43 protein-coding genes and 1 pseudogene (1 of these 44 running past the window's edge) are annotated in these 57,671 nt (G+C 59.0%); 32 read left to right on the top strand and 12 right to left on the bottom strand.

Annotation, left to right across the window (positions count from 1 at the left end):
• Positions 1 to 355: the 5' portion of a DUF1643 domain-containing protein gene (locus tag EKM85_RS06740; RefSeq protein WP_125585507.1), read on the bottom strand. The gene continues 773 nt to the left of window position 1, outside the view; 355 of the gene's 1,128 nt are visible here — the first part of the coding sequence; its start codon is at positions 353 to 355; its stop codon lies beyond the left edge, outside the window.
• A 274-nt stretch (positions 356 to 629) separates the two neighbouring features.
• Between EKM85_RS06740 and EKM85_RS06735 the strand changes: the two genes are divergently transcribed.
• The 9 genes from EKM85_RS06735 to EKM85_RS06695 all read left to right on the top strand — a co-directional run bounded on the left by EKM85_RS06735 (position 630) and on the right by EKM85_RS06695 (position 10,447).
• Positions 630 to 1,382, top strand: coding sequence for a hypothetical protein (locus EKM85_RS06735; RefSeq protein WP_125585506.1), 753 nt, complete (start codon positions 630 to 632; stop codon positions 1,380 to 1,382).
• Positions 1,383 to 1,746: 364 nt separating this feature from the next.
• Positions 1,747 to 2,439, top strand: coding sequence for a response regulator transcription factor (locus EKM85_RS06730; protein WP_125585505.1), 693 nt, complete (start codon positions 1,747 to 1,749; stop codon positions 2,437 to 2,439).
• Positions 2,432 to 3,817, top strand: a complete 1,386-nt coding sequence (locus EKM85_RS06725; protein WP_125585504.1) for a sensor histidine kinase — start codon at positions 2,432 to 2,434, stop codon at positions 3,815 to 3,817. The genes EKM85_RS06730 and EKM85_RS06725 overlap by 8 nt, the downstream gene beginning before the upstream one ends.
• A gap of 525 nt (positions 3,818 to 4,342) precedes the next feature.
• A complete protein-coding gene (locus tag EKM85_RS06720; protein WP_125585503.1) occupies positions 4,343 to 4,480 on the top strand; it encodes a teichoic acid D-Ala incorporation-associated protein DltX in 138 nt (45 codons plus the stop codon).
• A 6-nt stretch (positions 4,481 to 4,486) separates the two neighbouring features.
• On the top strand, positions 4,487 to 5,995 hold the full coding sequence (dltA, locus tag EKM85_RS06715; RefSeq protein WP_125585502.1) for a D-alanine--poly(phosphoribitol) ligase subunit DltA: 1,509 nt from the start codon (positions 4,487 to 4,489) through the stop codon (positions 5,993 to 5,995).
• Positions 5,995 to 7,203: a D-alanyl-lipoteichoic acid biosynthesis protein DltB gene (dltB, locus tag EKM85_RS06710; RefSeq protein ID WP_125585501.1), complete on the top strand. Its 1,209-nt coding sequence runs from the start codon at positions 5,995 to 5,997 to the stop codon at positions 7,201 to 7,203. Before dltA ends, dltB begins: the two co-directional genes overlap by 1 nt.
• A 579-nt stretch (positions 7,204 to 7,782) precedes the next feature.
• Complete coding sequence (gene dltC / locus EKM85_RS06705) at positions 7,783 to 8,016, top strand: D-alanine--poly(phosphoribitol) ligase subunit DltC (protein ID WP_125585500.1); 234 nt, start codon at positions 7,783 to 7,785, stop codon at positions 8,014 to 8,016.
• Positions 8,016 to 9,269, top strand: a complete 1,254-nt coding sequence (dltD, locus tag EKM85_RS06700; protein WP_125585499.1) for a D-alanyl-lipoteichoic acid biosynthesis protein DltD — start codon at positions 8,016 to 8,018, stop codon at positions 9,267 to 9,269. The genes dltC and dltD overlap by 1 nt, the downstream gene beginning before the upstream one ends.
• The gene (locus tag EKM85_RS06695; protein WP_125585498.1) at positions 9,266 to 10,447 is read left to right on the top strand and encodes a serine hydrolase domain-containing protein; all 1,182 of its coding nucleotides are present in this window, start codon (positions 9,266 to 9,268) and stop codon (positions 10,445 to 10,447) included. Before dltD ends, EKM85_RS06695 begins: the two co-directional genes overlap by 4 nt.
• Before the next feature lie 77 nt (positions 10,448 to 10,524).
• On the opposite strand, the gene argH is transcribed toward EKM85_RS06695, so the two are convergent.
• The 3 genes from argH to EKM85_RS06680 form a co-directional block, all read right to left on the bottom strand.
• Positions 10,525 to 11,928, bottom strand: coding sequence for an argininosuccinate lyase (gene argH / locus EKM85_RS06690; RefSeq protein ID WP_125585497.1), 1,404 nt, complete (start codon positions 11,926 to 11,928; stop codon positions 10,525 to 10,527).
• Complete coding sequence (locus EKM85_RS06685; RefSeq protein WP_125585522.1) at positions 11,928 to 13,148, bottom strand: argininosuccinate synthase; 1,221 nt, start codon at positions 13,146 to 13,148, stop codon at positions 11,928 to 11,930. The genes argH and EKM85_RS06685 overlap by 1 nt, the downstream gene beginning before the upstream one ends.
• A gap of 85 nt (positions 13,149 to 13,233) precedes the next feature.
• Positions 13,234 to 14,694 (bottom strand): ABC transporter substrate-binding protein/permease, encoded by a 1,461-nt coding sequence (locus EKM85_RS06680; protein ID WP_125585496.1) that lies wholly within the window; start codon positions 14,692 to 14,694, stop codon positions 13,234 to 13,236.
• A gap of 191 nt (positions 14,695 to 14,885) precedes the next feature.
• Between EKM85_RS06680 and yycF the strand changes: the two genes are divergently transcribed.
• The 7 genes and pseudogenes from yycF to EKM85_RS06645 all read left to right on the top strand — a co-directional run bounded on the left by yycF (position 14,886) and on the right by EKM85_RS06645 (position 23,348).
• Positions 14,886 to 15,596: a response regulator YycF gene (gene yycF, locus EKM85_RS06675; protein WP_125585495.1), complete on the top strand. Its 711-nt coding sequence runs from the start codon at positions 14,886 to 14,888 to the stop codon at positions 15,594 to 15,596.
• Positions 15,597 to 16,029: 433 nt separating this feature from the next.
• A complete protein-coding gene (walK, locus tag EKM85_RS06670; RefSeq protein WP_125585494.1) occupies positions 16,030 to 17,934 on the top strand; it encodes a cell wall metabolism sensor histidine kinase WalK in 1,905 nt (634 codons plus the stop codon).
• A pseudogene (locus EKM85_RS06665) lies at positions 17,924 to 19,165 on the top strand (YycH family regulatory protein); the annotation flags it as partial. The gene walK and the pseudogene EKM85_RS06665, both read left to right, overlap by 11 nt.
• 120 nt (positions 19,166 to 19,285) lie before the next feature.
• On the top strand, positions 19,286 to 20,086 hold the full coding sequence (locus EKM85_RS06660; RefSeq protein WP_125585492.1) for a two-component system regulatory protein YycI: 801 nt from the start codon (positions 19,286 to 19,288) through the stop codon (positions 20,084 to 20,086).
• 178 nt (positions 20,087 to 20,264) lie between these two features.
• Positions 20,265 to 20,951, top strand: coding sequence for an ATP-binding cassette domain-containing protein (locus tag EKM85_RS06655; protein ID WP_125585491.1), 687 nt, complete (start codon positions 20,265 to 20,267; stop codon positions 20,949 to 20,951).
• Position 20,952: 1 nt separating this feature from the next.
• Positions 20,953 to 22,131 carry a hypothetical protein gene (locus EKM85_RS06650; RefSeq protein ID WP_125585490.1) on the top strand — a complete coding sequence of 393 codons (1,179 nt, stop codon included), beginning with the start codon at positions 20,953 to 20,955 and terminating at the stop codon, positions 22,129 to 22,131.
• A 38-nt stretch (positions 22,132 to 22,169) separates the two neighbouring features.
• Positions 22,170 to 23,348 (top strand): hypothetical protein, encoded by a 1,179-nt coding sequence (locus EKM85_RS06645; protein ID WP_125585489.1) that lies wholly within the window; start codon positions 22,170 to 22,172, stop codon positions 23,346 to 23,348.
• A gap of 190 nt (positions 23,349 to 23,538) precedes the next feature.
• Here the strand turns inward: EKM85_RS06645 and EKM85_RS06640 are convergent, their stop codons facing one another.
• Complete coding sequence (locus EKM85_RS06640) at positions 23,539 to 23,868, bottom strand: hypothetical protein (RefSeq protein ID WP_125585488.1); 330 nt, start codon at positions 23,866 to 23,868, stop codon at positions 23,539 to 23,541.
• A 330-nt stretch (positions 23,869 to 24,198) separates the two neighbouring features.
• Here EKM85_RS06640 and EKM85_RS06635 point away from each other — a divergent pair, with 330 nt between their 5' ends.
• The 6 genes from EKM85_RS06635 to EKM85_RS06610 all read left to right on the top strand — a co-directional run bounded on the left by EKM85_RS06635 (position 24,199) and on the right by EKM85_RS06610 (position 31,797).
• A complete protein-coding gene (locus EKM85_RS06635) occupies positions 24,199 to 24,996 on the top strand; it encodes an MBL fold metallo-hydrolase (RefSeq protein WP_164510700.1) in 798 nt (265 codons plus the stop codon).
• A 127-nt stretch (positions 24,997 to 25,123) separates the two neighbouring features.
• Positions 25,124 to 26,449, top strand: a complete 1,326-nt coding sequence (locus EKM85_RS06630) for a S1C family serine protease (protein ID WP_125585486.1) — start codon at positions 25,124 to 25,126, stop codon at positions 26,447 to 26,449.
• 651 nt (positions 26,450 to 27,100) lie between these two features.
• Complete coding sequence (locus EKM85_RS06625) at positions 27,101 to 27,505, top strand: iron-sulfur cluster biosynthesis family protein (protein WP_125585485.1); 405 nt, start codon at positions 27,101 to 27,103, stop codon at positions 27,503 to 27,505.
• A gap of 630 nt (positions 27,506 to 28,135) precedes the next feature.
• Positions 28,136 to 28,567 (top strand): Hsp20/alpha crystallin family protein, encoded by a 432-nt coding sequence (locus EKM85_RS06620; RefSeq protein WP_125585484.1) that lies wholly within the window; start codon positions 28,136 to 28,138, stop codon positions 28,565 to 28,567.
• 135 nt (positions 28,568 to 28,702) lie between these two features.
• Positions 28,703 to 29,923 (top strand): hypothetical protein, encoded by a 1,221-nt coding sequence (locus EKM85_RS06615; RefSeq protein ID WP_225418947.1) that lies wholly within the window; start codon positions 28,703 to 28,705, stop codon positions 29,921 to 29,923.
• A 53-nt stretch (positions 29,924 to 29,976) separates the two neighbouring features.
• Positions 29,977 to 31,797, top strand: coding sequence for a heavy metal translocating P-type ATPase (locus EKM85_RS06610; RefSeq protein ID WP_125585483.1), 1,821 nt, complete (start codon positions 29,977 to 29,979; stop codon positions 31,795 to 31,797).
• 93 nt (positions 31,798 to 31,890) lie between these two features.
• Here the strand turns inward: EKM85_RS06610 and EKM85_RS06605 are convergent, their stop codons facing one another.
• Positions 31,891 to 32,598, bottom strand: coding sequence for a GntR family transcriptional regulator (locus tag EKM85_RS06605; RefSeq protein WP_125585482.1), 708 nt, complete (start codon positions 32,596 to 32,598; stop codon positions 31,891 to 31,893).
• Positions 32,599 to 32,729: 131 nt separating this feature from the next.
• Here EKM85_RS06605 and EKM85_RS06600 point away from each other — a divergent pair, with 131 nt between their 5' ends.
• The 4 genes from EKM85_RS06600 to EKM85_RS06585 all read left to right on the top strand — a co-directional run bounded on the left by EKM85_RS06600 (position 32,730) and on the right by EKM85_RS06585 (position 36,121).
• On the top strand, positions 32,730 to 33,059 hold the full coding sequence (locus EKM85_RS06600) for a PTS sugar transporter subunit IIB (RefSeq protein ID WP_125585481.1): 330 nt from the start codon (positions 32,730 to 32,732) through the stop codon (positions 33,057 to 33,059).
• A gap of 60 nt (positions 33,060 to 33,119) precedes the next feature.
• On the top strand, positions 33,120 to 33,464 hold the full coding sequence (locus EKM85_RS06595; RefSeq protein WP_125585480.1) for a PTS lactose/cellobiose transporter subunit IIA: 345 nt from the start codon (positions 33,120 to 33,122) through the stop codon (positions 33,462 to 33,464).
• 534 nt (positions 33,465 to 33,998) lie between these two features.
• A complete protein-coding gene (locus tag EKM85_RS06590) occupies positions 33,999 to 35,438 on the top strand; it encodes a 6-phospho-beta-glucosidase (RefSeq protein WP_125585479.1) in 1,440 nt (479 codons plus the stop codon).
• Positions 35,439 to 35,725: 287 nt separating this feature from the next.
• Positions 35,726 to 36,121 (top strand): YxeA family protein, encoded by a 396-nt coding sequence (locus EKM85_RS06585; RefSeq protein WP_125585478.1) that lies wholly within the window; start codon positions 35,726 to 35,728, stop codon positions 36,119 to 36,121.
• Between the two features lie 86 nt (positions 36,122 to 36,207).
• On the opposite strand, the gene EKM85_RS06580 is transcribed toward EKM85_RS06585, so the two are convergent.
• Entirely contained in the window at positions 36,208 to 37,314 is a 1,107-nt protein-coding gene (locus EKM85_RS06580; protein WP_125585477.1) for an SLC13 family permease, read from the bottom strand.
• Between the two features lie 318 nt (positions 37,315 to 37,632).
• Here EKM85_RS06580 and rlmH point away from each other — a divergent pair, with 318 nt between their 5' ends.
• Positions 37,633 to 38,112 (top strand): 23S rRNA (pseudouridine(1915)-N(3))-methyltransferase RlmH, encoded by a 480-nt coding sequence (gene rlmH / locus EKM85_RS06575; RefSeq protein ID WP_125585476.1) that lies wholly within the window; start codon positions 37,633 to 37,635, stop codon positions 38,110 to 38,112.
• 51 nt (positions 38,113 to 38,163) lie between these two features.
• Here the strand turns inward: rlmH and EKM85_RS06570 are convergent, their stop codons facing one another.
• Positions 38,164 to 39,372 carry a chloride channel protein gene (locus EKM85_RS06570; RefSeq protein WP_125585475.1) on the bottom strand — a complete coding sequence of 403 codons (1,209 nt, stop codon included), beginning with the start codon at positions 39,370 to 39,372 and terminating at the stop codon, positions 38,164 to 38,166.
• Positions 39,373 to 39,627: 255 nt separating this feature from the next.
• On the opposite strand from EKM85_RS06570, the gene EKM85_RS06565 reads away from it, so the two are divergent.
• Positions 39,628 to 40,041 carry a pyridoxamine 5'-phosphate oxidase family protein gene (locus EKM85_RS06565; protein WP_164510698.1) on the top strand — a complete coding sequence of 138 codons (414 nt, stop codon included), beginning with the start codon at positions 39,628 to 39,630 and terminating at the stop codon, positions 40,039 to 40,041.
• Positions 40,042 to 40,254: 213 nt separating this feature from the next.
• Here EKM85_RS06565 and EKM85_RS06560 read toward each other — a convergent pair whose 3' ends face one another.
• A complete protein-coding gene (locus EKM85_RS06560; RefSeq protein WP_125585473.1) occupies positions 40,255 to 40,368 on the bottom strand; it encodes a putative holin-like toxin in 114 nt (37 codons plus the stop codon).
• Between the two features lie 374 nt (positions 40,369 to 40,742).
• On the opposite strand from EKM85_RS06560, the gene EKM85_RS06555 reads away from it, so the two are divergent.
• Together EKM85_RS06555 and EKM85_RS06550 are read left to right on the top strand one after the other, a co-directional pair.
• Positions 40,743 to 41,912: an MFS transporter gene (locus EKM85_RS06555; protein WP_125585472.1), complete on the top strand. Its 1,170-nt coding sequence runs from the start codon at positions 40,743 to 40,745 to the stop codon at positions 41,910 to 41,912.
• Between the two features lie 131 nt (positions 41,913 to 42,043).
• Positions 42,044 to 43,300: an NRAMP family divalent metal transporter gene (locus EKM85_RS06550; RefSeq protein ID WP_225418948.1), complete on the top strand. Its 1,257-nt coding sequence runs from the start codon at positions 42,044 to 42,046 to the stop codon at positions 43,298 to 43,300.
• 94 nt (positions 43,301 to 43,394) lie between these two features.
• On the opposite strand, the gene EKM85_RS06545 is transcribed toward EKM85_RS06550, so the two are convergent.
• Entirely contained in the window at positions 43,395 to 44,111 is a 717-nt protein-coding gene (locus EKM85_RS06545) for a sulfite exporter TauE/SafE family protein (protein ID WP_125585471.1), read from the bottom strand.
• Between the two features lie 304 nt (positions 44,112 to 44,415).
• Here EKM85_RS06545 and EKM85_RS06540 point away from each other — a divergent pair, with 304 nt between their 5' ends.
• Positions 44,416 to 53,160: a MucBP domain-containing protein gene (locus EKM85_RS06540; protein WP_125585470.1), complete on the top strand. Its 8,745-nt coding sequence runs from the start codon at positions 44,416 to 44,418 to the stop codon at positions 53,158 to 53,160.
• A gap of 365 nt (positions 53,161 to 53,525) precedes the next feature.
• Here EKM85_RS06540 and EKM85_RS06535 read toward each other — a convergent pair whose 3' ends face one another.
• Together EKM85_RS06535 and EKM85_RS06530 are read right to left on the bottom strand one after the other, a co-directional pair.
• Positions 53,526 to 54,155 (bottom strand): potassium channel family protein, encoded by a 630-nt coding sequence (locus tag EKM85_RS06535; protein WP_125585469.1) that lies wholly within the window; start codon positions 54,153 to 54,155, stop codon positions 53,526 to 53,528.
• A gap of 32 nt (positions 54,156 to 54,187) precedes the next feature.
• Positions 54,188 to 55,576, bottom strand: coding sequence for a TrkH family potassium uptake protein (locus EKM85_RS06530; RefSeq protein WP_125585468.1), 1,389 nt, complete (start codon positions 55,574 to 55,576; stop codon positions 54,188 to 54,190).
• A gap of 121 nt (positions 55,577 to 55,697) precedes the next feature.
• On the opposite strand from EKM85_RS06530, the gene EKM85_RS06525 reads away from it, so the two are divergent.
• Positions 55,698 to 57,155 carry a peptide MFS transporter gene (locus tag EKM85_RS06525; RefSeq protein WP_125585467.1) on the top strand — a complete coding sequence of 486 codons (1,458 nt, stop codon included), beginning with the start codon at positions 55,698 to 55,700 and terminating at the stop codon, positions 57,153 to 57,155.
• The last annotated feature ends 516 nt before the right edge of the window (positions 57,156 to 57,671 follow it).

The following is a 57,671-nucleotide window of genomic DNA, read 5'->3' as shown; positions in this document are numbered from 1 at the left end:
AGCTTGGGTTTTTCATCAATAAAACGAGTACTTCATCGGCATCCTTAATCGACTTTTTCTGCTTGATCTCTAGAACATAGCGTCTGTAATTTGTGGCAAGAATGCTCTTTCTTTCTTTGCCTACTTTATCTTTCTTAACGGTCTCGTAGTACACCATCTGATTCTTGTTTGCTGAATCGGTTCCGGCAAGCTGTCGTAAATAATAGTTGCCTTTCCAGATTTTGAGCTTTGCATACTGCTTGGACGTGCTTAGTTGGCTACCGTCTACCCAGATATTAGTATCATTGAAGTCTATGTTATACGTCCACGTTTCTGAAACGTCTCCCGGCTTGGAATCGTCAAATAATTTAATCATGTGGGTGTCCTTTCTGCCTTAAGTGGCAGTACTATAATTCAGTCACACAACCTACCGAGTTCGAAATAAAGGCGCACAGGCGAAAATCAGATAGGGCGTCTCATCTAATTATATCGTAAATAAGACTTTTAGTTATTATAGTTTTACTGATTTTCTTGTTGATAGCGTCTTCCAGTTCTCTGATAGAACGTGCTGTAGTAATGCGATCTTACTGCTTAAGTTTTTTACTTCCACCTTGCTACACTTGTTATGAAGGTATCGAGGTCAGTTTTATGTGGAAGGAGAAATTCACATTCGTCAGAAAAAGAATCGTCAACGGCGGCATAACCTTCTATGGGTGGTTGGGTCCGGGTTTGTGGTCGCGATATTTGGCCTCACGGTCGCGGTGGCATTTCTCAGTCAGCAAAATAATGAGTTGAGAACGGAGCAATCAGCCGTGCCAGTGAAATCTGATAATCACTCCGCGTCAGAACGTAGAGAATCACTTGAGAAATCAAGCAGCAAAGGGAGTGCTAAGGCGACCGAGCGCTTTGAGGAAAGCCGTGACGTCTCGGCGCGCGAGGATGGCAGTAGGATTTTAACCACGCATGATCAGTGGGCAAGATTCTCATATTTAGATGGTATTTACAAAGAATCTGGCGAGTCTATTCGAACCGCTGGTGTTCGCTTTATAGATGGGACCTTTTTCGTTCCAACTGCGACTGGTAACGAAATTTGTCAGATGACCGATATCATTGTGCATCCGGATGGCAGTATTGTTGTGCACGGCATTGGAAAACTGACCGATGCAGAGAACCAGCAGTTTGATTTCTATCCGGTCTTTCTTATCGTTCCTGCGGGGGCAATAGTGGAAAAAAACTGGCAGACTGGGGTCCCCATACGGGATCTTACGCTTCCTTCAGCGCGGCGGCTGGCGTTTGGCACGCCGTCAACAGATGGCGGGAGAAACTATGATTTGACCCCGGCATACGACGAGTTTGCAAAGCACGAGGCTGCGTTCAATTTTACTACCCTGAGTGATTCTTAAGTGTTATCAAAGCTGATAATAGAGGCTTGCCGAAAGGTCTAATGATGATGGATCCGGACAGTTGCAAAGTTGTCTATAATGATGAGGATGAGCGGTCCTGATCACTGGAATGAAATCCACCTATTTGTTTCTGACACGGCTTACAGTATTGGCATGAGAAATCATCCGAGCATCCAGCGCCGACAGTATCTCGGAACTGGATGCTGTTTTCGTGTCATTATACCGAGGTAAAGAAGACAAACACTTGTTTTTCTTTTCTGAAACCCATAAGGTCATGCGATAACCTTAAATAACAGAAGTGTTAGCCGGATCAAGGCAGCAGCGTGTTAGACTGATGGGCGGATGTGTGAAAGGAGTGGCTTCTTTGGCAGCAACGATCCTCTTAGTCGAAGACGAGGCGGGCTTGATCTCGTACTTGGATTCCGAATTGCATTTTGAAGGGTACACGGTGCTCACCGCGCAGGACGGGCAGGCCGCCTGGGACATTTGGCAGGCCAACCAGCAGACGATCGATCTGATCCTGCTGGACTGGATGATCCCCAAGCTGGACGGGCTGGAGGTCATGCGCCGCGTGCGCAAGACCTCGACGGTGCCGATCATGATGATGACCGCGCGCGATTACGTCGGCGATAAGGTGGCGGGCCTGGACAACGGGGCCGACGATTACCTCACCAAACCCTTTGAGATCGAGGAGCTGCTGGCGCGGATCCGCGTGCTGATCCGGCGGTGGCGGCCGGCCGCGCCAACGGACTATCAGGTCGGGGACCTGACCCTGGACACGAAGGCACGCCAGGTGCGCCGGGCCGGTCAGCTGGCCCAGCTGACGCAACGGGAGTACGACCTGCTGCTGGCGTTGATGCAGCATCCGGGCGAGGCGCTGTCCCGCGACCAGCTGCTGGATGCCGTGTGGGGCACCGAGTTTGACGGCCAGGCGAACATCGTGGACGTCTACGTGCGCTACCTGCGGCAAAAGCTGGCGCGCCCCGGCGCACCGGACTTGATCCAGACGGTGCGCGGCGTGGGATACATGCTGGAGGAGACGGGCGCTCATGCGTGATCGGAGTAGCAGCGCGGCCAGAATGACGCGGGCCTTTAACAGCCTGATCATCGGGCTGATGCTACTGATTTTTGTTGCGATGATCGGCGTGGTCGGCGGCCGCCTCGTCAAGAACAAGCACGATGATTCCGTGCAGGTGATGCGCACCCTGAAGCGCTCGTTTGCCAGTAACCAGCCGAACTGGCAGTACTGGCGTGACAACGCCCCGCTGAACACGCGGCTGACTTTCGTGCGCGTGCAGGTGCGGCGGCCGGACGGGCGCATCGTGGATTATTACTCGCGCCACACCAAGGATTTTCTCACCGATACGCTCAGCACGTGGTCGTTATTCTCCAACGTGCAGTACCAGCGCGGCCAGGGGGTCTACTACCACATGCAGTCCGTGGAAAAGGACGCGGGGTGGCGCATCACCTATGACGTCTGGCTGAGCCTGAACAACATGATTGACATTTTCAAGCTGATCTTCCTGATGACCCTGCTGGTGTCCGCGTTCGGCGTGGTCGCCGGGACCTGGGGCACCAGGCTGCTGGCGCGGCGGCTCAACGGGCCACTGGTGGCGCTGACGACCGCCACGAAGACGATCACCGACCGGCAGGACGCCAACTACCACGAGCGCCTGCCTGTGCCCGAGGAGCCGGAGGAGGTGCACGAGCTGTCCCTGGAGTTCAACCGCCTGCTGCACTCGCTGAACGAGCAGGTGATCCGCGACAACCAGTTCGTGTCCGACGCCTCCCACGAGCTGCGGACGCCCCTGACCGCCATTCGCGGCCACGTGGCGCTGCTCAAGCGGCACGGCCAGGCGCACCCGGAGCTGATCCCGGATTCGCTGGCGGTCATCGATGACGAGTCAATGAAAATGCAGCGGCTGATTGAAAGCCTGCTGGCGCTGTCGCGGATGGATCACGCCAAGGTCCAGGTCGCGGCCATTGACGTGGCGGGCCTGGCGCGCCGCGTGGTGGCGCGCTTTCAGCAGCAAAGCCGCCAGCAGCTTGAGGTGTTGCTCCCGGATAAGCTCTTGGCCTTGGCCAACGCGGAGAGCCTCGAGCACGCCTTATTGGCCCTGCTGTCCAACGCGAACAAGTACGCGCCGGCTAACACTGTTGTCACAATCGCGGGCGAGCAGCACGGCCGCCGCGTCGAGCTGAGCGTGGCCGATCGCGGCCCCGGCATTCCGGATAACGAAAAAAAGCGCGTCTTTGACCGCTTCTACCGCCTGGACGCTTCCCGGTCTAAAGCCATTTCCGGCACCGGCTTGGGCCTGGCGATCACCCGCCGACTCATCACCCTGAGCGGCGGCACCATCACCGTGCTGGACAACCACCCGCAGGGCAGCCGCTTCGTCATCACCCTCAAGGCCCCCAATTCTGAAAATCTCTAATCTTCAATTTAGAAACCTTTCCTGAAAACACCGGCGATGCCCACTAGAATGTGGGCATCGCCTTTTTTTGTAAGGAAGGTGCGGAGGCGGGCGCACTTAGCGGGATGGGTAGCCTAGCTCGCGGCATTGCCGCCGTACTTTGGCGGCGAGGCCGTGAGCGTAGCTAGCCACTCCAGCGTTGCCCGCCGCAGCCCAGTTAAGGTGCGCAGACTTGGCGGTTTTAGGGGGACAGCTAGCCTAGCCACAAGCATTGCCGCCGTACTTTGGCGGCGAGGCTTGTGGCGTAGCTAGATGCTCCCCCGTTGCCCGCCGCAGCCCGATTACAAGGAAGGTGCGGAGGGTCGACGGTTTTAGCGGGATGATTTGCCTAGCTCGGTGCGTTGAAGCCGTACTTTGGCTTCGGCGTGCCGAGCGTAGCAAATCACTCCCGCGTTGTCGACCCGCAGCCCGATTAAGCCGCGGTCCTAGCCCAGCCACAACCCTCACCGCATCACCAACCTGCCTCATCCAAAGGAGTTCCCATCCATGAAAACATTTTTCACGCGCCCCGGGGTGCGCTTCGCGTTAAAGACCCTGTTTTACGCGGCGATCCTGCTGACGCTGGTGTACCTGTACAGTTACCGCGGCGTCACCGGCGGCCACTTTATCTACAACGAGTTTTAGGAGGCCATTATGAAATCTCTGATTCAAATGATCGATGAAATTGCGCTGTCGCATCCGGACTGGCCGGCGGTCAATGACCGAGGCGTGATCAAGACCTACGGCGAGCTCAAGGCCGCCTCGGACGGCATCGCCGCCTCGCTGATGGCAAGGCAGCTGCCGGCCAAGGCGCCACTTTTGGTCTACACGGACCAGAGCTTTGCGGCGATCGCGACGTTCCTCGGCTGCGTCAAGGCGGGCCACGCCTACATCCCCGTCGACAGCCACTCGCCAAACGACCGGCTGACCATGATCGAGGCCATCGCGCACCCGGCGCTGGTGCTGGCGACGATCCCACTGCCGCTGGCGCTGAAAACACCAACGGTCGAAGCGAGCGCCTTGGCCGCCATGATGCAGGAAAAGGCGGCGGCCCACAACGTCGCGCTGGCCGCAGATGACAATTTTTACATCATCTTCACCAGCGGCACGACCGGCCAGCCGAAGGGGGTCCAGATCTCGCACGCCAACCTCATTTCGTTTGTGGCCTGGATGGCGAGCTTCGACCTGCCGCGGCGGCCGCGCTTCTTGGCCCAGGCGCCGTTCTCCTTCGACCTGTCGGTGATGTCGCTGTACCCGACGCTCACTGCGGGCGGCTGCTTGCAGATCCTGCCGAAGGAAAAAACGGACAACCTGAAGACGCTGTTTGAGACGCTGCCGCATTTACCCGTCGACGTGTGGGTCTCCACCCCGAGCTTCGTGGACATCTGCCTGCTGTCGCCGCTGTTTGACGCGGTCCACTACCCGGCGTTAAAGCAGTTCTACTTCTGCGGCGAGGAGCTGACCCACGCCACGGCCGAGAAGCTGCGCGCACGGTTCCCGCAGGCCAAGCTCTACAACACGTACGGCCCCACTGAGGCGACGGTCGCGGTGACCGCCATTGAGATCACGGACCAGGTGCTGGCGGATTACGCGCGGCTGCCGATCGGCTACGCGAAGCCCGACACCACGATGACGCTGGTGCCCGGCACCGCCCGCGAGCAGGACGATCAGCAGGTCGGCGAGCTGGAGATCATTGGCCCGAGCGTCTCGAAAGGCTACTTGAACCGCCCGGAGAAAACGGCGGCGGCCTTTGCCAACACCCACGGGCTGCGCGGCTACCGCACCGGCGACCTCGGCTACATTGCTGAGGACGGGCTGATCTTCTACCGCGGCCGGACCGATTTTCAGATCAAGCTGAACGGCTACCGCATCGAGCTGGAGGAGGTGGACCACTACCTGAACCAGGCGCCGATGATCCGCCAGGCGGTGGCGGTGCCCAAGTACAACGCCGAGCACAAGGTCCAGCAGATGCTGGCCTACGTCGTGCCGGCACCCGGCGAAGAAGGCGGCCTCGCTTTGACCAAAAAGATCCGCACCCACCTGCAAGGCGTGATGATGCCTTACATGATCCCGCAGCGCTTCATTTACCGCGACACCCTGCCGCTGACGCAAAACGGCAAGGTGGCGGTCAAGGCGCTGATCAGTGAGGTCAACGCCTGATGCTGAATTTACAACCCTACGCCGATCCGCAGTACTTCCTGCTGCTCATCCTCGGCCTGCTGCCGGTGATGGTCGGCCTGTACCACGGCCACCGCTTGAAAAGCTACGAGACGCTGATCTCGCTGGCCTTCATCATCGTGATGTTCACTGGCGCCAAATGGCACGAAGGCGTGGCGCTCATCTGCTACATTCTGTGGCAGCTGGCCTGGGTCTTCGGCTACACGCGCTACCGCAAGCAGCACAACCAGACCGGGGTGTTCGTCTGCGCGGTGCTGGCCAGCATCCTGCCGCTGGTGGTCGTCAAGCTGACCCCGGCCGTGGCGCTGCACCCATCGCTGCTTGGTTTCTTGGGGATCTCGTATCTGACCTTCAAGGCCGTGCAGGTGATCATGGAGCTGCGCGACGGCACCATGAAAGACGTGCAACTGATGCCGTTTCTGCGCTTCATGCTGTTCATGCCGGTGCTATCCAGCGGCCCGATCGACCGCTACCGCCGCTTTCAAAAGGACTACGCGAACGTCCCGGCGCGCGCGCAGTACGTGACCATGCTGGGGCGGGCGACGTGGTACCTGTTTTTGGGCTTCTTTTACAAGTACATCCTTGGCTACCTCTTCGGGACCGTCATGCTGCCGCGGGTCGAGCGGGCGGCGCTGATCATGCGGCACCTGTACTGGCTGGGCCTGAGTCCGGCGCTGATCGGCGTCACCCTCGTTTACTCGATGTACCTGTTCTTCGACTTTGCCGGATACTCGCTGTTCGCCGTGGCCACCAGCCTGGTGCTCGGCATCGACACGCCGATGAACTTCAACCGCCCGTTTCAGGCGCACAACATCAAGGACTTCTGGAACCGGTGGCACATGACGCTGTCGTTTTGGTTCCGCGACTTCATTTTCATGCGGGTGACCTTCTTCATCATGAAGCACAAGCTGATCAAAAAGCCGGTCCGGGTCTCCCAGGTCGCGTACCTGATCAACTTCCTGATCATGGGCTTCTGGCACGGGGTGACGTGGTACTACATCACGTACGGCCTCTTCCACGCCGCGGCGATCATCATCAACGACATCTGGCTGCGCTTCAAGAAAAAGCACCGCAAGCAGCTGCCGCACAACAAATGGACTGAGGCTTTGGCCATCGCGACCACCTTCACAGTGGTGTGCTTCAGCTTCCTGATCTTTTCGGGGTTTTTGGACAGGCTGTGGTTTAAGTAAGGCTGCGGAGCACTGGCGCTCTTAGCGGGATGGGTAGCCTAGCACCCGGCATTGCCGCTGTACTTTAGCGGCGAGGCCGGGTGCGTAGCTAGCCACTCCCGCGTTGCCAGTGCGGAGCGCAACTAATAAGGCTGCGGAGGTGAGCGCCCTTAGCCCGACGCCTAGCCTAGCTCAGCGCATTGCCGGTGTTCTTTGCCGGCGAGGCGCTGGGCGTAGCTAGGTGCTCGGGCGTTGCTCACCGGAGCGCAACTAATAAGGCTGCGGAGGTGAGCGCCCTTAGCCCGACGCCCAGCCTAGCTCAGCGCATTGCCGGCGTTCTCTGCCGGCGAGGCGCTGGGCGTAGCTAGGTGCTCGGGCGTTGCTCACCGGAGCGCAACTAGTAAGGCTGCGAAGTGAGGCGCACTTAGCCCGACAGCCAGCCTAGCCGCGAGAATTGCCGGCGTTCTTGGCCGGCGAGGCTTGCGGCGTAGCTGGATGCTCGGGCGTTGCCTCGCTGAGCGCGACTAGGCTGCAAAGCCCGCCACCGCGGCGAAGAATCTCGCCAATTCACGCATTTAACAAACAAAAGGAGAAACAATCATGGACAAAAAAGCAACGGTACTCTCAATTCTCAACGATCTGACCGGTGAGGACTTCACCAACAACCTCGACGAAGACCTGTTTGACTCTGGCCTGCTCGACTCCATGGACACCGTTCAGCTGCTGCTACAGCTGCAAGCGCAGCTGGGGATGGCCGTGCCGGTGTCCGAGTTTGACCGCAGCCAGTGGAACACCCCGGCCAAGATCATCAAGCAAGCCGAGGACGCGGCGTAATGAAAAGGCGACTCTGGCAAATCTTCGGCCCGGTCGTGCTGGCCGCGCTGCTGGTGATCGGCGTCCTGCTGGCGCCGCTGCCCAGCGGCCGCATCGCCAAGGACAAGCTGGCCGCCGAGGCGGTGTCGCTTTCGCCCAACGTCCTGGGCGGCGCGCGGGTGAAGCAGCAGGCGCAGGCCAATGGCTACGTCCCGTTTTTCGGGTCGTCCGAGCTGGCGCGCATGGACCCGTTCCACCCGTCGACCCTGGCGGCCAAGTACCACCGCGCGTACCGGCCGCTGCTGCTCGGCGATCCGGGGACCCAGTCGCTGGTGCACTTTGTCGATGACCAGTCGCAGCTGGCCCAGCTGAAGGGAAAAAAGGCGGTGCTCATCGTCTCGATGCAGTGGTTCACCAAGCAGGGGCAGATCCCGGCGGCGTTTGACATGTACTACTCGCCGCTTCAGCTGTCTTTGTGGCTGCTGCGGGCCCGCGGCAGCGAGGCCGACCGCTACGCCGCGCGCCGGCTGCTGAAAATGGACGCCCCGGCCAAAAGCCGGCTCGACCGGCAGGCGCTGTACCAGATCGCAGCCGGCGGGCCCGTCAGCGGCTGGGTGCGCCCGGCCCTGCAGGCGCGCCTGCAGATGCTGAGAAACGAGGACCGGCTCTTTTCCCGGTTCACCGGCGCGGCCAACTGGCACCGCATTGAGGCGGGGGAAAAGCAGCTGCCTAGCACGGATGATCCGGCCGTCTTGAACCGGCTGGCGACCCAGATCGCCAAGCAGCACACCCGCCACAACCGGCTGGGCATCGACGATCGCTTTTTCCGCGAGCGCTTAGGCCACGGCAAGCTGAAGGCCCTGCGCGGCAGCCAGCGCCACTTCGAGTACCGCCTGGGGCCGGAGTACGGCGATTTTGAGCTGCTGCTGCAGGAGTTTGCCAAGAACCACACGACCGTTCAGTTCGTCATTCCGCCGATCAACGCGCGGTGGGCGGCCTACACGGGGCTGTCGGTGCCTAACTACGAGCAGGCGGTGGCCAAGCTCAAGTACCAGCTGCGCAGCCAGGGCTTCACCCATGTGCTGGATCTGAGCAAAGACGGCAACCAGCCGTACTTCATGCAGGACACCATTCACCTGGGCTGGCGCGGGTGGCTGGCGGTCGACCACACGGTGGCGCCGTTTCTGACGCAGCCGCAGCCGGCTGAGCACCACCGGCTGAACGGCCACTTCTTCGGCCGCGCGTGGGCGAACTCCACCGAGGTGCCCCAATGAGACGGGCCAAGAACCACGCCAGGCGTCAGCGCGGCGTGCGGCGGCTGATCGCTAGCTTCGCGCTGGGCGGGGCGCTGCTGCTGGGGCTGGGCTTTGCGCTGGGCCGGCAGACCGCGCCCCAACCGCGGCCGCATGCCGCGGCCAAGGTGGCGGTCAGGCGCGCCCCGGTAAAGCGGCGGCATGCCGCAAGGCCGGCCCCGGCCGTGCCGCGCGCCATTGATGCGCCGATCCAGGCCAGCTTGAAGGCGCGGCTGTCGGCGCAGCACTTCTCCGGCACCGGCATCGTGATCAAACACGGGCGGCTGGTGGCCAGCGTGAGCATGGGGCTGGCCAGCGTCAAGCGGCACCTGGCCAACCGGGAGGACACGCTGTACGAGATCGACTCGCTGCAAAAAAGCCTCACCAGCGGGCTGGTGATGCAGCTGCTGGACGCCGGCAAGCTGACGCTCACCACGCCGATCGGCAACTACTACCCGCAGTTCAAGCAGGACCCTCAGCTGACCGTGGGCGCCTTGATGAGAATGCAGTCGGGGCTGCGGGCGACCGCTTCCTTGGTGCCGCATTACCGCTCCGACGCCCAGCTGGTCAACGCCGTGGCCAGCCGGCTGACTTTTCAGCGCCAGTACTTCGGCACCTGGGCCTACACCCCCGCCAACTACGTCCTGCTGGCGGGCATCGTGGAGAAGATCACGGGCCGCTCGTACGAGGCGCTGTTCAAGGCCGCCTACCCGCAGCGCCTGCACCTGACCCACACAGTGATGGCCTACGCGCTAAAGCCCGGCATGAATTACGCTTCGGGCTACGTGCTGCAAGGCAGCCAGCTCTACGCGCAGCAGCAGTTCACCAGCCTGGACCAGATGCACGCGGAGCTGGGCACGGGGCAGGTGTACATGAGCGCGTTGGACTTCTACCAGGCGGTACGCTCGCTGGTGCGCGGCCGGCTGCTGGGCGCCAGCCGCGATCAGGTCTACCACCCCGGTGAGCACTACTGCGGCGGCTTTTATCAGGATGTGCCGGGCTTCATGCGCGCCAACGGCTCCGGCTATGGCTACATCTCCACGATGCAGCTGGCCCGCGACGGGCAGGCCGCCGTCATCCTCCTGGGCAACGTGCAGGGCCACCGCCGGGCGGACATCATCCAGGTGGCCGACCAGATGCGCAGGGAGTTCCTGCAATAGCCAACATTACAGACAGAAAAACAGGGTCCTGCCAGCTGGGCAGGACCCTGTTTGGGATGGTTTGGGGCGGAGACAAGTTAAGCGTTTTTAGCGTTTGTGCTCCGCTGTGCCAACAAAGATTTGGCCCGTTTAACTTCCTTTTCGACGTTCGCCGGTGCCGTGCCGCCCAAGCTGGTGCGACGGTTGACGGCGGCCTCGGCCGTGAGCTCCTGGTAGACGTCCTCCTGGATCTGCGGGGCCGCTTCTTGCAGCTCCTGGAGCGGCATGTCCTGCAGACTCTGGTGGGTCTCGATGCCGTGCAGGACCAGCTTGCCGACGATGCCGTGGGCGGTGCGGAACGGCACGCCCTTGGTCGCCAGGTAGTCGGCCAGCTCGGTGGCGTTGCTAAAGTCGTTTGTCGTGGCGTCGTGCATGCGCGTATTGTGCACCTTCACGGTTTCCAGCATGCCGGCGAAAATGTGCAGGGAGCCGAGGATCGTGTTGTAGGCGTCAAACACGGGCTCCTTGTCCTCCTGCATGTCCTTGTTGTAGGCCAGCGGCAGGCTCTTCATCGTGGTGAGCAGGCCCATCAAGGCGCCGTACACCCGGCCGGTCTTGCCGCGCACCAGCTCGGCGAAGTCGGCGTTCTTCTTTTGCGGCATGATGGAGCTGCCGGTGGCGAAGCGGTCGTCCATCTCGATGTAGTTGAACTCGTACGTGCACCACAAGATGAGCTCTTCGGCCAGCCGGCTTAGGTGCTGCATCAGGATCGCGGCGTTGCTCAGAAATTCCAGGGCGAAGTCGCGGTCGGACACGGCGTCCAGGCTGTTGTGGTAGACCTGATCGAAGCCGAGCTGCGCGGCCACGTACTCGCGGTCGAGGGGAAAAGTGGTGCCGGCCAGCGCCGCGGCGCCCAGCGGCAGCATGTCCGTGTGCTGCTGGTTGAATTCAAACCGCTCGTAGTCGCGCTGCAGCATCTCAAAGTAGGCGAGCAGGTAGTGCCCGTAGGTGATCGGCTGGGCGTGCTGCATGTGGGTGTAGCCGGGCATGATGGTGCCGGCGTTCTCCTCGGCCTTTTCCACCAGCACCGTCTGCAGGTTGGTGATGGCTTCCTTGATCTCCGGCAGGCGGTTTTTCAGCCAGAGGTGAAAATCGGTGGCCACCTGGTCGTTGCGCGAGCGTGCGGTGTGCAGCTTGCCGGCGACCGGGCCGATCAGGGCGGTCAGGAGGCTTTCCATGTTCAGGTGGATGTCCTCGTTCTCCACGGTGAAGTGCAGCTCGCCCGCGGCCAGCTTTTGCATGAGGACGTTCAGGCCGGCTTCGATGGTCTTGGCGTCCGCTGCGGGGATGATGTGCTGCTTGCCGAGCATCTTGACGTGGGCGATGGAGGCGGTCAGGTCTTCTTTGGCCATCTGCTGGTCAAAGCTGATCGAGGCGCCGAACGTGTCGACCCACTTGGCAGCCTTGGCGGTGAAGCGCCCGCCCCAGAGCTTATCGGTCATTATTTCTCCTCCGGCTTTTGGGAGTGGACGTGGTTGACTTCCTCGTAAACGGTGGCCGGCAGGGTCCAGAGCTTGATGAAGCCGGCCGCGGCCTCCTGGTCGAAGGTGTCAGCCGAGGTGTAGGTGGCGAGGTTCTCGTCGTACAGGGAGTTGGTGTCCGACTTGCGGGCGACCGGCACGGCGGAGCCCTTGTACAGCTTCATCTTAACGACGCCGTTGACGACCTTTTGCGTGTCGTCAACGAAGGCCATCAGGCTGTCGAACAGCGGGGTGATCCACTTGGCCTCGTAGATCATGTTGGTGAGCTGTTGCTCGATCAGCGGCTTGTAGTGGGCGACGTCGCGCTCCAGCGTGAGGTTTTCCATTTCGTGGTGGGCGGCCATGATGACGGCCGCGGCCGGCGCCTCGTAGACCTCGCGGGACTTGATGCCGACCATGCGGTTTTCGATCTTATCGATGCGGCCGATGCCGTTATCGCCGGCCAGCTTGTTCAGCGCCTTGATCAGGTCGGCCAGCTTCATCTGCTTGCCGTCGATGGCGACGGGGATGCCTTTTTCAAACGTCAGGTCGAGGAAGGTCGGCTGGTCCGGGGCGGCCTCAGGGGCGACGGTCATGCCCCAGGCGTCGTCGGGTGCCTGGTTCCACGGGTTCTCCAGGATGCCGGCTTCGTTGGCGCGGCCCCAGAGGTTGGCGTCAATGGAGTACGGGGACTTCTTGCCGATCGGCACCGGCACGTTGTGCTCCTTGGCGTAGTCGATTTCCTCTTCGCGGGACCAGTGAAAATCGCGGATCGGGTCCTCGATCTTCAGCTGCGGATCCAGCGCGTGGATCGCGGCCTCAAAGCGAACCTGGTCGTTGCCCTTGCCGGTGGAGCCATGCGCGATCGCGACGGCGCCGTGCTGGTGGGCAATCTCAACCAGATGCTTGATGATGAGCGGCCGCGACAGGGCGGACACCAGCGGGTAGTCGCCTTCGTACAAGGCGTTGGCCTTGATCACCGGGGTGACGTACTCATCGGCGAACTCGTCTTGCGCGTCGATCGCGTAGCTTTCAATGGCGCCGACCTTGAGGGCCTTTTGCTGGATGAAGGCCATGTCCGCGTTCGGCTGGCCGACGTTCAGGCACACGGCGATCACGTCGTAGCCGCGGTCTTGAAGCCACGGGATCGCCACAGAAGTATCCAAGCCGCCAGAATAAGCCAACACGATTTTATCAGTCATCATTAGTTCCTCCTCAAAATTTAGGTCTCGCTTACATCATAACGCCCCGCGGCTGCCCGCGGGGCGCTTTCTAATCTTTCCCTTACTAGTTCATCCGGTGTTCGATGAAGCCCAGCGCCCGGCTGAGAATGAAGGTCATGGCGAAGTAGATGAGCGCCACGATCATCATTGGGTAGAACGGTTCGAACGACGCGCCCTGGACGGTGGTCCCTTCAAACATCAGCTCGGTGGCCCCGATCACGGACAGCACGGAAGATTCCTTGATGTCGGTGACGAACTCATTGCCCAGCGCCGGCCAGATGTTCTTGACCGCCTGCGGCAAGACGACGTAGCGGGTGGTTTCGCCGTTGCTCAGGCCCAGGCTGCGGGCCGCTTCGGTTTGGCCGATCGGCACGGAGTTCAGCCCGGAGCGGATGATCTCGGCGACGTACGCGCCGGAGTTGATGCCCATGGCGATCGCGCCAGAGGCGAAGGCGGACAGGTTAATGCCGAGCACCTGCAGGCCGAAGAAGACGATGAAGGCCTGGACCATCAGTGGCGTGCCGCGGATGAATTCCACGTAGACCACGGCGAGCGCCTTAAGGATCCACAGCTTGGAGCGGCGCATCAAGGCGAGCAGCGTGCCCAGCACGGTGCCGGCGATGACGGTCAGCAGCGCGAACAGCAGGGTGTACAGCGCGCCTTTGATGAAGAAGCTGCCGTACTTGGCCCAGAAGCTGTTGCTTTGGTTCTGCAGGGTGTAGGCCGTGTCCATCCACTTGCTCCACAGGTGGTCTTTGCGCACCTTATTGATGGTGGTGTTGACCTGGTTCTTCAGCGTGGTGTTGCCCTTGGTCAGGGCGACGACGGTTGGCGCTTTCCCGGTGGCGAACTTCGGATCGATGATCTTCAGGCTCGGGGTCTTTTGCACGTAGGCGCCGGCCACAATGTTGGACATGACGCCGGCGTCGATCTTGCCGTACTCGACCTGGGCGATGACGTCGTTGGCCTTTTCCAGCGGCACGATGTCGGCGCCTTGCAGCTCCGCCTTGGCGATCTGCTCCTGCGTGGACTGCTTTTGGGCCCCGACCTTCTTGCCGGAGAAGTCCGCGACGTTCTTGTACTTGGCCGCCGCGTCCTTCTTGACGACCATGATCTGCTTTTCCTCGGTGTAAGACTCCGAGAAGTCGACCTGCTTGGCGCGCTCTGGCGTTTCGCTCATGCCGGAGATGACCATGTCGACCTTGCCGGTTTTGAGCGCCCCGATCAGGGCGTCAAAGCCCATTTCCTTGATCTGAAGCTTGACGCCCATGTCCTTGGCGATCTGCTTGGCCAGGGAGATGTCGGCGCCGACGATGGTGTCGGAGCCGTCGACGGTCGCGTGGAACTCCAGCGGCGCGTAGTCAGCGGAGACCCCCAAGATGACGTAGCCGCGCTGCTTGATCTGCTGCACGGTTTTCGCGTTGCTGGCCGCTTCCACCGGCTGCGCGGTCGTGGTGGTCAGTGCGGTGCCTGCAAGCAGCAGTGCTGTCAGCAGGCCAAGAACCCAATGAAATAATTTGTGCATAAGTGCCAACCCCTCAGACTTGAATTTTTATTGAATATATACCCAATTTAGGAAATATGCAAGCAAAATTGGAAAATATGCAAAATATATTCAGCCACGGGCAAAAATGGGGGCGGTTTTGGCCGCGTTTTGCCCCGTTCCCAGGAAACCGTTATAATGTAGGTAACACGCATACGCAATGGAGGCCAATTATGGCAAAAAAGATCCTAGTGGTCGACGATGAAAAGCCCATCCTGGACATCGTGAAATTCAACCTTAATAAAGAAGGCTACGACGTCGTGACGGCAGAAGACGGCGAGGAAGCCCTGGCAAAGGTGAGTGAGGAGGAACCCGACCTCATCATCCTTGATCTGATGCTGCCGAAGATCGACGGGCTGGAAGTGGCCCGGCAGGTACGCAAGGACCACGACACGCCGATCATCATGCTGACGGCGAAGGACTCGGAGATCGATAAGGTCCTCGGGCTGGAAATGGGCGCGGACGATTACGTCACCAAGCCGTTCTCCAACCGGGAGCTGGTGGCCCGCGTCAAGGCCAACCTGCGCCGCTCCGGCACCCCGGTGCAAACCGAGGCCCAGGAGCCGGAGAATCAGGAGCTGACCGTCGGCGACCTGACGATCCACCCGGACGCCTACACGGTGACCAAGCGCGGCGACAAGATCGAGCTGACGCACCGTGAGTTCGAGCTGCTGCACTACCTGGCCCAGCACCTTGGCCAGGTGATGACCCGCGAGCACCTGCTGCAAACCGTGTGGGGCTACGATTACTTCGGCGATGTCCGCACCGTCGACGTCACCGTGCGCCGCCTGCGGGAGAAGATCGAAGACAACCCGTCGCATCCCGAGTGGCTCGTCACCCGGCGCGGCGTGGGGTATTATTTGAAGAACCCGGACGCGGAGTAAGGGGCACGGACGATTGAGGTTAAGCCGATGCCGTAATCGCGTTCGGAGCGGTAACGCCCGAGCATCTAGCTACGGCAGTGGCCTCGCCAGCTAAAAGCGCTGGCAAGGCCACTACCTAGGCTAGCTGTCGGGCTAAAACCGCCGTTCCTCACAGCTTGGCTTGCAGCTTCATAATCGCGTTCGGCCAGGCAACGCCCGAGCGCCTAGCTACGCTCCAGGCATTGCCGCTGGTCTTTAGCGGCGAGGCCTGGAGATATGCTCAGACTGTAGCCATTTATGGCGTACAGTCTGACATGCGTAGCGGCTAGTCGTCGGGCTAAGTGCGCCTGGCCTCACAGCTTCACGTAATCGCGTTCGGAGCGGCAACGCCCGAGTGCCTGGCTAGGCTAGTCATCGGGCTAAAACCGCCGCTCCTCACAGCTTGGAGACTTCCATGAACAAGAAGATTCGCTTCTTTCAGTCAATCAACTTTAAAATCGCGCTAGTGTTTATTCTGCTGCTATTAGTGACGGTGGAAATCATTGGCGCGTATTTTGTGCGGTCCCTTGAGCAGCAGAACGTGGATACGTTTAAGACGGCGATCAATCTCGATCCCTACCTGCAAGATAAAGTGGCCAGCGATCTGATGAAGTCCAACACGGGGGCCGCCGATGATTCCCTGAAGGCCACGATTTCGCAGGCCGATGTCGCCAACAGCGCCACCATCGTCGTCGTTGACGCCAAGGGGACGGTGCGCGCGAATTCCAACATTAATTCGCAAAACGACATCGGCACCAAGTCCGCCAGCAACAGCATCAAAAACGTGCTGTACAGCGGTCAGCTGTTCGAAGGCTACGAGTACAACGATTCGACCGGTTCGATGTACACGAAGATCATTCCGATCAAGAATCCGAACTCGCCCGGCGACGGCAATGCGGTGATCGGCGCGGTGGCGATCACGGCGTCGATGGAGACGGTCTACAACAATATCAACCAGATCGTCCGCATCTTCCTGATCGCCAGCCTGGTCGCCGGGCTGCTGGGCGTCATCATTTCCATTGTGATCTCCCGGGCGATCACCCGGCCGATCGACGAGATGAAGAAGCAGGCCATTCGCATGGCCCGCGGCGATTACTCCGGCCAGGTCCGCATTTACGGGCAAGACGAGCTGGGCCAGCTGGCCGTCGCCGTCAACAACCTGAGTGTCCGCGTTGAGGAGGCCCAGGAGGCCAGCGAGGCCGAGCGGCGCCGGCTGGATTCCGTCCTGGCCCACATGACCGACGGCGTCATTGCGACCGACCGGCGGGGCAACGTCATCATCATCAACGAGACCGCGCTCGAATTTTTGGATACGAAAAATGAGGACGTCATCGGCGTGTCGATCCTGCGCCTGCTTAACATCGAGAAGGACTACACGCTGCGCGATCTGCTGGAGAACCAGAAAGAGCTGCTGCTGAACTTCACCGAGCAGCTGAACCACGAGCTGATCCTGCGCGTGGACTTCAGCCTGATCCAGCGCGAGACCGGGTTCATTTCCGGGATCGTCGCGGTGCTGCACGACGTCACCGAGCAGCAGAAAAACGAGCGGGAACGCCGCGAGTTCGTGTCGAACGTGTCCCATGAGCTGCGCACGCCGCTGACGTCGATGCGGTCCTACATCGAGGCGCTGAACGAAGGCGCCTGGAAGGATCCGAAAATCGCACCCCAGTTTCTGAAGGTGACCCAGGAGGAAACCGACCGGATGATCCGCATGATCAACGACCTGCTGTCGCTGTCGCGGATGGACTCCGGCACGGCCAAGATCGAAAAAGAAACCGTCAACTTGAACGAGTTCTTCAACTACATCCTGGACCGCTTCGACATGATGCTCAAAACGGATAACGAATCCGCCGGCGCCGACAACAACCAGGTCGAGCCGCTGAACACCACGCCGCACAAGCAGTACACGATCCGCCGCGAGATCACCAAGCGCGATCTGTGGGTCGAGATCGACCAGGACAAGTTCATGCAGGTCATCGACAACATCATGAACAACGCGATCAAGTACAGCCCGGACGGCGGCATCATCACCGCGCGGCTGCTTGAGACCCACAACCACGTGATCCTGTCGATCCAAGACCAAGGGCTGGGGATCCCGCGCCAGGACATCAGCAAAGTCTTCGACCGCTTCTACCGCGTCGACAAGGCGCGCTCGCGCAAGCAGGGCGGCACCGGGCTGGGCCTGGCCATCTCCAAGGAGGTCGTCGAGGCGCTGGGCGGCCGCATCTGGGTCGATTCACGCGAAGGCAAGGGCAGCACCTTCTACATCTCGCTGCCGTACCAGCCAATAGACGAAGGGGGCGATTGGGATGAAGCTTAGCGGATTGATCCTGCGCGTCTCTTTGACGGCGATGGTGCTGCTCAGCCTCGTGTTCTCGGCGCTGATCTGGCGCAACCCGTCGCGCCTGGGCCGCACCGAAACGGATAGCACGCTTAAAACCACCCAGGCGACCGGCGCCAGTGCGCAGGCGGCCTACCTGCTGGTGCCGACCTCGGCTTACTACCAGGCGGCCGGCGGGAAGGTGCAGCTCCTGCAGCCCGACGCCTCCTCGACGGGCCAGATCCACGAGACGATCCATGACTGGCAGCTGAAGAAGATCAACCGGTCCGTCCAGCTGAGCACCAGTGCGCTGGCCGCGCTGCTCACCCAGCAGGAGACGCTGCAGCTGACGTTTGGCGCGCCGGTCACGTTCAAGGCCTTCAACGCCAACTACTTTGCGACCCCGGTGAAAAACGCGCCTGATTTTCAGTTCAACCGCATGATCATCGACCTGAGCGGCAGCAAGCCGAAGCTGACCTTGGTGGAAGACAACACGCGCATGAGCCGCACAGCCACGCTGGGCAAGGCGCCGCTGGCCGGACTGCAGGCCTACCTGAAAAAGACGCGGCCAAGCGGGCTGCCGGTCCAGGAGAAGCGCCTGAACGGCAAGCTGATGACCTTCTACACCCAGGGCATCGCCGTCAGTCCCTACGCGTTTTTGCTGGATCAGCAGACGGCGAACCACTTCGTCTCGCTGCTGATGCCGACCACCTCAACGGCGGCGGTCGACAGCCGCGAGCTCGGCGACGAGTCGATCTACACGCTCGGCGACGTCCGGCTGACGCTGAACAGTTCGTCCAACGTGGTCCAGTTCGAGGACCCGGCCAAGACCGTCGCCAGCAAGGCGCTCACCACGGCCCTGACCAAGAGCGAGGCGGCCATCGCCAAGCTGAACCTGCAGGGGATCACCGCCATGCACTACTTCGGCTACGAGAAGGGCAGCCGCACCGTCAGCTACCGCTCCTACGCCCAGGGCCTGCCGATTTTCAACAACCTGGACAACGGGGTCGTGCAGACCTCAAGCACTAGCTCCGGCTTGACCATGAACTTTTCTTTGGACAACTTGACCGTGGCCATCCCCACCTCCCAGGCGAAAAAGCAGCTGCCGTCCACGCAGCAGGTGCTGAGCGAGCTCGCCACGGCGGGGTACGCCCAATCCACGATCCAGAACATCTGCCTGGGCTACTACTGGCGGCCGCAAACGGCCAGCTCCCAGGTCGTGGACCTGACGCCGTCGTACTTTGTTGAGATCAACGGCCAGTACCGCCGCTACACCGAGTGGCTGACGCCGGACACGGCGCCGGCCAACCGCGGCGCCGTTCAGATCATTCAGTAGAAAGGAGCGCGCCTAATGGATTTTCGCCGCATCGAAATGATTTTTCTCATTGTCTTCATCGCGCTGAACGTCTTCTTGGGGATCAGCTTCTTTCAAAGTCAGCAGGTGGACCTTGCCTCGGCGGGCAGCGGCACGACTGAGATCCTTCAGGACATCAAGCGCGACGACATCAAGCTGCCCAAGCTGAGTACCGCCCCGGCACGCGGCGCGTACCTGGCCAGCACCCAGGCCTCGCCGCTGCGGCAAGACGCCGCGGCGCTGAAGGACCAGACCCTGCGCTTTAGTGCGGACGATCCGCTGACGCTGAACGCGACGTTGACGACGCCGCTCAGCGTTAAGACCGGCACGGCGGCCAAGCTGCGCCGCTGGGTCAAGCAGGCCGATCACGTCGTGCACGGCCGCGGCTACGTCTTCCAGACGGCCCTGTCCACGGCGACGAGCTACGTGTTTGCCCAGAAAATAGCGGGTAAGCTGGTCAACGACCCGCGCGCCCAGCTCACTCTGCACGTGGCAGACGGCAGCCTGACCGGCTACACGCAGACCTACCTCAAGAACCTTGTCACCCTGCGCGACAAGGTGACCCTGTGCACCGCGCAGGACGCCGTCACCACGCTGTACCGGGAAAACGAGATCGCCAGCAACTCCAAGGTGCTGTGGGTCCGCCTGTCCTACACGTACCTCCTGAACGCCAAGGGCAGCACCGTCTACGTTCCCGCCTGGTCGGTCGGCATTGAAAGCCAGGGCGCCAAGAATCTCACCGTCAAGAAGGTCAATGCCATCAACAAGACGATCATGAAGACGCACACGGAAGACTAAGCGCTGTGCACCAAGAGGAACAGGTAAAGAAGGCCTGAGGGACCGATCAGTCGGTCCCTCAGGCCTTCTCTTTTTGGTTAACGGCTGTTGGTAAATTCGGGTCAAAACCATTAATTTTCTATGTGAAAGGGCTTACTTATGTGATACGATGGTTAGAAAATAGGGTGGGGCGACTGCGATGTTAACGGTGAAGGATCTTTCGTTTACGTACAAAGACCAACAGATCTTCCAGCACCTCAGCTTCACGGTGCAGGACGGCGAGATCGTTGGCCTAGTGGCGCCAAACGGCACCGGCAAGACCACGCTGCTCAAGCTTTTGTGCGGTCTGCTGCCGGCCGGGGCGGACACGCTGACGCTGAACGGGCTCAAGCTGCACGGCAAGCGCATCGCCTACCTGAAGCAGTTGTTTTTCCTGGAGAATTCCAACCAGCTGTACCAGGATCTGACCGTGCGAGATCACCTGACCTACGTTAAGGAGGTCTGGCATTCCCAAGTGGAAATTACCCCAGTGGTCGAAAGCCTGGGCATGGGCGGTTACTACAAGAAGGTCATCAAGGACCTCTCCCTGGGCATGAAGCAGCACGTCCTGCTAGCGATGTACATCATCAGCGACGCGCAAACCATGCTGATCGATGAACCGCTGAACGGGCTGGATCCCACCAGCATTCAGGAATTCGAGGAGGTGTTCCTGCAACTCAAGGAGAAGGGCAAGAGCCTGGTCATCTCCTCTCACCAAATGGATAGCGTTGGGCGCACCTGTGACCACGTCTTCTTTCTCAAGGACCAGACCCTGCATGACGTGGCAAACACCGGTCAGGACATGATGGGTGTTTACAACCACTTCTTCCCGAAGGCAGGTGCTTGAGATGGGGGCACAGTATCGCCTGACGCTGAAGCGAAGCCTGCACTCAGTCACCAACATTGTGATTGCGGCGGCTTTTTTTCTCCTTTTGATGGGCACCTCCTTTAGTCACTATGGTCAGCTGGACACCACGCAAGCGACCCAGTACAGCGCCTACGCCACCGCCGATGAAGCGGTCGCGAAGACGATCAATGACCTGAAAAAGGTGAAGCCGGCATCGGCGTCGGTGAAGGCGGCACTCAAGCAAAAAAATCAGGAGAAGTATTACCTCGACCAGATCACCTTGGCGACCGCCGGGGGGCTTTCTGCCGATGTTAACGAGGTGAATAAGGCGGTGCTGGCCCACGCCAAGTACAGTCTGCGGGCAACTGAAAAGGATCCGCAGGTGCCACTTCAGCTGATCAAGTACCAGGGTAAGCCCACCAGCCACAAGCTGATCGAGCGCAAGAAAGACGTCGCGGTATACAGATATCTGTATCAGCACCACATGCGCGAGATCCCCGTGGCGGCGGTCAAACCCCCCGCCGCGAATTATGTCGCCAATGCCCTGCTTTACCACGTCTCGCCGCTGCTGATCATCGCCGTGTTCATTGTGTGGCTAGCGGAGTTCTTCACCACGGACCAGCGCGAGGGCAACCTCAGCGTGACCAACACGCTGCCTATGAACAAGACGAAGGTGCTGCTCGCCAAAATGGGCGTCGCCTTCACGCTCGCCCTGCCGCTGTTTGGCCTCAGTGCGCTGGCCGTGTACCTGGTGGTCGGGCTGGGTGCCGGCTGGGGCAGCTTCCAGTACCCCATTGCGTACTCACCAGATGGCCAGCAGGCCGAAATTATGCTGCTGGGGCATTTTCTGGTGTTGCTCCTCAGCGCGCTGATCGCGGTGTTCTCGTTCTTCGTGGCGCTGAGTGCGCTGGTCAGCTTGGTTGCCAGCGACATGGGCACCGTTCTGGTCGCCGATGCCTTGGTGCTGCTCACCGGCAGTGCGCCGGTCCTTGGCAGCAAGGCACTAAGCGGCGCGGCGAAGTTCCTGCCATCCGCCTACTTCGATTACTCGGGGCTGATCCTGCACACTGCGGCTTGGCCTAGTCTTGGGTATGGTGGTGGGATCGTGGTGCTTCTTGCCGGTGCCTCAATCTTGGTGGGCGCGGCGGGTCTGATCGTGCATCGGCGCCAGTTGCTTTGATTAGTGGCAGAAGAGAAGCTGATTAGGGGGGCAAGCAAATGGCTGGGCTGCGACTAGATATTAAACGCATGCGGTGGACCTGGTTGGGGCTCTTCTTCATTGCGCTGTTTATGATGATTTATCTCCCCGCGCGGCATGATATTACGGCATGGCCAGAGCAGCCGACCTCAACCAGCCGGTCTATCAGATATTACGAGGAATCACTCAAGCTCCCAATAAAGTCGTATGCGAAGTCATCAGTGCCGGGTATGCCAAGCGAGCAGCAAACGGATCTTCGTAATCATTATGTTGGCGTTGCAAAAGCGCTGAATCGAAAGAACTATCGTGCCGTTAACAGGCATGTGCTGGCAATCTTGGATTATGGGAGAAGAGACCCGTATCAATTTAGCCTCCATGATTCTCTGAACTTTCAAAGCGGTATGGTGACTGAAATACCTTATCAATACTTGGTTCATCGTAGAATCAATGCGACACCGCTTGTTAGCGTTCGTAGTGACGCGGTAAACGTGATTGCTGGTTCCCTTGGAGCTTATGGGTTTGGTAAGGATTTTTGGTATGATCGAAATACAAGCTTAGCGTTGCTACTTTGCATTGGGGGTATGTGTGTGTGCTTTGGTGACCTTTTCACCAATGATTACCGCCGCGGTACCTATACCTTCGTTCGTACGTTGCCCAAGTCAGAGTTAGGTTATCATCTAAAGCGCGCAACAGTACTAGTTATTGCAATCAGTTTGGTCTTCCTATTAGCTCTGGTAGTCGCTGTGGCAGCTATTGCGGCAGACCCTGATCACGCGCTTGGAGACCTGCGTTACCCAATTGCCACAGTCATCAAGGGTGACACGGTTCTGATACCAATTTGGCAGTACTTTGCACGCTGGTGGCTACTGGTTACCTTGTGGGCTGTGTTTATTGCCGGTTTGGCTTTTGTGTTTAGTCATGTATCCAGGAGTACAGTGATGTGTGTGTTTCTCTTGTTAGTCATTGCATTTTCCCGGCAGCTTTACTTGCTGCAGATGATTCCGGCCAGCTTGCGGACGTTTTTACCCGTCAGCTTCAATGTCATCCCGCAGCTTTTCTATCAGGCAGGTGACTTTGGCCCAATGTCGACACTTTGCTGGGCAGGTACTTTAATTGTTTGGAGTCTCTTCCTTTGGGGCATAGGGGGGATCATGATTAAATTTCGAACTAGGGCCACGGATGAGCAAAAGGAGCATTAACATACGGTGAACAGGGTTTTGCAGAGGAGCACATCTTTGCTTTCCGGACCGTTACTAAGTTCTCAGCGATCCGTCGAAATGACAGTTGACTAGATGGGCAAAATAGTAATGCCAAAAAAGGGGCGGCTTAATAGGCCCCCTTTTCGCTAACTATTACACTAACTATTACACTAACATCAGACCGGGTCAGTTAGTCTTCGACGTAGGCTTGACCGTCATATGGAATATGATTCCCATCTTCGTATAAATAATACGTGTTATTCTTATCTTGGCGGGTACCCACTAATGTCAGGCGAGCTTTTGTATACGGGATATGGCCAAACCGTGCGACACCGCTAAGATCCGCTACGTGGACATAGGCCTCTAGTACAAAGGTGGAATCTGTCTCGTCTGTCGCTGGTGTATCGACAGTTTGTGCAGGAATATTTGCTTCATCAACTGTCGATGCATTCACAACGGAAACGGATCCAATCCCGCACAATACTGTCACTAAGCTGAGTAAACTAATAATTTTCTTCATTTCCATCACCCTCTCAATTGCTGGCGTGTCATTTGTACTGAGACTCGTTTCATCTCTATAGTTAGTCTACGAAGGTTACTTCTATGGGGTCAAACAATACGAATCAGATACATTAGATAAAGGTTATTTTTAAAACGCTTCAGAAGGAACCAAAATAATAAGGCGAATTGTCGAAGCCACTGCAACTTTTTGCCGTGTCTCGTAAAGCTTATCTTGGTGGCACTTGGCGTCTCAGTTTTCCCCCCCTCGAAGCCGGCTGCGTTTGGCCCGCCGAGTGCGTATGGTACAATAGCCGCGAAAAGAGTGAGCAGATTGACAGAAGATTTTGGCATGCGCGTGTCCGTACTGGCATCAAGCAGTTCGGGCAACGCGACTTACATTGAAACCCCGCAGCATCACGTGCTGATGGACGCCGGCTTGTCCGGCAAGAAGCTCAACGACTTACTGCACAGCATCGGCCGCGACTTGAAAGACGTCGACTCGGTGTTTATTTCGCATGAGCACACCGATCACTGCCGCGGCGTGGGCGTGCTGGCCCGCCGGTACCCGAACCTGACGGTGTACGCGAACGCCCCGACGTTCGCCGCGCTGCCGAAAAGTGTGGGCACCTTGCCGCCGGACCAGCTGCGCGTGTTTGACGAAGGCAGCCAGCTCGACCTCGGCGACCTTGACGTCGAGAGCTTCGGCGTCTCGCACGACGCCGCGCAGGCCCAGTTTTACCAGTTCCAGCACGACGGCAAGCGCTTCGCCATTGTGACTGACACCGGCTACGTCTCCGACCGCGTCGAAGGGACGATCAGAGACGCGGACGCCTACGTGATGGAGACCAACCACGACCTGGAAATGCTGCGGGAGGGGCCTTACCCGTGGCCGCTTAAGCAGCGGATCCTCGGCGACTTTGGTCACTTGAGCAACGAGGACGGGGCCAACGCGATCATGGACGTGATCGGGCTGAAGACCAAGCGCGTTTACCTGGGGCACCTGTCCCCGCATAACAACATGAAGCCGCTCGCGCACGTCACGGTGGTCAACCTGCTGAAGGCGCAGGGGCTGGCGGTCGGCCACGACTTTCAGGTCCTGGACACGGACCCGGCGGTTGCCGACCCGCTGTTCACCGTAGGCGCCTGAGCGCAGTGCAGACGACGGTGTGGGGCAAAAACCCATACTTTTTTGGCCGAAAAACCAAGCCTTTTTCATATTTTCGTCAAACCAATTGCCTACACTGAAAGAGTATTAAAGAAGTGGGGGGATCAACATGGATAATCAATCACATAACTTCTCCGAATCAAATCAGCAACCGAGCTCGCCAAAGCGCGGGTTCGGGTTCAAACACCTCGCGCTTGTCGCCGTGATCGCGGCCGTCATCGGCGGCGGGGTGGGCGGCGGCGTCGCGTACGGGCTGGTCAGCCAGAACGCCAGCGGCTCCGTCCAGCAGGCGGTCACCAGCGGCAAGCCGGGCACGACGCAGGTCTCAAACGTCAGCGTCAACCAAAGCAGCGCCAGCTCCACCGCTTTTTCTAAGGTGGAAAAGGCCGTCGTCTCCGTCGTGAACATGCAAAAGACGCAGTCGACCTCTAGCGGCCTGGACGCGTTCGGCGATTTGTTCGGGGACTCGGACGCGGATTCAAGCTCCAAGTCCTCGGGCAGCACGCTGGAAGACGCCAGCGAAGGCTCCGGGGTGATCTACCAGAAAAAGGACGGCAAGGCCTACATCGTGACGAACAACCACGTCGTCGCCGGCTCGGACGCCCTTGAGGTGATCCTGGCTGACGGGACCAAGGTGTCCGCCAAGCTCGTCGGCACCGATGAGACCTCAGACCTCGCGGTGCTCACGATCGACGCGGCCAAGGTCACGACGGTCGCCAGCTTCGGCAACTCGGGCGCCATCAAGGCCGGCCAAACCGTGCTGGCCATCGGCTCGCCGCTGGGCTCTGAGTACGCGACCTCGGTCACTCAGGGGATCATCTCCGCCCCTAGCCGCACCGTTGACGTGACGGACGAAAACTCCGGGCAGGTCACCGGTCAGGCCACCGTCATCCAAACCGACGCGGCGATCAACTCCGGGAATTCCGGCGGCCCGCTGATCAACTTGGCCGGGCAGGTCATCGGTATCAACTCGATGAAGCTTTCCGGCACCAGCAACTCCAACGCGACGATCGAGGGGATGGGCTTTGCCATTCCAAGTAACGAAGTCGTGTCCATCATCGACCAGCTGGTCACCAACGGCAAGGTCGTGCGGCCGGCGCTGGGCATTGAAGCGCGCGATCTGGCTAGCGTTTCCGCCAGCCAGCAGTCGAGCCTCCTGAAGGTGCCATCCAGTGTGACCAGCGGGGTCGTCGTTGCGGGCTTTACCTCGACCAGCATCGCCAAGAAGGCTGGCCTCAAGCAGTACGACGTGATCGTCGCGATCAACGGGACGAACGTCGACAGTGTCGCCACCCTGCACACCGAGCTGTACAAGTACAGCATCGGCAACACCATCACCATTACCTACTACCGCGGCAGCAGTAAGCAGACCGTGAAGGTAAAACTGACCCAGACAACGGATCAGCTGGATACCTCGAGCAACTCCGCTCGATAAGTGAATAGCAAGACCAAGGCCGTGCAGAGATGCACGGCTTTTTGTTGTGAAGGTGTGCAGGGTCCGCACCCATCGCGGATCACTCGTGATTCGCGAAAGCGCTGACCAAATCAGCAGGGGATTGCGGAATTTCCGGTAGTTGGACAGCCGGTGGCCGGAATTGTTCGGGTGGGGGTTGTCAAGTGTGAATTCACCATGAGGATAACTCACAGGCCAGCCTGTGGATAACTCTGTGGATAGTGTTCATAACTCACTTTTTAGCTTGTTCTCAGACTTATCCACAGACGGGGAAAAGACGGTGGATAAACTTTTTTCTTTGTGAACCAAACGCTTGTGCGGGCTGATGCGAAGGCTTTTTGGACGCCATGGTTTGTGAATCGCCGGACTTCAAAACAGTGGATAACCCCATCCGAAAAATAAACCACTTGATTTTTCGCGCCACGAAATCTGGTGTCAACAGGGCGGCTGAACACTAGCGCTGGGGGGAACATTTGCGCCGGTGTGGATAAGTGCTGGGGATAGTCCGTGCACGACTGTGCGTGGCCGCAGCGCGTGCTAGTTTTTGGTAAGTATTCGTTGACAGGAGCTGAACGACCCCGTATGATGGAAGTATAAAAGGTTGCGTGCAATTTAGTTGAAAGGGTGATCGATATGGAAATAACGATTAAGGAAGCGGCACAGGACTACTTGGCCACCAAACTGATCCCTGGCGAGCGGCTGCTGCTGGCGCTGGATGACGGCTCAAGCAAGTATTCAAAGCTCGGCGGCACCTGTGCGATCGGCAACAAGTTCCAGCTAGTGATCGCGGATGCGCCGGATCCGGACTACGCCGAGGCCCTGGCCAACAATGCGGACCTCAACCTCACGACGGGCGCCCTTGAGCTGACGTACCTGGGCCACGGCCTGACCATGGACTACCGCAACGGCATGCTGAACCTGCGCGACGACACGGGCATCTTGGACGGCGCCGTGACCATCGCCCGCGCCCAGCCCCTGGCCAAGGAGGAAGCAGCAAGGCGCGAAGAAATGAAGGCTCTGGGCGGAAAGATCTGCTAAACAGGCTGCGGAGCGAGGCGCACTTAGCCCGACACCTAGCCTAGCCCAGCGCATTGCCGGCGTACTTTGCCGGCGAGGTGCTGGGCGTAGCTAGGTGCTCGGGCGTTGCCTCGCGGAGCGCAACTAAGAAGGCTGTGTAGCGAGGCGCACTTAGCCCGACAGCTAACCTAGCTCCAAGCATTGCCGGCGTCCTTTGCCGGCGAGGCCTAGAGCGTAGCTGGATGCTCCCCCGTTGCTCACCGGAGCGCAACTAAGAAGGCTGTGTAGCGAGGCGCACTTAGCCCGACAGCTAACCTATCTCCAAGCATTGCCGGCGTCCTTTGCCGGCGAGGCTTGGAGCGTAGTTAGATGCTCGGGCGTTACCTCGCGGAGCGCGACTAGGCTGCAAACCGAGCCGCCCTTAGCCCTGTAACCCGCGCCCCTGCGCGTTTTTCCACACCAACCCATCCGTTCCTGCCTCCGGGGTGGGAACTTTTTTTTACAAAGTGTTAGCACTCTCTTGACTAGAGTGCTAAATGGTGTCATAATACTTTATGTAAACAAGGAAAGGAGCTTCGGAGCTGGTGCTTCGGCAGCCACCGTCCTTGGGTACCTCAAACAGCTAAAAGATATGAAAGGAAGTTTTGCATCATGGCTAATGAATTGATGAATCGTGACAACTGGTTGGCGGATCCGTTCTTTGACGACTTGGGTTCTCGTTTCTTCGATCGCTTCATGCCGAGTGAATCGAGCCGGGTGCTGAAGACTGACATTAAAGAAGACGACAAGAACTACGTGGCCAAGGTCGAAGTCCCAGGCATCGACAAGAAGGACATTCACCTCAACTATCAAGACAACGTTCTGAACATTTCGGTCAACAAGAAGGCCTTCAACGATCACACCGACAAGGAAGGCAACGTCCTGATGAGCGAGCGCAGCTATGGCGCAATGAGTCGCAGCTACCGCCTGCCGAACGTCGACGATCAGAACATCAAGGCCGCGTACGACAAGGGTGTTTTGACCATCACCCTGCCAAAGCTCACCGAGCAGCAGCAAGATCCACACCAGATCGACATTGACTAAGCCATTGCCTCCAACCTTTGACTAGTGGCTGCCGAGCGGTCCGCCTTAACTGACGGGCCGCTTTTTTGGTGGTCTGGGCCCCATCTTGCCGCCGCGTTACGGTATGATGGGGAAAGAAAGTTTGGGTGAATCATAATGAAAGAGCAAGACCAATTAAAAGTGACGATGCCGGCCGGGGTGTACGCGCAGCTGCGCGGGGACCTCGAGACGCCGATGCAGCTGACCATCAAAAATGACCGGATCGTGATCCAGCCGGCGACCAGCGACCGCCTGCGGTCGTCGTGGCCGGCCTTCGTCTGGCCCGCCGCCGTGAGCCTGATCGCGGCCATCGGCGTGTTTATCTACTGGCTGTATCTGGGGGTGCGCACCATTCCGATGACGGGCGGCGTGTCGATCGCCAGTTTCACCATCGGCTTCGGGGTGGTATGCGGCATCGGGCTGTTCGTCGGCTTTTTCATCCAGTCGCGCAACGATCCGGAGAACCGCTTCTCCAAGGCGGTGTACTGGCGGAACTTCCCGGTGATCGTGGTGGCCTTCGCCATTATCTTAGGCATGGCGCTGCTGGGGATCTTCTGGGTGCTGGGGACCCTGTTTCCCGGGACGATTTTTGACCCGTTCACGGCGATCCTTCAGTTCTTCGTGTTCATGGTCCTGGCCAACATCTTCATGGTCCAAATGGCGCTGCGGATCAACGCGACCACGCTGTCGAGCCTGCTGACGATCGTGATCGTCTCCGGGGCCGTCATCTCGATGGCCTCAAACGGCAGTCGCCGCTGGTGGCAGTACAACCTCAGCTTTCTGGGGACCAAGCTGGCCTCCAACGCCTGGCAGTTCAACCTGACCTTGGTGATGACGGCGCTGATCATGGTCAGCCTCGTCGACTACCTGTTCGTGCAGTTGAACGCCCAGCATCGTAAATCCTGGCGGCTGACCACGCTGCGGCTCTTGCTGACGGTGGCGGCGCTCGACTTAGGCCTGATCGGGGTCTTTCCGAACAACGCGCAGTTTCATGTGCTGCACGACCAGGTCGCCGCATTTCTTGTCACCCTGATCTTGATCCTCATCATTGGGCTGCGCTGGCTGCTGCCAGAGGTGTCCAAGCAGTTCCTTTGGGGGTCCTACGCCGTCGGGGTCGTCGAGTTCTTGATGAACATGGGGTTTCGGCTCTTCCGGTACCCGAGCCTGACTGCCTTTGAGGTCCAAGGCTTCGCCATCGGTTTTGCCTGGCTCTTGTTCCTGTTCAGCCGGCTGCAGAACCTAATTGCCGAGGGTACGGTGGCTTGGCCGGTCGTGGTCGTCTGCGAGCCGGAGCTAGAGGCCCCGCAGTCCAGCCAAAAAGGGCAGCCCCAGGACTAGACTTACCAGATTGGAACGATTATAATTAAGGCTGTAAAAAGGGAGTGAGTGCGATGAGGAATTATCGGCGGCTCTGGGCCGTTGTTGCAGTTGGGATCGTGGCTTTAATTTTGGCGTTTGGGTTGCACCAGCCGGGCTGGGCCCAGCTCGTGATCACCGTCATCGGCGCGGCGATCGCGTTGCTCATGCTGATCGACATGATCAAGACGCTGAAAAGTGGCTCGTTTGGCGTGGACCTGCTGGCCATCACGGCCGTGGTGGCCACGCTGGCGGTCGGGGAGTACTGGGCGTCGTTGATCGTCCTGCTCATGCTGACCGGCGGCGACGCCTTGGAAGACTTTGCCGCGACCAAGGCCAACTCTGACCTCAAGCAGCTGCTGGATAATACCCCGACGACGGCGCACCGGCTGGTCGATGATCAGCTGGAAGACGTTGCGGTCGATGACGTGGCCGTGGGTGACCTGATCGTGGTCAAGCCCAGTGAGCTGGTCCCGGTCGACGGGGTGGTCACCGCCGGCTCAAGCATGGTCGATGAGGCCAGCCTGACCGGGGAATCCAAGCCGGTAGACAAGAATCCGCACGACGAGCTGATGAGTGGGACTGTCAACGGCGACGCGGCGTTGACGGTGCGCGTCACCAAGCGGGCCGAAGACAGCCAGTACCAGGGGATCGTCCGCCTGGTCAAGGAGTCAGAGGCGCGGCCGGCGCATTTTGTCCGCATGGCGGACCGCTACGCCCTGCCGTTCACCCTGCTGGCGTACGTGATCGCCGGCGTCGCCTGGGCGGTCACTGGCAATCCGCTGCGGTTCGCCGAGGTGCTGGTCGTGGCCAGTCCCTGTCCGCTGATCCTGGCGGCGCCGGTGGCGATGGTGTCGGGGATGAGCCGCACCAGCCGCGCGGGGATCATCGTCAAGTCGGGGACGGCGCTGGAGAAGCTTTCCTCGGCCAAGACCGTCGCTTTTGACAAAACCGGGACCATCACGCAGGGCGTATTGGCCGTCGATCAGGTGCAGCCGCAGCCCGGCTTTGAGCCGGCCCAGCTGCTGAAGCTGGCCGCCAGCGCCGAGCAGCAATCCACGCACATCCTGGCGCGTTCTTTGGTCGGTGAGGTCGGCGCAGACCAGCTCTTGGCGGCAAGTGCGGTCGAGGAAGTCACCGCGCAAGGCGTGCAGGCCGAAGTGGCTGGCCAAAGCGTGAAAGTCGGCAAGCCTGGGTTTGCCGGCACGACGGCCAGCGTTGATACGACGGCCGTCTACGTCAGTGTGGCCGGCCAGTTTGCCGGCACCATCACCTTCACCGACCGGATCCGCCCGGAGGCCAAGCAGACCATCAAGGGCCTGCACGAGCTGGGCGTGGCGAACACCCTGATGATCTCTGGGGATAACCAGGCGATCGCCGATCACGTGGCCGAACAGGTCGGCCTGGACCGGGTGTACGGCGAACAGTTGCCCGCGGATAAAATCAAGATCATCGATGAGACCCCTGAGGGCGAGCGGCCGGTGGTCATGGTCGGCGACGGGGTCAACGACGCGCCGTCCTTGGCGGTGGCCGACGTCGGCATCGCGATGGGCGCGCACGGCGCGACGGCGGCCAGCGAGAGCGCCGATGCGGTCATCCTGCGCGACGACCTCACGAAGGTGGCGTGCGCCGTCATCATCTCACAGGACACCATGCGCATCGCCAAAGAGGCGGTGTGGATCGGGATCGGGATCTGTACCGGTCTGATGCTGATCGCGGCCTTCGGGGTCATCCCGGTGATCATCGGGGCGATGCTGCAGGAAGTCGTCGATACCATCACCATTTTGTACGCGCTGCGGGCGCGTTCCGGCCGGCGCAACGCCGATCAGTACGCGCAGTCGACGCAGGAGGCTTAACCGCCTGGGTGGGCAATCAGGTGCCGGCGGGTGCTAACGATACCAAAAGGGGCGTGGCAAAGAGCCACGCCCCTTTTGGTATGCGCCGACGAGTCAGTTGCTGCTGAGGTGGGCGGAGTGGAAGTAGAAGTCCAGGCCCGGGTAGCTGTAAACCGTCTGCGAGAAGTTGAAGACCACGTTGTTGCGGGTGTAGTTGATCTGCGCCAGCGTCAGCAGCGACGTGCCCGCCGCCAGGTTCATCAGGTCCGCCTTGTCCGGCCCCAGCGTGCTCAGCGACAGGAAGTCGTCGGAGGACTCGGGGTCGATGTCGTAGGTCTCCTTGATGAAGTCAAAAATCGAATCATCCAGCGCGTCGGTGGAAATGAAGGGGATCTGGTCCCGCAGGTAGTAGGCCTCTTCCAGACAGTAAAGCACGGAGTTGAAGTAGCGCAGGCGAATAATGCGCCACAGCTCGGTGTCGTCCGGGATCTTCATCGTCTGCGCCAGCGGGATCTCGCTGGCCTGAACGCGGTCGAAGGTGACGACCTTGGAGTTCAAAGGCCCCCGTTTGGCCAAGGACTTGCCGGACCCAATCGACAAGTTGATGGTCATCGAGCCTTGCAGCTGCACGTTGTTGATGTAGTAACCGGACCCTTGCACCCGCCGGAGCAACCCATGCTGGTACACGACATCGATCGCGCGGCGAATGGTGTTGCGACTGACGTTGAACTGTTTCATCAAGGCCTGTTCGGTCGGCAGCTTAGTTTGGTATTCTCCAGACTGGATGGCTTGGAGCAGTTTTTCCGCAATTTCGTGATACATGAGTTACCCCTCCTGAACAAATTTTAGGTCAAGGGACTTGTTTATTTCGTACCCACGTATTATTATAGCATTGTAGCAATGAAAGCGGTTAAACTTTAGCCGCAAATTTGATAAAGGGGAGTTCTAATATTATGGCTGACAAAAAAACAATTATGTTGGTATGCTCTGCTGGGATGTCTACCAGCCTGCTCGTCTCCAAGATGCAAAAGGCTGCCGCCGCTGACGGTGTTGAAGCAGAGATTTTTGCAACCGCTGCCTCAGACGCTGACAACGCGCTTTCCACGAAGAACCCAGATATCCTTATGCTCGGGCCTCAGGTTCGTTACCTGCTGAGCCAGTTCCAAAACAAGGTCGGCGACAAGATGCCGGTTGAAGTCATCAACATGCAGGACTACGGCATGATGAACGGCGAAAAGGTCCTCAAGGAAGCGCTGTCTTCGATCGAAAAGGCCGGCAAGTAATTTAGGCTCAAACGCAAACGCTTACTGAACGCAAAGAATAAAGTATAACGGGAGAACGCAATGGCTGAAGAAGAACAGAACATGGATGCAATCATGGGCCTCATCTTGAACGGCGGGAACGCAAAAAGTTCCGCTTTCGAGGCGATCCAGGCAGCAAAGAAGGGCGATTTTGACACCGCCGACGCGAAGCTGAAGGAAGCTGACGGGTTCTTGGTCGACGCGCACAATTCGCAGACCAAGATGCTGACGGCGGAAGCCAACGGCGAGCACGCTAAAGTCACCCTGCTGACGGTTCACTCTCAGGATCACTTAATGACCAGCATCACGTTCCGCGACTTGGCGGGCGAGATCGTTGATTTATACAAGCGCCTGGACGGAGTGAAGGACGCAAAGGACGCTGAGTAGTTCTTGCATTGCATTCGAAAAAGCTGGAACAGCAATGTTCCGGCTTTTTTTGCAAGGTGCTGCGGCTCGACGCCTTTAGCCCGACGCTTAGCCTAGCCTGGCGCATTGCCGCCGAACTTTGGCGGCGAGGCGTCGGGCGTAGCTAAGTGCTCGGGCGTTGTCGAGCCGCAGCCCAGTTAGAAGAAGGTGCTGCGGCGGGCGCACTTAGCCCGACGATCAGCCTAGCTCAGGGTGTTGCCGCCGTACTTTGGCGGCGAGACCCTGAGCGTAGCTGAGCGCTCGGGCGTTGCCCGCCGCAGCCCAGTTAGATTAAAGTGCGAAAGGTTCGCGCACTTAGGCAGACGATCAGCGCAGCCGCCGGCATTGCCGCCGTACTTTGGCGGCGAGGCTCTCACCGTAGCTACACACTCCCGCGTTGCGAACCCGCAGCCTAGTTAGGCCCGGCAAACTGGTCCACTTTGCCGCACCGAGTACCACCGCACCAAGCCAGGCGCCCAGCGCCCGAGCAGATTAAGATTAAGGAGAGTCAGACAGATGACAAAAGGTTACAAGATGCCAAAAGGATTCCTGTGGGGCGGCGCGGTCGCCGCGCACCAGGTCGAAGGCGGCTGGCAGGAAGGCGGCAAGGGGGTCAGCATTGCTGACACAATGCGCGCCGGTGAAAATGGCGTGCCGCGCGTCGAGGACGCCGAGGTTTTGCCCGGCAAGGTCTATCCCAACCACTGGGGCGTCGAGTTCTATTCGCACTACAAGGAAGACATTAAGCTGTTTGCCGAGATGGGGTTCAAGGCGTTTCGCACGTCGATCGCGTGGACGCGGATCTACCCGAACGGCGACGAAGCGGTCCCTAACGAGGCGGGGCTGGCGTTTTACGACGACCTGTTCGCCGAGCTGCACAAGTACAATATAGAACCGATCGTCACCCTGTCTCACTTTGAAATGCCGATGCACTTGGTCAAGGCGTACGGCGGGTTTGCCAATCGCAAGGTCGTCGACTGCTTCACCAAGTTCGCCGAGACCTGCTTCCGCCGCTACCACGACCAGGTGAAGTACTGGATGACCTTTAACGAGATCAATAACCAGACTTCCTGGCGTGATCCGCACCCCCTGCTGCAAAACTCCGGGTTGATCCTCAAGGCCAGCGACAACTGGGAAGAGAAAATGTTCCAGGCGGCGCACCTGGAGTTCGTGGCGTCTGCGCAGACTGTTCAGATCGCCCACGCCATTGACCCGACCCTGAAAGTCGGCGACATGATCGCCTTCAACCCGATCTACCCGCTGACCGCGCGGCCTGAAGACGTGCTGTACTGCCAGCGCGCGATGGATTACCGGTACTACTTTGGCGATGTGATGGCCACCGGCGAGTACCCAGCCTGGATCAAGAAGTACTGGGCGCGCAAGGGCTACGACGTTGGCATCACCGCCGCCGATGAGGCGATCCTCAAGGCCGGCGCGGTCGATTTTGTCGGCTTCTCCTACTACAATTCCGCGGTGGTCAAGTATGCGGACGACAATCCCGACCTGGACTTCGACGAGGCCAGCAACCAGGAGAAGAACCCGTACGTGCCGCGCTCGGACTGGGGCTGGCAGATCGACCCCGTTGGCCTGCGCTACAGCATCAACTGGATGACGGCGCGGTGGCACAAGCCGATGATGATCGTCGAAAACGGCTTCGGCGCGTTTGACAAGGTCGAAAAGGACGGCAGCGTCCACGACGATTACCGCATCAAGTACCTGGCCGACCACCTGCTGCAGGCGGAAAAGGCGGTCGCCGAAGACGGCGCCGACCTGATCGGCTACTGCCCGTGGAGTGCGATCGACGTCGTGAGTGCCTCGACCGGCGAGATGAAGAAGCGTTACGGCTTCATCTACGTGGACGCGGACGACCAGGGCCACGGCACCTGGAAGCGCAGTCGTAAGGACTCCTTTAACTGGTACAAACAGGTCATTGCCAGCGACGGCGCTGACCTGTAAAGCGGACCTGTAGAGCGGATGAGAATGGCGAAGACAGGCTGAGACACAAAGCGGTTTTAGCCCAAAACGCAGGCGCCCCTGCATCACGATTCGTGCGTTTCGAATCGCGGTGCAGGGGCGTTTGCGTGTCTGGGCGTTGCTTTGTGGAACGCGACTAAGGCGCAGGCAAGCGGCCCGCGCCTTTTTCACGGCAAAAATCCATCTCAGGCCCGCCTGCAACTACACCTCAAGCCCCATGAGCGCCCTTCGTTTACCCGGTAAAGTAAAGGGCGAAAGGGGCGAGTGGGATGAGGCAGGCAACCTGCAACGTGGGCGCATTTGTGATCCTCGTGGGGATCGTGCTGTTTGGCATGCCGCTAGTCACCCGGAATCAGCCCACCGCCGCGGCGGACCTGCTTGACCGCTACAACCCGGTGGTGCCGACGCAGACCATGTATGCGGCAGCGGGCGGCTGCAGCGTGGAGTGGGTCCAAAACCGCCACGGCGGGCGGGATTATCGCTACCGCCTGACCGGGGTCTCGGCGCGCGGTCAAGGCCGCCAGCTGTTGGTGCAAGTCGAAAGCCGCCCCCTGGCCCCGCACACCTATCTGAAGCTGCGCGCCAAGGGGCAATCCGTCGTGTCCTGGCACCAAATTAATGCCAGCGCGCTGCCCCGGGCGGTGCGCCTCAAGTTGACCCAATAGAACCAAAAAGCGCCGCGGATCACCATCGATCCGCGGCGCTTTGCGCGTTAAAAAAGCCCACACCGCGCAGCGGCCGGCTTTTGATATTAGTAAATGAAGTCGAGGATCAACCAGCCCATGCAGCCGAGCACGACCAGGCCGATCACGTTGAAGGCCAGAAAGCCCAGCAGGAACTTGCCGGCGTGGCCGTTGCCCCAGGTGGCGTATTCTTTGTACACCAGCAGGTTGCACATTGAGCCGACCACCGAGCCCAGGCCGCCGATGTTTGAACCCAGAAACAGCGCCGCGGCGTAGTTGGTGAACTTCCCGATCAGGACGGTCGACGGCACGTTGGAGATCAGCTGGCTGGTCAGGATCGACGTCAGGAACACCGAGTGGTCGGTGCTGACGAGGCCGGAGATGAAGTCGACGATCCACGGCATCTGCTGCAGAACGGACACAATGACGAAGAAGCCGGCGAAGGTGAGGACGATCGCGTAATCAACTTTTTTCATGATCTCGCGGTTGTACAGGCTGGCCAGCAGGATCGCGGCGATGGCGCCGACGTAGGACGGCAGGAGCTTGAGCACCCCGGCGAAGATCAGGAGCGCCACGATCACCGTGATGATCGTCGGCCGGGTCTGAATGTGGATGTCCTGGAACGCCACGGTGGGCAGCTTGATTTTTTTAATGAAAAAGGTGAAGCCCGCCAGCAGAACGATCGACGCGATGAGCAGCGGGATCGACCAGCTGAAGAACTGGCCGATGCCGATGGTGTAGTGGCTCATCAGGAAGATGTTGTGCGTGTTGCCGAACGGGGTGAAGGCACTGCCGAAGTTGGCGGCCATCCCGATCAGCGTGACCGGCAGGATCTCCGGCAACTCGTACTTCTTGGCGATTTCAAGGTATAGCGGAATGAGGGTGATCACCGTGACGTCGTTGGTCAGAAACATCCCAGCGACGATGGCGAGCCCGAGGAACATGGTGACGAGCTGCCGCGAATTGGCGGCGAGGCTGGTCAGGCGGTAAGCAAAATAGTCCAGAATGTGCAGGTACTCGAAAATCTGGATGACGGTCATCATCCCGAGGATCGACCAGAGCGTATCGAAGCTGATGTCCGAAAACTTCGGTCTGGCCGCGAACAAGCTTAGCACTACTAGGAAGGCGGTGATCTGCAGCACCCGGTCCTTGGCAATGTTTCTGATTACAGTCATAAATGTCCACACTCCAAAAGTGACTCAACTCTTCTATTTTGCGCCTCTTTCAGAAAGCGTACAACGGAAGCCTTGTAAAACTCGTGTAAACTCCGAACGATGGAAAAGTGGGTGATGACCGGTAAAAATCAGTAAGAACGTGCAAGATAAGGCCGGCGCAGCGGCGTTTTCAATTTTCGCCCGCGGTTGAGTACGCTTTCCTAAAGTGGGGGATGGTGTGTAAAAATGGCCAAATAAATCGTTACATTGTCTTTTCGTTGTGAACATCCTGCGGCCCGTGGCCCTTTTCAGGTATACTGAGCGCTAGAGGTGACATAGATGAATATCAAAGTGATCGGTGTGGGCAAGCTGAAGGAGAAGTACTTCAAGGACGGCATCGCCGAGTACCGCAAGCGGCTGGACAAGTTCGCCAAGGTCCAGATCGTGGAGGTCCCAGACGAAAAGGCCCCCGAGTCGCTGTCCGAGGCTGAAATGGCGCACGTCAAGGAAGTCGAGGGCGAGCGCATCCTCGGCAAGATCAAGGACAAGGAGTGGGTCATCGCCCTGGCCATTGAGGGCAAGCAGCGGGCCAGTGAGGTTTTCGCCAAGGAGCTTGAGGACCTCGGCACGTACGGCCACTCCGACATCACCTTTGTCATCGGCGGCTCCTTGGGCCTTTCGCCGGCCGTGATGAAGCGCGCCAACGACACCCTGAGCTTCGGCAAGCTGACCATGCCGCACCAGCTGATGCGGCTGGTGTTGATGGAGCAGATCTACCGGGCGTTCATGATCCAGATCGGCAGTCCGTACCACAAGTGAGACGAAAGAAGGAGCCGCAGCTGCGACTCCTTTTTTTGTTCCCGGCGGCGCTTATTTTGCCAGCAGACCGGCCCATTGGTGGACCCAGTCGACCAGCAGCAGGTGTTGCTTGCGGTCGGCCAGCCAGAGGCCCAATGTGACCAGGGCGCAGATCCCCAGCAGGTTCGGCGGCAGGAACATGATGCCCATGACTCCGCCGGCGACCAGTGGCGCTTCCAGGATCGTCCCGCCGGCGCTGATGGCGAACACGGCGATGACGAAGACCGCGTCGGCCGGCAGGAACTGGCTCAGGGCAATGCCTTGGGCGGTGGCGCAGAACAGGACGGGGAAAATGTCGCCGCCGATCCAGCCGGTGTTGAGGCAGAGGGTGACCAGGGCAAGCTTCGCCAGGGCCGCTGCGATGAGAAACGTCGCTGATTGGTGCTGCCAGCTGCCGGCCAGCAGGTGAAAATTGGCCATGCCGGAGTAGTTGATGGCGGGGAGCCACAAGCTGGCGGCGTAGATAGCGAGGCCGCCAAGCAGCAGGAGGCTGGCCTGCCGGCGGACCCGGCCCAGCACCAGACGGCGCAGCATCACCATGAGCCTTAACTCGAGGCGGCCGACCAACCGTCCGGCCAAGAAGACCGGCAAAAGCCACGCCCACTCGCGCAGCCCCCAGTGGGCGCGGCCCAGCAGGACGAGGACGGACGGCTCGCCGCCGAATTTGCAGGTGAGGTAGAAGGCAAAGCAGCCAGCCGCCAGTTCAGCGAGGACAAGCGGCGACCACCACGAGGCCGTGCTGGTTGCCGGGCGCGGCTGCAAAGCGCGATGCGGCACCGCCATGGCCTTCAGGATCGCGCGCTTCCCGTCTTGCCAGTGCAGGGTCAACCAGCGCTGCTTTTCCGCCAGCCACACGCCGCCCAGGACCGTTGTGCTGACCAGCGTGGCTTCCGGGCCAAGGCTGGTCCCGCTGGTCAGGATCAGGGCGGGGATGACCAGCTGGAGCAGGAGATAGCGGTAGTTGGTCGTCCCGGTGTGCGCCAGGTCCGCGCGGATCAAGCCCAGGGGCCGCGGCAGCTGGCCGGTGGTGGACTGGACGAGGTAGATCAGGCCGCCGATCAGCAGCAGCCACGCCGCGTTGAACACCGGCCGCCAGGTGGTGCCCAGGCCGACGAGGTGGATCAAGGTCCCTTGCAAGAGGTAAAAGCCGCCGAGAAAACTCCCTAACCCGACGCTGCAGAGCAGCCCGTAGCCGCCGATCACGATTCGTTTCACCAGCATTTTCACCCTTTCCCCGCTTTTGACAGCAGTCCTTTCAGCATACGGGGAAATAGGGTGGATGTCCATGACCCCATTCTTTCAGAAAACTTTGCTGATTCTGCTTCGGCGGTCCAGGGGGTACGCACTGGCCGGGCAATGAGTGTGATCGATACCCGAATGGCGGTGACTTGTAATTCGGACCGTAACCGCTTACCATTTATCTTGACGAACGAATTTAGCTCGCCCGAAGATGTCATATTTATTGGAGGGATTATTTTGGCTAATACGGAAGATCTAGAGAGAATTTTTAATGCAGCGTCACAAATCGCGGTGGCAACCCTGACGGAAGACGGGACTGCGCCTGATGTGCGCATCGTGCTGGGCGTCTACGACAAGGCCACCAACCAGGAGCTGTTCATGACCGCGGCCAACGCCGAGAAAGTCGCAGAAATCGGCAAGCACAGCCAGGCCTCGTTTGCGACCCCGCAGTTTGGCAACAACGATGTGGCCCGGGTCCGCAAGGCGACGGTCCAGAAGATCGACCCGACCCCAGAGCAGCTGGCCCTGTATAAGGCCAAGTACCCACAGACCGCGAAGTACGCCGCGCACGCCGACTTCTTCGCCCTGCGCTTCAAGCAGGCCGAAGTCACGATCGTCGGGGAGAACTCGACAGTTGAGGTCGCGGATTAGGCCGGCGGGTCGTGGCTTCGAGATCAAGCAGAGACGTTGATTGAGACTCAGGATGAGCCGATGATTTTCTTTCTCATGCCGCTCTTCCATGTTATACTTTAGGCGTAGAAAAAGGCGACGCGCTTTTCAGCACGTCGCCCCTGCAGACCGTTAAAGACGGTTGGCATTTAGTTCGAATAGTCGAAGACCGCTAAACCTCCTGCCAGAAGTTTACTAGCGGTCTTTTTTGTCGACAATTGCTTGAATGATGGCGACAATCAGGCCGATGAGAGACAGGATAAACCCGCCAAACATTAGCATGAGCGTTATCGCATCAGCAACGGACAATCAGGCACCTCCTTTCCACTGGTGAGTGATTCATGCGCATAGGCACCACCTCACTATGGTTTGGATTTACCAACCGTTTTCAACTTTCTGCTCGCTTAATGTATCATGTCAACCACTTGATCCTGATGACAATGACATAACGGGTTTGTGAGGAAAGGATTGTAATCCGTTAACCGTGCCCTTCGTCCATTTTGCACTTTTTAATAGGGCGCGCGCCTGTGTGAGACATCGTAAGGCCGGGTGAGCGGAAGCACCACCTGGATCGCCGAAGCCGCGTGCCCCCTGACACTGGTGACGAATGGGTAACACTGAAACCGTTGACATTGCCCCTCACTCCGTTAGAATTGCCAGTATTGACGCACACGGAGGGGTATATGTTTTCTTTACTGCTGGGAATTATTTATTTAGCGTTTATCAGCCTGGGCCTGCCGGACTCCCTGATTGGGGCCGGGTGGCCGGCGATGCACGCGCAGCTGGGGGTGCCGACCAGCTACGTCGGGATCATCACCATGCTGATCTCGGCGGACACGATCATTTCGAGCCTGCTGTCGGACCGGCTGACGCGGCGGTTTGGCGCGGGTAAGGTGACCGCCGCCAGCGTCGCGACCACGGCGCTGGCCTTGTTTGGGTTCTCGCTTGCGCCGAGTTTCATCTGGCTTTGCGTCTGGGCCGTGCCGTACGGGCTGGGCGCCGGGGCCGTTGATGCGGCGCTGAACAATTACGTGGCGCTGCATTACAAGGGCCGCCAGATGAACTGGCTGCACTGCTTTTGGGGCGTGGGCGCGGCCATCAGCCCGAACGTCATGAGTTACGCGCTGACCCACCAGCTGGGGTGGCAGTCCGGGTATCGCATCATCGGCATCATTCAGGTGGTGCTGACCTTCATCTTGATCGCGAGTCTCCCGCTGTGGGCCAAACCGCAAACCGCGGCCAGTGAAAAAGGGACCAGCAAGCCGTTGAAGATGGGCCAGTTGTTGCAACTGCGCGGCATCAAGCAGGTCCTCATCGCCTTTTTCGCCTACTGCTCCCTGGAGGCCACCGCTGGCATCTGGGCGGCCAGTTACCTGGTTCAGGCCCGGGGGGTCGCCGTGACGACGGCCGCGCGGTTCGCGGCGCTGTTTTACATTGGCATCACGGTGGGCCGCTTTCTGTCGGGCATTATCGCCGATCGGCTGGGCGACCGGCGCATGCTGGGCCTTGGAACGGGCGTTATGCTGGGCGGCGTGCTGCTGATCCTGCTGCCGCTGCCCGTGATCTCCGCGCTGGTTGGTCTCGTGGTCTTCGGGGTGGGCTGTGCGCCCATTTATCCCACCATCATTCACGAAACGCCGCACTCCTTTGGCGCCGACCACTCCCAGGCGGTGATTGGTCTGCAAATGGCGTCGGCGTACGTCGGCTCGACTTTTGCCCCACCGCTGTTTGGACTGCTGGCCGGCGCGGTGTCCATCAGCCTATACCCGGTGTACATCCTGGCCTTCACGGTGCTGATGGCCGGGGTGCTGATCTGGCAGACCCGGCTGATGCGCGCGACTGCTGCAAAATAGTGCGGCCGGCCAGGGCTCAACGCGCGTCGCCCGGAGTGGCTTTGCGATTTTGCGCCAAATGCTAACCGTTCTGGTAGTACAATAAGCCTATTCTTTAATGCACGGCCAAGCGCCGTCAGAGCGGAGTGGCAATCATCGAAAAGAAGGACACTTTAACCAAAACCCAGCGGCGCGGCCGCGGCTGGCTCGCCGTCTGGGGCCCCGGCCTGTTGGTCATGCTGGCCGACACGGACGCGGGCTGCCTGATCACGGCCGCCCAGTCCGGGGCGCAGTGGGGCTACACCATGGTGCTCCCGCAGCTGGTCCTGATCCCGGTCCTGTTCATGGCGCAGGAGATGACGGTGCGCCTGGGCATCATCACGCAGGAGGGCCACGGCACGCTGATCCGCCGGTACTTCGGCCGCGGCTGGGCCTGGCTGGCGGCCGTCACCCTCGGCATCTCCGCCGTCGGGGCACTGCTCACCGAATTCATCGGCATCGCCGGGGTCGGCGAGCTCTTCGGTGTGTCCAAGTGGGTCACGATCCCGCTCGCCACGGCATTTCTGGTCGGGATCGCTTTTTTGGGGGAGTACCGGCGCGTGGAAAAAATCGGCGTGATGGTCGGCCTCGCCGAGTTCGCGTTTGTCATCGCCATGGTCATGGCGAAGCCGCAGCTCGGCGATCTGATGCACGGGCTGGTCACGGTGCCGTGGCGGAGCAGCAGCTACGTGTACCTGGTGGCGGCCAACGTCGGCGCGGTCATCATGCCGTGGATGCTGTTTTACCAGCAAGGGGCCGTGGTGGACAAGCACCTGACGGCTGCCGATATTCCGCAGGAGCGCCGCGACACCGCCGTGGGCACGCTGATCACCCAAGCCATCATGATCGTGTTCATCGTGACGTTCGCGGCAACCGTCGGCAAGCACGGCGGCAGCGAGGCCTTCGCCACCGTGGGGCAGATGGCGACCGCGCTGGCGCCGTATATTGGCGCCCTGCCGGCCAACCTGCTGATCGGCACCAGCCTGCTGGGCGGGTCACTGGTCGCCGCCCTGGTTGTCGCGTTGGCTGGCACCTGGGGACTGACCGAGGTGCTCGGCTGGCCGCACAGCCTCAACGAACCGTTTAACCGCAAAAGCGCGGGCTTTTACCTGATCTACATCGGCGCGCACGTCATCGGCGCCATCTTGGTGTTGGCCAACATCCAGCTAGTGGATCTGGCCGTTACGGTCGAAGTGATCAACGCGCTGCTGGTGCCGATCGTGCTGGGGTTCTTGCTGCTGCTGGAGGCCAAGGCCCTGCCGGAAAAATACCGGATGCACGGTTGGTACCGCGTGGTCGCCACGACCCTGTGCCTGCTGGTGATGGCCTTTGGCCTGTACATGGTCGGGCCGATGACGCATCTGTGGTGAATTTCATTGCTTGACGCAAAAACGCACCACCCGCATTTTCTCTGACAAGCAGCAGGGAAACGCCGGTGGTGCGTTTTTTTGGTGGCAAGGGCGGTCAGAAAAACAGGTAGTACAGTCCGCTCAGGCCAATGAAGCCGTAGATCAGCGGCTTGATCTGGGTCAGGTCCCACTTGGCGGACAGCCGGGTGGCCAGGACGGTGCCCAGGGTGGCGGCAATGATCCCGCCGATGATGTAGGGGATGAGCGCGGGCGTGAGGATCCCGCTGGCGACGCGCACGCTGGTAATGTAAATGGTATCGAGCAGGAAAAACCCCTGCAGGTTGCCCATGTAGGTCGGCACCGAGGTCGACAGCGAGAGGAAATACAGCGCCATCAGCGGCCCCCCGATCCCGAACAGGCCGTTGAAAAAGCCTGAGATGACCATGAAGCCCAGCGCGATGGCCAGTGGGTAGCGGCGATCGCCGGCGCTTTTGACCAGAATGAAGTACAGTGCCAGCGCCACCAGCAACACGCCCAGCAAAAGGCGCAGCACGTGCGTGTCCAGCACCCTGCCGAGGTGGACCGACCAGGTGGCCACGCTCGCGTATATCAGGAACGGCCCGATGACCTGCTTGAAGTGAAAGTCGCGCCGGTAGCGCCACGCGAGGCTGGCCGTGCAGCTCAGCATGACCACGCCGCCCAGCCCGGCCGCCTCTGCGATGGGCAGGATCGCGGGAAAGAAGATCATCATAATGATCACCGAGCCAAAGCCGGTGATGCCTTGCACAAGCGCCGCGAAGAACGCGGGGATGAGAATGAGTAGCCAGTCCACAAGCAGGTCCTCCCTAGTTAACAACCTCAAGTGTGGGCAACTCGCAGTGGGCTGTCAATAGCCGGCGGCCGCGCATCGACTTGGGTGATGCCTACCGCGGTGGCAGCATCGGCTGCGGGCTGAAGCAACGACTCTTCAGTAACGATTTTTTCGGCGTGAGTTTTGACGAGCCGGCCGGGTATTCAAGAGGTTAGCCCGGTTGCATTTTCTATTAATCATTTTATGAATATTGATCGTTTTTCATACTCCGGTGGTTTAAAATAAAGGCGGAAAGAGTTGGCTAATAGCACTGGAGGGGATTGAAATGGGAGAAAAACGAACCGGTCTCACGACAGAGAAAACGCGATTTAGACTCTATAAGGCGAAGCACCAGTGGGTCATTGCAGGGGCGACCGTGATCACGATTGCGGCGCTCGGCTTCAGCAAGCCGAGCGCCGTTCGGGCGGATGCGACCTCGCCCAGCGCGGCAGACGCCGTGGCAGAAGAACCTAGCGCCAGTGCGCAAGCCGTCACCCTCAAGGTGGTCACCCGGACGATTCATTTTGTGGATGAGACCGGGAAAACCGTGTCAACTGACGTTGTCCAATCGGCCCATTTTGCGTCCAATGATGATGGGCAGACCTGGCAGCAGACCGACAGTCAGCTGGGCTTTGCGGCGATTGCTGCCGCCGCAGTGAACGGCATGACTGCCGAGCAGGACCAGGTGCCCGCGGCCAAGGTGGCTGCCACTGATCCAAACAGCGACGTGACGGTGCACTATGCCCAGGCCGCCGCGGCAGTGACGAACGCAGACCTGGACGCGGCTTCTCAAAAGACAGAAACAGCGGTTAAGGCAGGTGACACTGCGACGGCGGCTGCGGCTAAGGCGGCAGCGGTAGCAACTAATGCCGACACGGCAGCTGCTAAGCCGATAACCAGCGCCCCGACTGTGAGCTACAAGTCTCTGCTGGGGCAAACGTCAGACAGCCGTGGCACGGCGTCACTGACGGTCAACGGGCAGACGAGCATCGAAGAAGTATACGCCGGTTTGACCGGCTATCCGACGACAAAACCCGTCTCCGGAACCCAGGATAAAGACAAGTTATCGATTGTCGCCAGCAATTTGGTCAAAGGCGATAAGCTTACCATCACCTTGCCGAACTTTAAAGCCATCGACTCCGCGCCTAATTTGAGCGGTGCCACTAAAGTGCAAACGACGAACACGGTAACCTACACGGTGACGACGGATACGCTATCGTCGTTGGGTTTTGACATGCAGATCCAAGCGGCTTATTGGCCGGCTAAACCCCAGTTGGTTTATCAAGACAACGCGACGGTAGCTGTCAACAAAAACGTCACAGGCCAAGTGGCGATGAAGGCAACTTATCGCCTGGCGGATGTTAGCGGCTATAGCTTGTATCAAGGCCATGACGACATTCATGATAGCTACAGTTATGCTGGTAGTAGCAAAGTCCCTAGTGACATCCAAGTGGGGGATGACTTTGTCCGTTGGATCGACCTTGGTTATGAGACCGGTCTTACCGTGGCAGAATACAACAATTTAACGATCACCATGCCGGTGCCGACCACGTATCAACTCGACACGGCGGCCACTCAGCAATTCAACACGGCCACGACACATTTGATCGGTAATGATGACGACGATTTGACGAGTGTCTGGGATGTAAGTCAGGCTAGTGTTGGGGCACCTGTGGTCTTCACGCTCAATAAAGCGGCATCCCCGGCAACGGCAAAGCTCAATCGACCATTGTTTCTGGTGGGCAAGTTCACCAGCGGCGAAGGCACACAAACGGCATCGACGCCTGCTTCGGTTAGCGGTGACACAGTCTATGGGCATATCCAAGGCACTTTTGACACCTTCAAGGCAACAATCGTTGGTGATCCGGCGGTCAAGTACGAAGTTTCCGCGAAGCCTGTCACCAATTATGTCGGTCCGACTGATGTCGGGACCTATAACGTGATGAACTCGTCGTGGTTAACGTTAGACGTCACGAAGTCGATGAAACAGCCGGTTAATATGACGTTCAAGGTGCCTGCCAACATGATTGGCACCGGTTTAAAAGTTTCCAGCAGTAGTCCTGCAGATGCGCTTTACGGGTTGACGGCGACGTTGACGGCTTATGATGCCAACGGTGCCGTACTGGCGACGGCAGACCTGAATAGCTTGGCCCGAGACAGCAGTGCCGTTTATACCTGGATGCCTGATACTGATACAACGATCGCCACCTTTGGGGTAAACTTCACCTCACTGCCGAACACCTCGTATTCTCAGGTCAAACTGGCGCCGATTCTGGCGGTCGCGACGCCGCCAAACGGCTCTCAAACTTACACGATCCCGACGACTTCTGAGATTGGCGGGACAACGACTAATTTGACTGATTATCAAGTGATCGTCACCGACTCACATGCGATTACGAGTGCGGGCCCACATTTGGATGGGTCGAGCAACAATGGACCTTATCAGCCTGGTGATCCGCTGCGTGGTGCAGATAAAGATGCTGCCTTCAGTTTTTATCCTTTCGACCAATGGGATCTGACGACTTATAACATCTTGGACCAGCCATCGGTCTACTTCGTCCCGCTGCTGGATCACGCCACGTTTGTCTCGACCGACAAATTCAAGGATAACACCTCTGTGGTGACGCTTAACGGCCACCGCTATCTGCGTATCGATGTTCCTGCCGGATACAGCGTTAATGATTCGCTTAATAAAAAGTACAACACTAGCGTTGAAGTCAATCACATTCAGATCAACATGAAAGTGAACGCTGATGTAACACCAGACACTCAGATCAAGATGGGGGACTCCAAGCAGGAACCTGTCTTCATGGGGATCAATGATGACAATATTGATGCCAACGCCTGGACGACCAGTGGTGGCCGAATCTGGACGTTTGATCAGTTGCGCCAAGCCGGCTGGGGGGATGTTGCGACGCTCCTTCAAAACGCCGGTTACACGAAGGCTTATTTGGATGAGCTAGGGCGTCAATCCGCACTTTCTGCTGGCAAGATTTTCCAAATCACCGCGCCGACCGAATTAATGCTCGATACTGGTATCAAGGCTGATGCTGAAGACGCTTATGTCAGTGGCGATGGCGACACCGCCAGTTTCTATCCCGATGATTTGACCGGCTCGATCCGCGAATATATTTATAACGGTGGTGCCAACACCAATCTGGATTACCACGGTTTAGTCACCTTACCGAAAAAAGCTGATGGGGATGCGTATTCTCTCGACCTCACCGGCCCCATTACGGTGCCTGCCGGCGTGACGGTACAATACAGCACGGGCAAGGTGACCGGCACTGACGGCCAGGCGCTGTCTGCAACGCAATTGGCGAGCTTCACCGACGGGAGCGTCATCAGCGACTGGGGAAGTGTGAAGAGCATTCTTTTCACTGTGCCAACTTTGGCCAATAAAGCCTCTGTGAACGTTGAATTCCCGGTCAAAGTGACAGACACGCCGACTGACGCCGCGACGGCCAAGGCCTTGGTGTTCAACTACACCAAAGCCCAAGACGGGACCATTTTGGGCGCCAAGACGGCCGACCTGAACACGCGCGTGGCGGAGGCGCAGCGCATCATCACAGTGAAGTATCAAGACGAAGATGGTAACACATTGGCCGCTGACCGGACGATTATGGCCGACGCTGGCAGTAAGTTGACGCTCAAGCCGATGATGATCACGGGGTATAAGCCGAAACAGGATAGCCAAGAAAAAGACTACACCGTAACCAGAGAGCCACACCAGACAGTGACTTTCACATACGAGCAAACGCCGATGAGCGTGATCGTTAACTTCATTAATGTGCTGACCAACAAAGATGCTAAGAAACCATTGACTTTGCAAGGTAATATCGGTGATCCGCTTTTTCTTACCGAGGATACCTACACAAAGATTGACGGTTACACTGCGTTGCCAGACAACGCTACGAAGTACACGATCACGACTTCGCAGATCCAAAATATCAACTTGTACTTCACGCCGGAGACCGTGCCTTTTACTGTGAACTTCGTGGATGACGCGGACCACAGCAAGGCGCTCGCAACGGCGCAAAAGTTCGATAACGGGATCGTGGGGTATGAGTATCCGGTGACCGCAGCGACTGTCGCTGGCTACACTCCGACGAAGACGAGCGACAACCTGACGCTGTCAACGACGCAAAATAGCTATACCTTCTATTACAAAGCAAACCCGCAGACGCTGACGATTCACTATGTCGATGAATCAGGCCATTCGTTGCATCCAGATACGACTGCCGCGACGACCACCAATGCGGCTTATGATCTTAAGTCGACGGTCGATAATGTGGCAATTGCCGGTTACGAACGGGAAACGCCTGATGCGGATCTGAAAGGGACCGCGACGATCGGCGCAGATGGCAAGCTTGTGAAGTCAGAAGTGACCGTGACGTATCGGGTGGCCGCAAAAACGATCACGATTCACTTTGTCGACGACAAGGGTAATAAGTTGCATGATGACACTACCGCGACGACAGCCACCAATGCCGACTATGATCTCAAGTCGACAGTAGATGGCGTGCCGATTCTAGGCTACACTCGGCAAACAACCGATGACGCATTAAAGGGTACGGCAAAGGTTGATGCGAATGGTGAGCTTTTGGTTCCTGCAGTGACAATCGTTTACACAGCGGATGACCAGAATCTGACGATCCACTATGTCGATGATAAGGGCAATACGTTGCATGATGACAGCAGCGTACCGACAGCCACTGATGCAGATTACGACCTCAAGCCGACAGTCGATGGCGTGACGATTCCAGGTTATACGCGAAAGGCCACTGACGTTGAGCTGAAAGGTAAGGCAACGCTTGGTACTGACGGTAAGCTTTTGGTCCCTGCAGTGACAGTCGTTTACACGGCGGATGACCAGAATCTGACGATCCACTATGTCGATGATAAGGGCAATACGTTGCACGATGACAGCAGCGTACCGACAGCCACTGATGCGGACTATGACCTTAAGTCGACAGTCGATGGGGTGACGATTCCAGGCTATACCCGGAAGACCACCGATGAGGAATTGAAAGGTACCGCCAAGCTGAACTCTGACGGGAAGGTACCTGACGTAACGATCGTTTACACAGCAAATGCTCAGGATCTGACGGTTCACTATGTCGATGATAAGGGCAAGAAGTTGCACGATGACAGCACAGTGCCAACGACTACAGATGCGACTTATGATGTTAAGTCGACAGTCGATGGGGTGGATATTCCCGGCTATACCCGGAAGACCACCGATGAGGAATTGAAAGGTACCGCCAAGCTGAACTCTGACGGGAAGGTACCTGACGTAACAGTCGTTTACACAGCAAATGCTCAGAATTTGACGGTCCATTATGTCGATGTCAATGGTAAGACGTTGCATGAAGACAGTAGCGTGCCGACAGCCACTGATGCGGACTATGACCTTAAGTCGACAGTCGATGGCGTGGATATCCCAGGCTATACCCGGAAGACCACTGATGAGGAATTGAAAGGTACCGCCAAGCTGAACTCTGACGGGAAGGTACCTGACGTAACGGTCGTTTACACAGCAAATGCTCAGAAATTAACGATTCACTATGTTGACCTTAATGGTAATCAGTTACACGACGATACCACTTTCCCAACGACGACAGATGCAGACTATGATCTCAAGTCGACGGTCGACGGGGTGACAATTCCTGGCTATTACCAGCGGCAGACCACTGATGACGAGCTCAAAGGGACCGCAACGGTTGACGTTGACGGCAAGCTTTTGGTGCCAGAAGTCACAGTTACGTACAAGGCGCTGACGAAAACGATCCATGTTCACTATGTCAATAACTTAAGTGGTGAGGACCTCCTGCCAAGTAGCGAAATCACCAAGAACCTGGGCGAATTGTACACGGCATCGGCCCCAGTGATTCGCGGTTATTCACTGATGCCGGGCACTGTCAGTTTAGTGATGGATGTGATGGCAAAAGACACCGATGATGGGACGGAAAAAGACGCCGATGATGTGTTTTTCCGTTATCAGCCGAATATGCAAGTGCCGGACGAGACTGCTACCAAGACCGTTTTGACCATGCATTATGTGGACGTTGACAATAACGTAATCGCCGGTCCAACAACGCAGACCGGTAGAATTGGTGACGACTTCTCCGTTTCTGCACCTGAAATTCAAAATTATCATCCTCAGTATTACACGCCGGTCAGTGGAACGTATCAAGGCAATGCGATGGACTTGACCTTCGTTTATGACAAGAATGGGCAAGTCGTCGATGATGCTGCGACGCCTGCAACGTTGACGGTGCACTATACTAACGTTGTGACAGGTGAGCCTGCTCAGCCGGATAAGGTGACAACCGGCAATCAAGGTACTGCGTTCAGGGAAATGGCGCCAACAATCGCGGGTTACCGGATCCAAGGCGATGACTCTGCCAAGGGTACGTACCATGGCAACGCGATGGATCTGACGTTCAGCTATCTGCCAGACGGTACGGTAGTTGATGAAACTGCTACTCCAACGACGCTGACGGTGCACTATGTCAACATGTACACTGGCGAATCAATTCAAGCGGACAAAGTATCGACTGGCACTCAGGACACAGAATTTACTGAAACGGCACCAACGATTGCTGGGTACCGAATCCAAGGTGACGACTCCGAAAACGGGACTTACCAAGGTAACACGATGGATCTGACCTTCAGCTATCTCCAAGATGGCAAGACGGTTGATGAAACTGCTACTCCAACGACGCTGACGGTGCACTATGTCAACATGTACACTGGCGAATCGATTCAAGCGGACAAAGTAACGACTGGTACTCAGGACACAGAATTTACTGAAACGGCACCAACGATTGCTGGGTACCGAATCCAAGGTGACGACTCCGCAACGGGGACTTACCAAGGTAACACGATGGATCTGACCTTCAGCTATCTCCAAGATGGCAAGACGGTCGATGAAACTGCAACACCAACAACGCTGACGGTGCACTATGTCAACGTGCTGACCGGTGAGACAATCCAAGCAGATAAGGTCACAACCGCTGCGCAAGGCACCGCCTTCACAGAAACGGCACCAGCAATCGCTGGTTATCGTATCCAAGGTGACGACTCTGCCGAGGGTACGTACCAAGGCAACGCGATGAATCTGATCTTCAGCTACCTCCAAGATGGTAAGACGGTTGATGAAACCCCGACGCCGGCCACGCTGACGGTGCACTATGTCAACATATACACCGGCGAATCAATTCAAGCGGACAAAGTAACGACTGGCACTCAAGGCACAGCATTTACTGAAACGGCGCCAACAATCGCTGGTTACCGGATCCAAGGTGACGACTCCGCAACGGGGACTTACCAAGGTAACGCGATGAACCTGACCTTCAGCTATCTCCAAGATGGTAAGACGGTTGATGAAACTGCTAATCCAACGACGCTGACGGTGCACTATGTCAATGTGTCTACTGGCGAAACCATCCAGACTGATAAGGTAACGACTGGCGCACAAGGTACGGTGTTCACGGAAACGGCACCAACGATTGGCGGATACCGGATCCAAGGTGACGACTCCGCAACAGGGACATACCAAGGCAACGCAATGGACCTGACGTTCAGCTATCTCCAAGATGGTACAACGGTTGATGACACTGCGACACCGGCAACATTGACAGTGCACTATGTCAATGCCTTGACTGGCGAATCGATCCAGGCGGACAAGGTAACAACCGCTGCGCAAGGCACCGCCTTCACAGAAACGGCACCAGAAATCGCTGGTTACCGGATCCAAGGTGCCGACTCTGCCAAGGGTACGTACCAAGGCAACGCAATGAACCTGACGTTTACCTATCTCCAAGATGGTAAGACGGTTGATGACACTGCGACACCGGCTACGTTAACTGTGCACTATGTCAACGTCTTGACTGGCGAAGCAATCCAAGCGGACAAGGTCACAACCGCTGCGCAAGGCACCGCCTTCACAGAAGCGGCACCAGCAATCGCTGGTTACCGGATCCAAGGCAGCGGTTCTGAGACCGGGACATACCAAGGTAACGCGATGGCTCTGACCTTCAGCTACCTGCCAGACGGCCAAGTAGTTGACGAAACAGCGTCGCCCGCCACGTTGACGGTGCACTATGTCAACGTGCTGACCGGCGAAGCGATCCAAGCGGACAAGGTCACAACTGGTGCTCAGGGCACAACTTTCACCGAAGCGGCACCGGTAATCGCCGGCTACCGGATCCAAGGCGCTGACTCTGCCAAGGGGACGTACCAGGGTAACACGATGGATCTGACGTTCAGCTACCTGCCGGACGGCCGGGTCGTCGATGAAACCAAGACGCAGGTTACGCTGACTGTGCGCTACGTCGACGTTGCGACTGGGGCAACCTTGATTGCGACCAAGACGACGAGTGGTCAGCAGGGGACCGCTTTTGCCGAAACTGCACCAACAATTGCCGGGTACCACCTGATTGGTGAGTCGGCGATTACGGGGACTTACCAAGGCAACGTGATGACGGTGACCTTCAATTATGAAGCCGATGCAGCCCCGACCGACGGCGGCACCACGAATCCACCGTCAACGACTGGCGACCAGCCGAATGGCGGCGGGCAGACCACGACGCCGCCAGCAAACGATGGCAATCAACCGGGCGGAGACGACCAAGGGCTCACGACCCCACCGACGAACCCTGAAGGACAACTGACGACAGACGGGTCATCGACCACTAACCCACCGTTGGGCGATGGTCAGTCGGGTACGGCCGACGAGCCGGCCACCGAAACCCCAGAAGCTACGGTGGGCCAGGAAACCACTGCCACGCAGACGCCAAGTGGCACCGAGACAACTGCCACGAACCAGCCATCTGCTGCTTTTGATGCAGAAGGCCAGCTGAAAGGGCAAGCGACACTTGGCCGCCAGTCAACCGAAGCCGCGCTTGGCCGCCGGCTACCGACGACGGGTGAACGAACCAACCGCAGCCTGGGCATTGTCGGCGTCGCGCTGATGGCGCTGATGAGCCTGCTGGGCTTTGCGGGCGAACGCAAGCGTCAACGGTAGCACCACTCTTGGGCCTAGCCTTAATCTGGAGGCTAGGCCCTTTTGGGAGCGGCGCGGCGCCTTCAGAAGCCGAATCACGACCTCATGTTGGCGGTAATGCACCCCGTCGCTGTTCGCGTTTGGCTTGCATCTGTTCGCGGGCGTGGTACAGTAAAACTATCTTTGATAACGAACCGAGGGATAAGACATGACTTACGACTTGAAGCTTAGCGAAGCAGACCTGCAAATGATCGAGGACTGCCACTCGAAGAACCCGTCCATCGTCAAGGCGTGCGAAGAAGCGCGCAAGGCAGCCAAGTAGGCACTGCACCGGTACGCAAAAACAGTTCGCCACTCAGCGTTAAGCTGATGTTGGCGAACTGTTTTTATTTGCTCTCGACGGTGAGGAGCACATCGGCGGCGGCCAGTACCGTACTGGCGTTGACCGGGATCTGGGTGTGGCCGGCCCGGATCAGCGCCAGGACCTCGAGGCCGGCGGTTCGGCGCACGTCGGCCTGGGCCAAGGTCTTGCCCACCCACTCGGGGTCGGGGCGCTGCTCGGTGATGTTGACGCCGGGGATCTGGTCGAAGACGTCAAGGATGTTGGCGTTGATCAGCTTGTGGGCGATCTTGGCGCCCATTTCGACCTCCGGCAGGACGACCTGGTCGGCCCCGATCCGCTTGAGGATCTTGGCCTGCCGAGCGTCCAGGGCCTTGACGACCACGCGCCGGCAGCCGCGCTCCTTGGCCAGCATGGTGGCCATGACGCTGGCCTCGAACTGCTCGCCCATCGCAAAGACGACCACGTCGAAGTGTTCAATGGCGACCCGCTTGAGAAAATCCTCATCGCTGGCGTCGCCGACGACCGCCTGATCGACCAGGTCGGCGACGGCTTCGACGCGGGTCAGCTCCCGGTCGGCGGCGAGGAGCTCCACGTCATGTTCGGCTAAAGAATGGACAATGCTGGTGCCGAAGCGGCCAAGGCCGAAGACGGCAAAACTGTGGGCGTGCGGCATGGTGGTCACCGTTCCTTTCAAGTGGCGAGGGGTCAGCTGATGATCACGCTGGCGGCGGGGTAGTCGGCGGCGTGGCGGTGGCCTTTTTCCTTGAGGGTCAAGGCGACGGCCAGGGTGAGCGGGGACAGGCGGCCGATGAACATGCAGGCGGCGATCACGCCCTTGCCGGCCGAAGACAGCGCGGGGGTCAGGCCGGTGGTCAGCCCCACGGTGCCCGTCGCGCTGGTCGCTTCAAAAATCAGGTCGAGCAGCTGCGGGCGAAACGCGCTGTGCGCCTCGGTGAAGTGCAGGATCAACACGGCGCCGGCGATCACCGCAAACAGGGCGAAAAAGACGGCGAGGGCCCGCTGCAGCTGCGCCATGGGGATGCGGCGGCCGAAGATCACCAGGCCGGTGTGGCCGCGCAGGCTCGACATCACGGCCGCCGCCAGCAGCGCCAGGGTGATGGTCTTCACCCCGCCGGCGGTCCCGGCCGGGGAGCCCCCGATGAACATCAGCCCGCAGGCGACCAGCTTGCTGAGGGCAGAGAGCTGGCCCTGGTCGAAGGTCGCAAAGCCCGCCGTCCGCAGCGTGACCGCCTCAAACGCGGCCGTGAGCCACTTGTGCGGGGCACTCAGCCCGCCCAGCGTGCCGGGGTTGCCCCATTCCAGCAGAAGCAGCAGGCCGGTGCCGCCGCCCACCAGGATCAGCGAGACCAGGCCCACCAGCTTGGTGTGGACGCTGAGGTGGTGCAGACGCCGCCGCAGCGTTCCGCGGTGCATTTTCACCAGGTGCTGCAGTTCGTGCAGCACGGTGAAGCCCAGCCCGCCCAGCGTGATCAGGGCCATCACGGTCAGGTTGATCAGCCAGCTGCCCTGAAAATCGGCAAGGGAGCTTTCACCGATGATGTCAAAGCCCGCGTTGCAAAAGGCTGAAATGGCGTGAAACACCCCGTACCACAGCGATTCGCCCAGGGTGTAGCCGCGGCCCGCGGTGTAGAACCCGATCGCCAGCAGAAGCGCCCCGGCGCCCTCGATCAGCAGCGTGTAGCGCAGCACCCGCCGGACCAGGCGCGCCATGCCGCCCAGCGAGTCCTGGCTGAACATGGCCTGAACGGTGAGCCGCTGGCGCAGCCCGATGCGCTGGCGAAAAAGGACCAGGCTTCCGGTAACCACGGTGATGAAGCCGATCCCCCCGAGCTGGATCAGCCCGAGGATGACCAGCTGGCCGAACAGCGTCCAGTGCTGCATCGTGTTCACGACCACCAGGCCCGTGACGCAGCCAGCGCTGGTGGCGGTGAACAGGGCGTCCAGCCAGCCAATTGACTGGCCATTTTGGCTCGCCCAAGGCAGGTTAAGGAGGCCGGTGCCAATGGCGATCATCGCGGCGAAGCTGACGAGGATCGCCTGGGGGGCGGAGAGGTGCCAGTGCCGTTTTGCCATGTCGGACTCCTTTCTAAAGCGGTTACTTTCACTTTACCAAATCAAGCGGCCAAAAGCACCGCTGAGGCGCCGACTGCTGTGCTATATTGAACCATAATTGGACGCAAAGAAGGGGCAGCACGTGGCAAAAAGCAGCGGCATCATCGGTCGGCAGCCGCCGGCATTTAAACTTATGGCACTGGGGTCACTTGGCACGGGGTTTGCGACCTACGCCGTCAGTGCCATCATGATCCTTTACCTGTACGAGCCGCTGCGGTTAGGGGGCCTGGGGCTGGATCGCATCGCGGCGACGCAGATCATGGCAGTGTTCTCCGCGCTGGGGTACGTGGCCGGGATCGCCGGCAGTTACGCGGCCGACCGGCTGGTGGGCCTGCGCAAGCCCTACCTGTACGGCACCCTGCTGAAAATTGTGGCCATTGCGCTGCTGGTCGTCCCGCACGGCGGCCGCACGCTGTTTTTTGCCAGCCTGGCGCTGCAGGTGATTGCCTCTGGGGTGACGGGCCAAAGCCTGAACGCGCTGGTGGGGCTGCTTTATCGCAAGCGTCAGGGGATGCGCAGCACGGCGTTCACGCTGCTTTACATCATTGCCAACGTCGGCGCCGCGGGGCCGATCGTCACCGGGGCGGTGGCGGTCCACTTTGGGTACAATGCCGGTTTTCTGGTCGCGGTGGTCGTGCTGGCGCTGACGACGGCGCCGTACGTGCTGTTGAATCGCCGGGCCTTCGGTGAGCTGGGGATGACCGCACCGGATCCGCTGCTGCCGGCGGAGCGCCGCCAGCTCGGCCGCCGGCTGCTGGGCGGCATGGGGCTCGCCTGCGCGCTGCTTGGCGGCCTGCTGCTGAGTGGCTGGCTCACCGCTGGCCGGTTCAGCAGCGCCGTGGGCCTGCTGAGCATTCTGTTGCCGATCGGTTACGTGGCGGTCATTGTTCGCAGCCCTAAGGTCACGCCCCAAGACGCCCGCCACGTCAAAACTTACAGCCTGTTTCTGATCGGCAACACGATCACCATGCTGGTGTACGGTCAGGCGACGGGGATCCTGGCGCTGTACACGCTGGACCGAGTGGACCTGACCGTGTGGGGCCTGCACCTGTCGGCCGCGAGCTTTCAGACCATCCCCGCCGTGCTGGCCGTCGTGTTCGGCAGTGTGATCAGCGCGCTGTGGGCCTGGCTGGGCTGGCGCCAGCCCAGCGCGAGTCTGAAATTCGGCCTTGGCATGCTGCTTTGGGGGGCCGGGCCCTTGTTTATGATCATCCCACTGCGCCTGTTTGCCGCGAGCGTGCGGGTCTCGCCGCTGTGGATCGTGATGTTCTACGTCCTGATCATCGCCGGGGAGACACTGACCTCGCCGGTCGGGACGGCGCTGGCCAGTGCCGTCGCCCCGGCCGCTTTTGTCACGCAGATGATGACGGTGTTCACATTGTCGCAAGCGGCCGGCTCCGGGCTGGCGGCAGTGGCCGCCAACTTCTATACGCCGGGGCACGAGGCCATGTACTTCCTGGTCATCGGCGCCATCGCCGTGCTTTGGGGGCTCGTCATGCTGATCGGCAACCGGCGGATCGCCGCGGGCATTGTGCAGTGACCTCGCGCACCGGACGTTCAGGTTGTCACGCACGGTGCTGGCGATTCTCAGTTAAGCCTCAGGACCCGGTGGCAACAGGGTGACGAAAAAAGTGCCATTAATTTGGTTAACCCCATTGCTTATTCAGACTAGTTGCGGTTAACTGTTAGTGACTAGGAAGGATACTAGTCTCCCGCAATTGCGTTACCTCCCCCAAGCGAAACGCAATTGGTCATCCGCTGGCGCCGGAACCAGTAGATTGGCCCACATGGTTTAAGCCCTCGCCGCGATGACGCCGGCGGGGGTTTTTGCAAGGTGTGCAGGGCTCGCGCACTTAGCGGGATGGGTAGCCTAGGTGAGGGCATTGCCGCCGGTTTTAGGCGGCGAGGCCCTCACCGTAGCTAGCCACTCCCGCGTTGCGAACCCGGAACCCGATTAGTAAGGTGTGCAGGGCTCGCGTACTTAGGCAGACGCATTGCCTAGCCTGGTGCTTTGCTCGCAAAGCGAGTGAAGTGCCAGGCGTAGCAATGCGCTCTG

It is taken from the genome of Lacticaseibacillus jixianensis (genome assembly GCF_003946485.1).
GTDB lineage: Bacteria > Bacillota > Bacilli > Lactobacillales > Lactobacillaceae > Lacticaseibacillus > Lacticaseibacillus jixianensis.
This window is presented reverse-complemented; position numbering and strand designations above follow the sequence as displayed.

Bases quoted from the DNA above. Each gene is read 5' to 3' on its own strand.
- argH (WP_125585497.1), bottom strand. From the start codon at position 11,928: ATGACCGATAAGCTCTGGGGCGGGCGCTTCACCGCCAAGGCTGCCAAG.
- EKM85_RS06580 (WP_125585477.1), bottom strand. From the start codon at position 37,314: ATGACTGTAATCAGAAACATTGCCAAGGACCGGGTGCTGCAGATCACC.
- EKM85_RS06680 (WP_125585496.1), bottom strand. From the start codon at position 14,694: ATGCACAAATTATTTCATTGGGTTCTTGGCCTGCTGACAGCACTGCTG.
- EKM85_RS06635 (WP_164510700.1), top strand. From the start codon at position 24,199: ATGCGCGTGTCCGTACTGGCATCAAGCAGTTCGGGCAACGCGACTTAC.
- EKM85_RS06595 (WP_125585480.1), top strand. From the start codon at position 33,120: ATGGCTGAAGAAGAACAGAACATGGATGCAATCATGGGCCTCATCTTG.
- EKM85_RS06605 (WP_125585482.1), bottom strand. From the start codon at position 32,598: ATGTATCACGAAATTGCGGAAAAACTGCTCCAAGCCATCCAGTCTGGA.
- EKM85_RS06615 (WP_225418947.1), top strand. From the start codon at position 28,703: ATGAAAGAGCAAGACCAATTAAAAGTGACGATGCCGGCCGGGGTGTAC.
- EKM85_RS06640 (WP_125585488.1), bottom strand. From the start codon at position 23,868: ATGAAGAAAATTATTAGTTTACTCAGCTTAGTGACAGTATTGTGCGGG.
- EKM85_RS06660 (WP_125585492.1), top strand. From the start codon at position 19,286: ATGGATTTTCGCCGCATCGAAATGATTTTTCTCATTGTCTTCATCGCG.
- EKM85_RS06625 (WP_125585485.1), top strand. From the start codon at position 27,101: ATGGAAATAACGATTAAGGAAGCGGCACAGGACTACTTGGCCACCAAA.
- EKM85_RS06620 (WP_125585484.1), top strand. From the start codon at position 28,136: ATGGCTAATGAATTGATGAATCGTGACAACTGGTTGGCGGATCCGTTC.
- EKM85_RS06555 (WP_125585472.1), top strand. From the start codon at position 40,743: ATGTTTTCTTTACTGCTGGGAATTATTTATTTAGCGTTTATCAGCCTG.
- EKM85_RS06720 (WP_125585503.1), top strand. From the start codon at position 4,343: ATGAAAACATTTTTCACGCGCCCCGGGGTGCGCTTCGCGTTAAAGACC.
- EKM85_RS06535 (WP_125585469.1), bottom strand. From the start codon at position 54,155: ATGCCGCACGCCCACAGTTTTGCCGTCTTCGGCCTTGGCCGCTTCGGC.
- rlmH (WP_125585476.1), top strand. From the start codon at position 37,633: ATGAATATCAAAGTGATCGGTGTGGGCAAGCTGAAGGAGAAGTACTTC.
- EKM85_RS06600 (WP_125585481.1), top strand. From the start codon at position 32,730: ATGGCTGACAAAAAAACAATTATGTTGGTATGCTCTGCTGGGATGTCT.
- dltB (WP_125585501.1), top strand. From the start codon at position 5,995: ATGCTGAATTTACAACCCTACGCCGATCCGCAGTACTTCCTGCTGCTC.
- EKM85_RS06590 (WP_125585479.1), top strand. From the start codon at position 33,999: ATGACAAAAGGTTACAAGATGCCAAAAGGATTCCTGTGGGGCGGCGCG.
- EKM85_RS06585 (WP_125585478.1), top strand. From the start codon at position 35,726: ATGAGGCAGGCAACCTGCAACGTGGGCGCATTTGTGATCCTCGTGGGG.
- yycF (WP_125585495.1), top strand. From the start codon at position 14,886: ATGGCAAAAAAGATCCTAGTGGTCGACGATGAAAAGCCCATCCTGGAC.
- EKM85_RS06650 (WP_125585490.1), top strand. From the start codon at position 20,953: ATGGGGGCACAGTATCGCCTGACGCTGAAGCGAAGCCTGCACTCAGTC.
- EKM85_RS06655 (WP_125585491.1), top strand. From the start codon at position 20,265: ATGTTAACGGTGAAGGATCTTTCGTTTACGTACAAAGACCAACAGATC.
- EKM85_RS06645 (WP_125585489.1), top strand. From the start codon at position 22,170: ATGGCTGGGCTGCGACTAGATATTAAACGCATGCGGTGGACCTGGTTG.
- EKM85_RS06610 (WP_125585483.1), top strand. From the start codon at position 29,977: ATGAGGAATTATCGGCGGCTCTGGGCCGTTGTTGCAGTTGGGATCGTG.
- EKM85_RS06725 (WP_125585504.1), top strand. From the start codon at position 2,432: ATGCGTGATCGGAGTAGCAGCGCGGCCAGAATGACGCGGGCCTTTAAC.
- EKM85_RS06695 (WP_125585498.1), top strand. From the start codon at position 9,266: ATGAGACGGGCCAAGAACCACGCCAGGCGTCAGCGCGGCGTGCGGCGG.
- EKM85_RS06530 (WP_125585468.1), bottom strand. From the start codon at position 55,576: ATGGCAAAACGGCACTGGCACCTCTCCGCCCCCCAGGCGATCCTCGTC.
- EKM85_RS06540 (WP_125585470.1), top strand. From the start codon at position 44,416: ATGGGAGAAAAACGAACCGGTCTCACGACAGAGAAAACGCGATTTAGA.
- walK (WP_125585494.1), top strand. From the start codon at position 16,030: ATGAACAAGAAGATTCGCTTCTTTCAGTCAATCAACTTTAAAATCGCG.
- EKM85_RS06685 (WP_125585522.1), bottom strand. From the start codon at position 13,148: ATGACTGATAAAATCGTGTTGGCTTATTCTGGCGGCTTGGATACTTCT.
- dltC (WP_125585500.1), top strand. From the start codon at position 7,783: ATGGACAAAAAAGCAACGGTACTCTCAATTCTCAACGATCTGACCGGT.
- EKM85_RS06570 (WP_125585475.1), bottom strand. From the start codon at position 39,372: ATGCTGGTGAAACGAATCGTGATCGGCGGCTACGGGCTGCTCTGCAGC.
- dltD (WP_125585499.1), top strand. From the start codon at position 8,016: ATGAAAAGGCGACTCTGGCAAATCTTCGGCCCGGTCGTGCTGGCCGCG.
- EKM85_RS06630 (WP_125585486.1), top strand. From the start codon at position 25,124: ATGGATAATCAATCACATAACTTCTCCGAATCAAATCAGCAACCGAGC.